At 65.0% G+C, this 54,318-nt stretch carries 63 protein-coding genes and 1 pseudogene (2 of these 64 only partly in view); 27 read left to right on the top strand and 37 right to left on the bottom strand.

Annotation, left to right across the window (positions count from 1 at the left end; genetic code table 11):
- Positions 1–41, bottom strand: the beginning of a protein-coding gene (locus G6N68_RS28985; RefSeq protein ID WP_371871757.1) for a TetR/AcrR family transcriptional regulator. 628 nt of this gene lie to the left of the window's left edge; only the first 41 of its 669 coding nucleotides appear in the window; the start codon lies at positions 39–41; its stop codon lies off the left edge, out of view.
- 68 nt (positions 42–109) lie between these two features.
- On the opposite strand from G6N68_RS28985, the gene G6N68_RS28980 reads away from it, so the two are divergent.
- Complete coding sequence (locus G6N68_RS28980) at positions 110–664, top strand: pyridoxamine 5'-phosphate oxidase family protein (RefSeq protein WP_163719566.1); 555 nt, start codon at positions 110–112, stop codon at positions 662–664.
- A 339-nt stretch (positions 665–1,003) separates the two neighbouring features.
- Entirely contained in the window at positions 1,004–1,819 is an 816-nt protein-coding gene (locus G6N68_RS28975; RefSeq protein WP_163720036.1) for a polysaccharide deacetylase family protein, read from the top strand.
- A gap of 7 nt (positions 1,820–1,826) precedes the next feature.
- Here G6N68_RS28975 and G6N68_RS28970 read toward each other — a convergent pair whose 3' ends face one another.
- On the bottom strand, positions 1,827–2,786 hold the full coding sequence (locus G6N68_RS28970) for an alpha/beta fold hydrolase (protein WP_163719565.1): 960 nt from the start codon (positions 2,784–2,786) through the stop codon (positions 1,827–1,829).
- Between the two features lie 237 nt (positions 2,787–3,023).
- Here G6N68_RS28970 and G6N68_RS28965 point away from each other — a divergent pair, with 237 nt between their 5' ends.
- Complete coding sequence (locus G6N68_RS28965) at positions 3,024–3,791, top strand: HD domain-containing protein (protein WP_163719564.1); 768 nt, start codon at positions 3,024–3,026, stop codon at positions 3,789–3,791.
- Between the two features lie 51 nt (positions 3,792–3,842).
- On the opposite strand, the gene G6N68_RS28960 is transcribed toward G6N68_RS28965, so the two are convergent.
- The 7 genes and pseudogenes from G6N68_RS28960 to G6N68_RS31735 all read right to left on the bottom strand — a co-directional run bounded on the left by G6N68_RS28960 (position 3,843) and on the right by G6N68_RS31735 (position 8,856).
- Positions 3,843–4,748, bottom strand: coding sequence for a hypothetical protein (locus G6N68_RS28960; RefSeq protein ID WP_163719563.1), 906 nt, complete (start codon positions 4,746–4,748; stop codon positions 3,843–3,845).
- A gap of 220 nt (positions 4,749–4,968) precedes the next feature.
- The gene (locus G6N68_RS28955) at positions 4,969–5,733 is read right to left on the bottom strand and encodes an SDR family NAD(P)-dependent oxidoreductase (RefSeq protein ID WP_163719562.1); all 765 of its coding nucleotides are present in this window, start codon (positions 5,731–5,733) and stop codon (positions 4,969–4,971) included.
- Positions 5,734–5,764: 31 nt separating this feature from the next.
- The gene (locus tag G6N68_RS28950) at positions 5,765–6,736 is read right to left on the bottom strand and encodes an enoyl-CoA hydratase/isomerase family protein (protein ID WP_163719561.1); all 972 of its coding nucleotides are present in this window, start codon (positions 6,734–6,736) and stop codon (positions 5,765–5,767) included.
- Positions 6,737–6,766: 30 nt separating this feature from the next.
- A complete protein-coding gene (locus G6N68_RS28945; RefSeq protein WP_163719560.1) occupies positions 6,767–7,603 on the bottom strand; it encodes a mycofactocin-coupled SDR family oxidoreductase in 837 nt (278 codons plus the stop codon).
- Positions 7,603–7,785 (bottom strand): annotated as a pseudogene (locus G6N68_RS31305) (cytochrome P450); the annotation flags it as partial. The gene G6N68_RS28945 and the pseudogene G6N68_RS31305, both read right to left, overlap by 1 nt.
- A gap of 184 nt (positions 7,786–7,969) precedes the next feature.
- A complete protein-coding gene (locus G6N68_RS28935) occupies positions 7,970–8,584 on the bottom strand; it encodes a TetR/AcrR family transcriptional regulator (RefSeq protein WP_240356033.1) in 615 nt (204 codons plus the stop codon).
- A 143-nt stretch (positions 8,585–8,727) separates the two neighbouring features.
- The gene (locus G6N68_RS31735; RefSeq protein WP_263992027.1) at positions 8,728–8,856 is read right to left on the bottom strand and encodes an SRPBCC family protein; all 129 of its coding nucleotides are present in this window, start codon (positions 8,854–8,856) and stop codon (positions 8,728–8,730) included.
- A 417-nt stretch (positions 8,857–9,273) separates the two neighbouring features.
- Here G6N68_RS31735 and G6N68_RS28930 point away from each other — a divergent pair, with 417 nt between their 5' ends.
- Positions 9,274–9,846, top strand: coding sequence for a DUF3558 domain-containing protein (locus tag G6N68_RS28930; RefSeq protein WP_163719557.1), 573 nt, complete (start codon positions 9,274–9,276; stop codon positions 9,844–9,846).
- A gap of 23 nt (positions 9,847–9,869) precedes the next feature.
- On the opposite strand, the gene G6N68_RS28925 is transcribed toward G6N68_RS28930, so the two are convergent.
- The 9 genes from G6N68_RS28925 to G6N68_RS28885 all read right to left on the bottom strand — a co-directional run bounded on the left by G6N68_RS28925 (position 9,870) and on the right by G6N68_RS28885 (position 18,937).
- Positions 9,870–10,472 carry a hypothetical protein gene (locus G6N68_RS28925; protein ID WP_163719556.1) on the bottom strand — a complete coding sequence of 201 codons (603 nt, stop codon included), beginning with the start codon at positions 10,470–10,472 and terminating at the stop codon, positions 9,870–9,872.
- Positions 10,473–10,489: 17 nt separating this feature from the next.
- Entirely contained in the window at positions 10,490–11,968 is a 1,479-nt protein-coding gene (locus G6N68_RS28920; protein ID WP_163719555.1) for a hydrogenase large subunit, read from the bottom strand.
- Complete coding sequence (locus G6N68_RS28915; RefSeq protein WP_163719554.1) at positions 11,965–13,431, bottom strand: proton-conducting transporter transmembrane domain-containing protein; 1,467 nt, start codon at positions 13,429–13,431, stop codon at positions 11,965–11,967. The genes G6N68_RS28920 and G6N68_RS28915 overlap by 4 nt, the downstream gene beginning before the upstream one ends.
- The gene (locus G6N68_RS28910) at positions 13,431–14,093 is read right to left on the bottom strand and encodes a hypothetical protein (protein WP_163719553.1); all 663 of its coding nucleotides are present in this window, start codon (positions 14,091–14,093) and stop codon (positions 13,431–13,433) included. The genes G6N68_RS28915 and G6N68_RS28910 overlap by 1 nt, the downstream gene beginning before the upstream one ends.
- Positions 14,094–14,102: 9 nt before the next feature.
- Entirely contained in the window at positions 14,103–15,053 is a 951-nt protein-coding gene (locus G6N68_RS28905; protein WP_163720035.1) for a respiratory chain complex I subunit 1 family protein, read from the bottom strand.
- A gap of 5 nt (positions 15,054–15,058) precedes the next feature.
- Complete coding sequence (locus tag G6N68_RS28900; RefSeq protein WP_163719552.1) at positions 15,059–17,047, bottom strand: proton-conducting transporter transmembrane domain-containing protein; 1,989 nt, start codon at positions 17,045–17,047, stop codon at positions 15,059–15,061.
- Complete coding sequence (locus tag G6N68_RS28895; protein ID WP_163719551.1) at positions 17,044–17,523, bottom strand: NADH-quinone oxidoreductase subunit B family protein; 480 nt, start codon at positions 17,521–17,523, stop codon at positions 17,044–17,046. Before G6N68_RS28895 ends, G6N68_RS28900 begins: the two co-directional genes overlap by 4 nt.
- A gap of 7 nt (positions 17,524–17,530) precedes the next feature.
- Positions 17,531–17,872: a lsr2/espR transcriptional regulator gene (locus G6N68_RS28890; RefSeq protein ID WP_163720033.1), complete on the bottom strand. Its 342-nt coding sequence runs from the start codon at positions 17,870–17,872 to the stop codon at positions 17,531–17,533.
- 459 nt (positions 17,873–18,331) lie between these two features.
- Complete coding sequence (locus G6N68_RS28885) at positions 18,332–18,937, bottom strand: TetR/AcrR family transcriptional regulator (RefSeq protein ID WP_163719550.1); 606 nt, start codon at positions 18,935–18,937, stop codon at positions 18,332–18,334.
- A 58-nt stretch (positions 18,938–18,995) separates the two neighbouring features.
- Between G6N68_RS28885 and G6N68_RS28880 the strand changes: the two genes are divergently transcribed.
- From G6N68_RS28880 to G6N68_RS28865, 4 genes are all read left to right on the top strand, one after another.
- On the top strand, positions 18,996–19,826 hold the full coding sequence (locus G6N68_RS28880; RefSeq protein ID WP_163719549.1) for an alpha/beta fold hydrolase: 831 nt from the start codon (positions 18,996–18,998) through the stop codon (positions 19,824–19,826).
- Positions 19,827–19,906: 80 nt separating this feature from the next.
- Complete coding sequence (locus G6N68_RS28875) at positions 19,907–20,848, top strand: extracellular catalytic domain type 1 short-chain-length polyhydroxyalkanoate depolymerase (RefSeq protein ID WP_163719548.1); 942 nt, start codon at positions 19,907–19,909, stop codon at positions 20,846–20,848.
- Positions 20,849–20,880: 32 nt separating this feature from the next.
- Positions 20,881–21,639, top strand: a complete 759-nt coding sequence (locus G6N68_RS28870) for an SDR family NAD(P)-dependent oxidoreductase (RefSeq protein ID WP_163719547.1) — start codon at positions 20,881–20,883, stop codon at positions 21,637–21,639.
- Positions 21,640–21,658: 19 nt separating this feature from the next.
- Complete coding sequence (locus tag G6N68_RS28865; protein WP_163719546.1) at positions 21,659–22,468, top strand: sugar phosphate isomerase/epimerase family protein; 810 nt, start codon at positions 21,659–21,661, stop codon at positions 22,466–22,468.
- On the opposite strand, the gene G6N68_RS28860 is transcribed toward G6N68_RS28865, so the two are convergent.
- Genes G6N68_RS28860 through G6N68_RS28850 form a run of 3 tightly spaced genes read right to left on the bottom strand, consistent with a single transcriptional unit; the run spans position 22,454 to position 24,626 of the window.
- A complete protein-coding gene (locus G6N68_RS28860) occupies positions 22,454–22,876 on the bottom strand; it encodes a Zn-ribbon domain-containing OB-fold protein (RefSeq protein WP_163719545.1) in 423 nt (140 codons plus the stop codon). The two genes, G6N68_RS28865 and G6N68_RS28860, sit on opposite strands and share 15 nt — an antisense overlap.
- A complete protein-coding gene (locus G6N68_RS28855) occupies positions 22,873–24,036 on the bottom strand; it encodes a thiolase family protein (protein WP_163719544.1) in 1,164 nt (387 codons plus the stop codon). The genes G6N68_RS28860 and G6N68_RS28855 overlap by 4 nt, the downstream gene beginning before the upstream one ends.
- On the bottom strand, positions 24,033–24,626 hold the full coding sequence (locus G6N68_RS28850) for a TetR family transcriptional regulator (protein ID WP_163719543.1): 594 nt from the start codon (positions 24,624–24,626) through the stop codon (positions 24,033–24,035). The genes G6N68_RS28855 and G6N68_RS28850 overlap by 4 nt, the downstream gene beginning before the upstream one ends.
- A 62-nt stretch (positions 24,627–24,688) precedes the next feature.
- Here G6N68_RS28850 and G6N68_RS28845 point away from each other — a divergent pair, with 62 nt between their 5' ends.
- The 3 genes from G6N68_RS28845 (at position 24,689) to G6N68_RS28835 (ending at position 28,701) form a co-directional block, all read left to right on the top strand.
- Positions 24,689–25,801, top strand: coding sequence for a DUF1214 domain-containing protein (locus tag G6N68_RS28845; RefSeq protein ID WP_240355972.1), 1,113 nt, complete (start codon positions 24,689–24,691; stop codon positions 25,799–25,801).
- A complete protein-coding gene (locus G6N68_RS28840) occupies positions 25,798–26,976 on the top strand; it encodes a sulfotransferase family protein (protein WP_163719542.1) in 1,179 nt (392 codons plus the stop codon). The genes G6N68_RS28845 and G6N68_RS28840 overlap by 4 nt, the downstream gene beginning before the upstream one ends.
- Before the next feature lie 420 nt (positions 26,977–27,396).
- Complete coding sequence (locus G6N68_RS28835) at positions 27,397–28,701, top strand: acyltransferase family protein (RefSeq protein ID WP_163719541.1); 1,305 nt, start codon at positions 27,397–27,399, stop codon at positions 28,699–28,701.
- Positions 28,702–28,707: 6 nt separating this feature from the next.
- Here G6N68_RS28835 and G6N68_RS28830 read toward each other — a convergent pair whose 3' ends face one another.
- A complete protein-coding gene (locus G6N68_RS28830; protein WP_163719540.1) occupies positions 28,708–29,163 on the bottom strand; it encodes a MarR family winged helix-turn-helix transcriptional regulator in 456 nt (151 codons plus the stop codon).
- A 75-nt stretch (positions 29,164–29,238) separates the two neighbouring features.
- Here G6N68_RS28830 and G6N68_RS28825 point away from each other — a divergent pair, with 75 nt between their 5' ends.
- Positions 29,239–30,180: an extracellular catalytic domain type 1 short-chain-length polyhydroxyalkanoate depolymerase gene (locus G6N68_RS28825; RefSeq protein ID WP_163719539.1), complete on the top strand. Its 942-nt coding sequence runs from the start codon at positions 29,239–29,241 to the stop codon at positions 30,178–30,180.
- Positions 30,181–30,232: 52 nt separating this feature from the next.
- On the opposite strand, the gene G6N68_RS28820 is transcribed toward G6N68_RS28825, so the two are convergent.
- Positions 30,233–30,805 (bottom strand): TetR/AcrR family transcriptional regulator, encoded by a 573-nt coding sequence (locus tag G6N68_RS28820; RefSeq protein ID WP_163719538.1) that lies wholly within the window; start codon positions 30,803–30,805, stop codon positions 30,233–30,235.
- Positions 30,806–30,904: 99 nt separating this feature from the next.
- Here G6N68_RS28820 and G6N68_RS28815 point away from each other — a divergent pair, with 99 nt between their 5' ends.
- Genes G6N68_RS28815 through G6N68_RS28805 form a run of 3 tightly spaced genes read left to right on the top strand, consistent with a single transcriptional unit; the run spans position 30,905 to position 32,120 of the window.
- A complete protein-coding gene (locus G6N68_RS28815) occupies positions 30,905–31,381 on the top strand; it encodes a DUF1772 domain-containing protein (protein WP_163719537.1) in 477 nt (158 codons plus the stop codon).
- 30 nt (positions 31,382–31,411) lie between these two features.
- On the top strand, positions 31,412–31,741 hold the full coding sequence (locus G6N68_RS28810) for an NIPSNAP family protein (RefSeq protein WP_163719536.1): 330 nt from the start codon (positions 31,412–31,414) through the stop codon (positions 31,739–31,741).
- A gap of 1 nt (position 31,742) precedes the next feature.
- Positions 31,743–32,120 (top strand): DUF4267 domain-containing protein, encoded by a 378-nt coding sequence (locus tag G6N68_RS28805; RefSeq protein WP_163719535.1) that lies wholly within the window; start codon positions 31,743–31,745, stop codon positions 32,118–32,120.
- A gap of 34 nt (positions 32,121–32,154) precedes the next feature.
- Here G6N68_RS28805 and G6N68_RS28800 read toward each other — a convergent pair whose 3' ends face one another.
- The 4 genes from G6N68_RS28800 to G6N68_RS28785 form a co-directional block, all read right to left on the bottom strand.
- Positions 32,155–33,147: an ABC transporter ATP-binding protein gene (locus tag G6N68_RS28800; RefSeq protein WP_163719534.1), complete on the bottom strand. Its 993-nt coding sequence runs from the start codon at positions 33,145–33,147 to the stop codon at positions 32,155–32,157.
- 3 nt (positions 33,148–33,150) lie between these two features.
- The gene (locus G6N68_RS28795; RefSeq protein WP_163719533.1) at positions 33,151–34,200 is read right to left on the bottom strand and encodes an ABC transporter permease; all 1,050 of its coding nucleotides are present in this window, start codon (positions 34,198–34,200) and stop codon (positions 33,151–33,153) included.
- Between the two features lie 365 nt (positions 34,201–34,565).
- On the bottom strand, positions 34,566–35,138 hold the full coding sequence (locus G6N68_RS28790) for a cytochrome b (protein ID WP_163719532.1): 573 nt from the start codon (positions 35,136–35,138) through the stop codon (positions 34,566–34,568).
- A complete protein-coding gene (locus G6N68_RS28785; protein ID WP_240356032.1) occupies positions 35,135–36,256 on the bottom strand; it encodes a catalase family peroxidase in 1,122 nt (373 codons plus the stop codon). The genes G6N68_RS28790 and G6N68_RS28785 overlap by 4 nt, the downstream gene beginning before the upstream one ends.
- Positions 36,257–36,467: 211 nt before the next feature.
- Here G6N68_RS28785 and G6N68_RS28780 point away from each other — a divergent pair, with 211 nt between their 5' ends.
- The 5 genes from G6N68_RS28780 to G6N68_RS28760 all read left to right on the top strand — a co-directional run bounded on the left by G6N68_RS28780 (position 36,468) and on the right by G6N68_RS28760 (position 41,257).
- A complete protein-coding gene (locus tag G6N68_RS28780) occupies positions 36,468–36,845 on the top strand; it encodes a hypothetical protein (protein WP_240355970.1) in 378 nt (125 codons plus the stop codon).
- A 266-nt stretch (positions 36,846–37,111) separates the two neighbouring features.
- On the top strand, positions 37,112–37,489 hold the full coding sequence (locus tag G6N68_RS28775) for an STAS domain-containing protein (RefSeq protein ID WP_163719531.1): 378 nt from the start codon (positions 37,112–37,114) through the stop codon (positions 37,487–37,489).
- 47 nt (positions 37,490–37,536) lie between these two features.
- Positions 37,537–37,989 (top strand): ATP-binding protein, encoded by a 453-nt coding sequence (locus G6N68_RS28770; protein ID WP_163719530.1) that lies wholly within the window; start codon positions 37,537–37,539, stop codon positions 37,987–37,989.
- A 153-nt stretch (positions 37,990–38,142) separates the two neighbouring features.
- A complete protein-coding gene (locus G6N68_RS28765) occupies positions 38,143–39,918 on the top strand; it encodes an N-acyl-D-amino-acid deacylase family protein (RefSeq protein WP_163719529.1) in 1,776 nt (591 codons plus the stop codon).
- A 1-nt stretch (position 39,919) separates the two neighbouring features.
- The gene (locus tag G6N68_RS28760) at positions 39,920–41,257 is read left to right on the top strand and encodes an aromatic ring-hydroxylating oxygenase subunit alpha (RefSeq protein ID WP_163719528.1); all 1,338 of its coding nucleotides are present in this window, start codon (positions 39,920–39,922) and stop codon (positions 41,255–41,257) included.
- A gap of 29 nt (positions 41,258–41,286) precedes the next feature.
- Here the strand turns inward: G6N68_RS28760 and G6N68_RS28755 are convergent, their stop codons facing one another.
- Positions 41,287–41,805 carry a MarR family winged helix-turn-helix transcriptional regulator gene (locus tag G6N68_RS28755; RefSeq protein WP_163719527.1) on the bottom strand — a complete coding sequence of 173 codons (519 nt, stop codon included), beginning with the start codon at positions 41,803–41,805 and terminating at the stop codon, positions 41,287–41,289.
- Between the two features lie 395 nt (positions 41,806–42,200).
- On the opposite strand from G6N68_RS28755, the gene G6N68_RS28750 reads away from it, so the two are divergent.
- Genes G6N68_RS28750 through G6N68_RS28730 form a run of 5 tightly spaced genes read left to right on the top strand, consistent with a single transcriptional unit; the run spans position 42,201 to position 45,591 of the window.
- Complete coding sequence (locus tag G6N68_RS28750; protein WP_163719526.1) at positions 42,201–43,709, top strand: YHS domain-containing protein; 1,509 nt, start codon at positions 42,201–42,203, stop codon at positions 43,707–43,709.
- A 4-nt stretch (positions 43,710–43,713) separates the two neighbouring features.
- The gene (locus G6N68_RS28745) at positions 43,714–43,959 is read left to right on the top strand and encodes a toluene-4-monooxygenase system B family protein (RefSeq protein ID WP_163719525.1); all 246 of its coding nucleotides are present in this window, start codon (positions 43,714–43,716) and stop codon (positions 43,957–43,959) included.
- Positions 43,952–44,287, top strand: coding sequence for a Rieske 2Fe-2S domain-containing protein (locus G6N68_RS28740; RefSeq protein WP_163719524.1), 336 nt, complete (start codon positions 43,952–43,954; stop codon positions 44,285–44,287). Before G6N68_RS28745 ends, G6N68_RS28740 begins: the two co-directional genes overlap by 8 nt.
- Positions 44,284–44,595 carry an MmoB/DmpM family protein gene (locus tag G6N68_RS28735; RefSeq protein WP_163719523.1) on the top strand — a complete coding sequence of 104 codons (312 nt, stop codon included), beginning with the start codon at positions 44,284–44,286 and terminating at the stop codon, positions 44,593–44,595. The genes G6N68_RS28740 and G6N68_RS28735 overlap by 4 nt, the downstream gene beginning before the upstream one ends.
- Positions 44,596–44,601: 6 nt before the next feature.
- Positions 44,602–45,591 (top strand): aromatic/alkene monooxygenase hydroxylase subunit beta, encoded by a 990-nt coding sequence (locus G6N68_RS28730; RefSeq protein ID WP_163719522.1) that lies wholly within the window; start codon positions 44,602–44,604, stop codon positions 45,589–45,591.
- Between the two features lie 49 nt (positions 45,592–45,640).
- Here G6N68_RS28730 and G6N68_RS28725 read toward each other — a convergent pair whose 3' ends face one another.
- From G6N68_RS28725 to G6N68_RS28710, 4 genes are all read right to left on the bottom strand, one after another.
- Positions 45,641–46,039 (bottom strand): DUF4189 domain-containing protein, encoded by a 399-nt coding sequence (locus tag G6N68_RS28725; RefSeq protein WP_163719521.1) that lies wholly within the window; start codon positions 46,037–46,039, stop codon positions 45,641–45,643.
- An 843-nt stretch (positions 46,040–46,882) separates the two neighbouring features.
- A complete protein-coding gene (locus G6N68_RS28720) occupies positions 46,883–48,403 on the bottom strand; it encodes a PucR family transcriptional regulator (protein ID WP_163719520.1) in 1,521 nt (506 codons plus the stop codon).
- A gap of 62 nt (positions 48,404–48,465) precedes the next feature.
- On the bottom strand, positions 48,466–49,305 hold the full coding sequence (locus tag G6N68_RS28715; protein WP_163719519.1) for an SDR family oxidoreductase: 840 nt from the start codon (positions 49,303–49,305) through the stop codon (positions 48,466–48,468).
- A gap of 14 nt (positions 49,306–49,319) precedes the next feature.
- Positions 49,320–50,537, bottom strand: coding sequence for an NADH:flavin oxidoreductase (locus G6N68_RS28710; RefSeq protein ID WP_275900030.1), 1,218 nt, complete (start codon positions 50,535–50,537; stop codon positions 49,320–49,322).
- 310 nt (positions 50,538–50,847) lie between these two features.
- Between G6N68_RS28710 and G6N68_RS28705 the strand changes: the two genes are divergently transcribed.
- Together G6N68_RS28705 and G6N68_RS28700 are read left to right on the top strand one after the other, a co-directional pair.
- On the top strand, positions 50,848–51,411 hold the full coding sequence (locus tag G6N68_RS28705; protein ID WP_163719518.1) for an Rv1733c family protein: 564 nt from the start codon (positions 50,848–50,850) through the stop codon (positions 51,409–51,411).
- A 59-nt stretch (positions 51,412–51,470) separates the two neighbouring features.
- Positions 51,471–52,478, top strand: coding sequence for an NAD-dependent epimerase/dehydratase family protein (locus tag G6N68_RS28700; RefSeq protein WP_163719517.1), 1,008 nt, complete (start codon positions 51,471–51,473; stop codon positions 52,476–52,478).
- On the opposite strand, the gene G6N68_RS28695 is transcribed toward G6N68_RS28700, so the two are convergent.
- The 5 genes in view from G6N68_RS28695 to G6N68_RS28675 are tightly spaced (at most 29 nt apart) and all read right to left on the bottom strand, a layout consistent with a single transcriptional unit that may run on beyond the window.
- Positions 52,428–52,997: a TetR/AcrR family transcriptional regulator gene (locus tag G6N68_RS28695; protein WP_163719516.1), complete on the bottom strand. Its 570-nt coding sequence runs from the start codon at positions 52,995–52,997 to the stop codon at positions 52,428–52,430. The two genes, G6N68_RS28700 and G6N68_RS28695, sit on opposite strands and share 51 nt — an antisense overlap.
- Before the next feature lie 11 nt (positions 52,998–53,008).
- Positions 53,009–53,299 carry a cation:proton antiporter gene (locus G6N68_RS28690; protein ID WP_205351549.1) on the bottom strand — a complete coding sequence of 97 codons (291 nt, stop codon included), beginning with the start codon at positions 53,297–53,299 and terminating at the stop codon, positions 53,009–53,011.
- A gap of 29 nt (positions 53,300–53,328) precedes the next feature.
- On the bottom strand, positions 53,329–53,598 hold the full coding sequence (locus G6N68_RS28685) for a monovalent cation/H+ antiporter complex subunit F (RefSeq protein WP_205351548.1): 270 nt from the start codon (positions 53,596–53,598) through the stop codon (positions 53,329–53,331).
- Positions 53,599–53,603: 5 nt separating this feature from the next.
- Positions 53,604–54,104 (bottom strand): Na+/H+ antiporter subunit E, encoded by a 501-nt coding sequence (locus tag G6N68_RS28680; RefSeq protein ID WP_163719514.1) that lies wholly within the window; start codon positions 54,102–54,104, stop codon positions 53,604–53,606.
- Positions 54,105–54,318, bottom strand: the 3' end of a protein-coding gene (locus G6N68_RS28675) for a complex I subunit 5 family protein (RefSeq protein ID WP_163719513.1). Its footprint extends 1,169 nt past the window's final position; the window shows 214 of its 1,383 coding nt (coding positions 1,170–1,383); the start codon falls outside the window, past its right edge; it ends in the stop codon at positions 54,105–54,107.

Here is a 54,318-nt window from a genome sequence, read left to right as displayed (position 1 = left end):
CCCCGGGGACGGCCGGAAGTCCGCTGGTTGACGTCGTGCATATTTATGGTCACACTGTATCCATTAATAGTTTTGGGGTCAACGCCCCTCGTCGCGAGGATGCTTCGCCATGCTGATGCCCCTGGCCGCCGAGCCGTATACCGCTCCCACCGACCGCGACATGCTCCCCTCCGAGCGTCGGGAATTCGTCCGCACCCACCGCACGTGCGTGTTCGGGTACCGCCGCCGCAACGACGGCCCGTCGATGTCCGTCGTCTACTACATCCCCACCGACGACGATGAGCTACTGGTGTCGACCATGGCCGGACGCGGCAAGGCCCGCGTAGTTCGGCGCGACGGGAAGGTCAGCCTGTGCGTTCTCGACGAGCGGTGGCCCTTCACCTACTTGCAGGTGTACGCCGATGCCACCATCGACACCGACCGCGCCCTCGCGGTCGACGTCATGATGGCGGTCGCGGGCCGGATGTCCGGGCAACCGCTCGGCGCCGAGGCCCGGCCCAGCGTCGAAGTGATGTGTGAACGCGAAAACCGCGTGGTGATCCGCTGCCGGCCCTATTCGACTTTCGCGACACCACCACGCCACCTGCACCGCAACGACGAGGTACGGGAACTCAGCCACTGGGTCTCCGGCGTGGTCGCCTGGGACGCTCCCGACCCTTCGTGAGCAAACAACGCCATAAACAGTCCGTCGAGTGACGTTTCGGTTACTTTGACGCGATCTCGCCGCCGCCCGGCCGTCGGCTCGCGGCGCGTCCTACGCCGGCGTCCGCCCTGCTCACGCTGCCGCTGGTCGCGCACCAAGGCAGGCTTCTTCCTGACTTACGTCACAAGTCGATCTCCGTTGGCAAATAGGAGGCCGACCCTCCCGCTGCGTACCCCGCAAATCGACCCTGGCGCTGGTACGGTTCGCTGCTGTGGTGACGTCGACAGTTGACCTAGGTGCCCCGCGGCCGGGTCCAACTGGGTTGTGGCCCACCGGAATGGCGGCGCAGAAATGTCAGATCTGAACCGGCGCCGTTTCCTAGGGTCGCTCGCAGCCAGCACAGTGCTGGCGGTGGGAGCGGCCCGGTGCATCGTCGACCCACAATCCCGGACTTTCGCCCAGACGCCGACACCCAACCCCGGCGAATCGCTATTCGCGGGGCGGTCCACCGGGGGCTTGCTGCCACCGCCACCGCCGACCTCGCGCATCCGACTGCCCGGCGGTGGGGCACTGAGCCAGCTCCCCGGGAACGGCGACCTGCTCGCGCTGACCGTGGACGACGGCGTGAGCAGCGAAGTCGTCGGCGCCTACACCCAATTCGCCAAGGACACCGGCATCCGCCTGACCTTCTTCGTCAACGGGGTCTACGACTCCTGGACCGAAAACGTCGCGGCGCTACGTCCGCTGGTCGAGTCCGGCCAGATCCAGTTGGGCAACCACACCTGGTCCCACCCGGATCTGACGACGCTTCCGAAAAGTGAGATCGCCCAACAACTTAAGCGAAACGACGACTTCCTCAAGAAGACCTATGGCAGCGGCGCGAAACCCTATTGGCGACCCCCGTATGCGAAGCGCAATGCCGAGGTTGACGCTGTCGCGGCAGAATTCGGCTACACCGTCCCGGTGTTGTGGTCGGGATCGCTATCGGATTCGACGCTGATCACCGAGGAATACATCATCGAGATGGCCGACCAATTCTTCACCCCGCAGGCCATCGTGATCGGACACCTCAATCACAAGCCCGTCACCCATGTGTATCCGCAACTGGTCGAGATCATCCGCGAGCGGAACCTTCGCACCGTCACGCTCAACGACGTATTTCTCAAGACCCCTTAGTCCGGCCTCATCGGTTGCCGGCGGCGCGGCGCAGCAACAGCTCGACACCGGCCACGACCAGATCAGGTTGATGAATCTGGACATAGTGATCGCTGCCGGCCGCGACGACCTGCGGTGTTTGTGGGCGGAGCGCCACAAGCTCTGATTGGCCTTGCAGCCAAGCCTGTTCCAGCTTCGCGGAAAACTCCGCCTTCTCGGGCGGCACGGACGACGGAGGCACGAATGGGTCGCCCTTGGTCAGCACCATGATCGGAACGTCAGGCAACGCGGGAGCGGTGGCCACTTGGCCGACGCTCTGCTCGATGTCGATCATTTCGAACGAGGCGGTGTCTTTGAGCTGCGGCGACGGAGTATCGAGCGACTCCTTGTAGGTGGGCCATTGGGCGCCCATCAGCGCCGGCATCTCGACGGAGAACGCGTCGACGAAAAGGATGGCACGTACCTCGTTGGGGTGGGTCTGAGCGTAGAGCCGGGCAAACACGCCTCCCAGCGAATGCCCGACCAGAACATAAGGGCCTGGGATGTGGGCGGCTTCGAGCAGATTGTGGAGGTCGTTCACCACGTCGCGGGCGGTACGCGGCATCGCGGCGGGTGTGCTGCGGTCGCTGATGCTGGGCGGATCTGAGTGTCGCACCGTGCCGGGCCGGTCGTACGCGCAGACCCGATGACCGCCGGCAAGGGCAGCGAGCACAGCGGGACCGACGGCGGGCGCGGCAGCGTCGGACTGGACCCAGGGATCGGACGAGTCGTGGTAGCCGGATTCCAGCACGATCGTCGGGCCCCCCTGGCCGCGGCATTCGAGGTAGAGGTGGCGGCCGTCGCCGATGTCCACGGGACCGGCAAAGTCACCCGCCGCGCCTGGCCCTGACGGATCGCCATTTTGCCGCTCACTAGGACCGCAACCGACCGGGGCCAATATGACGGCTACGGCGAGGAGGAACCGGCAACTGACTAACGCTGCGCGCATCGCGTCATTGTGCACTGCTTCTACCCTGCGATCCAGGACGCGGCTGCAGGTCCAGTCGAGTGGCTGTTACGCGTTCGGAGTACCGCACCGCTCGGAGCCGAGCGCGGCGGTGTGTGCAAATCATCACTGCTCGTGCAGATCTCGACCGACGCACACCGTCAGCTCGTCATGTCGGCGTGGTGCGGCACGGCGTTCGCCGATCAGGCAACACGCACACAGGGCCGTAAGATCTGGTTGATGAGCACGCCCGATTTCAATCGGCTGGGCGGTCTGGCTTGGGTGGAGCGGAGCGGTGGCCAGTTGTCCCGCGCTGAGCGACGCCGACTGGTGGCGGCAATTGCCTTGGGACAGTGGCAAAATGCCGTCGGCAGAGTCAGACTCGCGCTCGGCCGCATTCCGGCCGCAGCCGCACGCATCGACTTGGACACGTTCCGGGTGCCGGATTCGAAGTTCGCGCGGGAGGCCGAGCAGGCCTGCGCGGAACTGCCGGACGTCGTTGTGGGCCACTCCTACCGCACCTGGATGTTCGGACGTGCCCTTGCCGCCGTCGACGGAAACGAGTTGGACGACGAGCTCTTCTATTGCGGCGCACTGCTGCACGACCATGGCATCGTCGCCCCAACGCCGAACCGCGATTTCACGCTGGCCAGCGTCGAGCGCATGCGCACCTGCGCGCAGGCCGCACAGCTACCCGAAGACCGAAGGGAACTGCTTGCCGACGGCATCTGTGTGCACCTGACGCCGGGCGTCACGGTGGAGGCCGACGGCGCGCTGGGGTGCTACGTGCAGTGGGGCGCGATGGTCGATATCGCCGGCTTGCGGATCTGGGACATCACCCCAGGCAATGTCGAAGAGACGTTGCGCCGTTATCCCCGAGGTGATTTGAAAAGTCAACTCCTTGACATGGTGCGGGCCGAGGCCGCGGCGGTGCCGAAAGGGCGATTCAGCCTGTTGATGCGCTGCGGCTTTCCGCTGGCGGTGCGCATGGCCCCATTCGACTCGTGATCACTGTGGCCGAAGTGCTGACGACCAGTCCGGACTCCTAGCCACCTGCGATCAATATTCGTCCTCGAGTTCCCAACCGGAGGTGCCGTATTCGACCTCCAACGGCGTGCGGCCCGCACGTACGCAGGCCTGGCAAAACACCTGTCCCATGGCGTCGGGCGAGATCCGGGTACCGTCAGGCGTCCGCCAGGTCTGCAGGAACACGATGACGCGTTCGTCGTCAAAACGCGGATATATATGGGTGCTCAGCGCAGCCCAGAATGTCAGCGGCGAGTCCCGCCGCAAGATGAGCATGCCGGGCACGGTCTGGTGGCGGGGCGCACCCCATACCCAGCGATACATCCGAACGTAGCGATAGTGCTTCACGTCGAAGGGAATTCGACGGTCGTACCGAATCAGGGTGATGGTGCCGTCGGGATTCACCTCGCAGCGTTGCACCGCCAGCAGTTCCTTGACCTTGGCATGCAGATACGCCACCAAGAGCAACGACAACGGGATGAGAACGGCCTTCGAGAAGGCTTCAGCGTCCCCAGGATGACCGATCCTGAAGCCGGTCGCGGCCATCAGGATCAGCGGAAAGCCGAAGAACAACGTGATTGCCCACAGAATCCCCACGGCGTTCCTACGCGCCTTGTAGTGGAGGGGTCCCGCTACGCCGCGCGTCCGCCACATCTTGCGCCGACGCCACCTGGACCGACCCGCCTTCGTGTGGAGCCAGACGGTCCGCACCATCGCTGAACGATGGGCAGCGGGGTCCGCGTAAGGATCCGCATAATGCCTTTGGCTGAGGATGCGCAGCGCCTGCACCAGATAGTTGCCCTCAGACGTATGCAGGCACAACGCCTCATAAGCATCCCGGATCTCATCCGCCAGCTGATCGTCATTCAGATGGCCTAGGCCGCTAACCGCGGCGCGTCCTTGTTCGCGAGCTACCTGCGCATCAACGAGTGCAGCCAACCGTGCGCTCGTTTCGTCATACTGCAACATGCCCGACTTCCCGTTGCCGATGCGATCAAAGACGAGTCGACATTAGCCTCTCGGGCGTGGGTTCCGCGGGAAACCGAGTCGTAAACACTTCGGCGGCCGATGGGTGCCGGTTTCAGATCGAGGGATCTGTCGTTCGCGCAGTCGGCCCTCGGTCACCGAGGATGCATTCAATTGTGTTGTGCTCCAGCTATTACCAGGTCTGCTCGGCCGCCCGGACCAGCATGTGATTGATGGCGACCCTGCGGTCGCGGGTGACCATGTAGAGCACGGCATCGGCAATGTCTTCCGAGCGTAGCTTGGTCATGTCGGCCGTCTGCCGCTCGATGGCTTGCCGGGACGGCTCCGCCAAGTGATCGAAGATCTCGGTGTCCACCGTTCCCGGGCCGACGACCCCAACCCGGACCCGCTTGCCGAGGACCTCTTGTCGGATGGCCTCGCTGAACGCGTTCGCGCCAAATTTGGTCAAAGAGTAGACGGCCGTACCGGGCCGGGCAACCCAACCCGCGGTGGAGCTGATCATCACGAGATCGGCCACGCCTCGCGGCGAATCGGCTGCCGCGGCAACCAGGTGCGGAAGCGCGGCTCGTGTTACATAGAGAACGCCGTTCACGTTGACTGACACCAGTTCATCCCAGTCCTGAAGTGGTGCCTCGGTGGCCAATCCCATGCGCATCAAGCCCGCATTGTTCACCACAATGTCGAGGCGGCCTAGCTTTGCGACCGTGTGCTGGACAGCGGCGGACACCTCGTCGGCGTCTGTGACGTCGGCGGGCACGACAAGGGCTGTCCCACCCTCGGATTCGATGTGCGCCTGCAGATCCCGCAGCCGCTCCGCCCGGCGCGCAAGCAGTGCCACGGCGGCGCCGCTCGCGGCGAGTGCAGTGGCCGTCGCGGCTCCGATACCACTGCTGGCACCGGTCACCAGGGCCACGGTGTGTGCCAGGGGCGGCGTCATGCGCAGGCTCCGGTTCGCGAGCCGATCAAGATCAGGGCTTCTTGCGTCCCGACCGGCTAAGACGCCACTCCGGCGGAAAGTTCATGTCGTTGTCCTTCACCACGTTGTTGAGTCCCTTGCCGAAGGTGCCCTCGGTGAGGTCGACTTCGTCGGCCTGATCGTTGGCGATCAAAGGCAGCATTCCCTCGACCATGCCGGTGAGCAAGCTGCCGAAGTATTCACCCTTGTGCTGCTTGTACAGTTCGAGGAAGGTCTTCTGGACCGCAACCGTGTCCGTCGGACGTGAACGCGAACACGCCATCGCGTACTTCAGCGTCTCTTCTTCCAGCTTCTCCCGCGGCACGACGCTGTTGAGGAATCCGCATTCGTACATCTCTTTGGCGGTGAAAGGTCGCCCAGTGAACAGCATTTCGGAGAACTTGCGCAGGCCCATGGTCTCGGCCCACCACCACAGCCGCGGCCCCCATCCCACGTAGCGGAACGCCGGATGCCCGAACAGCGCGTCGTCGGAGGAGATCACCAGGTCGGCGTCGCCGGCCTGGTAGAAGTGCCAACCGTAGCAGTAGCCCTTGGCTTCGATGATGCTGATCTTCCGAAGCTCTTGCAGCGGACGGTTTCCCGCCCGTGCCTTGGCATAGAAGTCGGTGACGGTGGACAGGTAGCGGTACGAGCCACCAGGCGGGTACTTGACGTTGTCGTCGTTGATCGCCAGTTCGTGCAGCAACGGCATGCCGGGGTTCTCCAGCATCCCTCGCTGTTCGGGCAGGTCACCGCCGCTGCCGAAATCCTCGCCCTCACCGCGGATTACCACTACTTTGACGTCGTCGTCGACGTTGCACTTGTGGATCAGGTCGGCGTAGTTCTGCCGCATGCCCAGTGTCGTGGAGTTCTGCGCCTCGGGACGGTCGAAGGTGATGTAGGCGATCTTGTTCTTGACGTCCTTCTCGAACTTGATGTACTGCTCGGCTTCCTTCTTCAACTCTTCGTAGTCGTACTCAGGCATGCAATCTCTCCCACTTCTTCCGGGTAAGTCTTACTTCAGCAATGCACCCGCATCGACAGGCAGTGAAACACCTGTGATGTAACGAGATTCGTCAGATGCCAGGAACAGTACGGCGTTACTGATGTCGACCGCCTCGACCCACGGGATCGGCAACGTGTGTGTCATCTGGGAGAAGGGGGCGAAATCCTCGGGGCCTGGGTTTTCCAGGTCTGGTCGGAACAGCCGGAACGTCACTTCATTCATCGTCATGGGGGTGTTGACTTGGCTGGGATGAACGGAATTCACCCGAATCATGTGCTGGCCCAGTTCGACAGCAAAACTGCGCATGATGCCCAGCACGCCGTGTTTGGCCGCGATGTAGTGGCCGGTGAACGCCAACGCCTTGTGCGACCCGACGGACCCGGTGAGCACGATCGAACCACCACGACCACCGGCGATGATGTGTGGCACACCGGATTTCACCGTCTTCCAGACCCCGGAAAGGTTGACGTCGATCATGTCCTGCCAGACGTTTTCCGGGATCTTGTGCAGCTTGTTGCCGAAAGTGCCGATGCCCGCGTTGGCCACAATGATGTCGAGGCGACCGAGTTCCTCCACTCCGCCGTCCACTGCGGACTTCAGTGCGTCGAAGTCGCGCACGTCGACTTCCGCGGTCACGATGCGGCGGCCCACTCCCTTCACCAGATCGGCGGTCTCGGCGAGGTCGTCAGGGGTGGCGTGCGGATACGCCAAATTCTCGACGGGTCCGCAGATGTCGACCGCGATGATATCGGCGCCCTCCTGTGCCAGGCGCACCGCATGACTGCGGCCCTGACCACGCGCGGCACCGCTGATGAGCGCGACTTTGCCTTCGACGCGGCCCGCCATCAGGCCACCACCGTCGGCATGGATTCCCCACCGCGCACAGTCGATATAGCGCTTAGTTCGGCACTGGCCAGGGGGGTCTCCCACTCGGGGAACCGCTTGAGTATCTCTTGCAAGGCGATGCGTCCTTTCAGGCGAGCCGGTGTCGAGCCCAGACAAAGGTGGCGTCCGGCATTGAAGGTGAGTTGCGACCGTTCGGCGAACCGACCGACCGCGTAGGAGTCGTACTCGGGGCGGTAGTGCAGCGGCGCCTCGTCAGGCAGGCGCTTGAACATCGGGTACGGGTCGGCGATGAGGGCCACGTCGTACGGATCGAAATGGACCTGGCTGTCGGTGCCGTCACGAAATCCCTCCTGCTGTGCGCTCACTCTATTCTTGTAGAGAGTGGTCAGGCAATACCCGTGCGGCGCCGGCGTCGGTCAGCCTTCCGGCTTTCGAAGCCTTCAAAATGCCGCTGGCCAGCGCCGCCAGGATTGCGTCGAGTTGCTCCGGGCTGGTGATGATCCGATCGCCATGCGCGAACCGCAACAGCAGCCCGTTGATGAACGTCAGCGTGATGTTGCTCAGGTCTTCGACGACGGCCGGCGCCAGCTCATCGCCGCGCGGCATAAGCCGCACCAGGATGTCGCGATGGAGCTTGGTGAATGCGTCGGTGCTTTGCTGCAGAATCGCGGCCAACTCCGGATCCCGGGTGGCCTGCATCGTCAATTCGTATCGGGCCTTGGTGAGCGACAACTGTGGCTCCGTGCCGGATTGAATCACCATGACCGACAGCTGCGACGGCGACGACGGCTTGGTCCCGGCACCGTCGACGATGGATTGCAGATTCGCCAGATCGAGCTCGGCCAGCCGCTCCGCGACGCCGCGGAGCAATGCCGAGCGGGTGCGGAAATAAAACGACGTCGTACCGTCCGCGACACCGGTCTTGCGGTCGACCTTCAAATGGCTCAAGCCTTTTGCGCCATCAACCGCCAATAGCTGGATCGCCGCGTCGCACAGTTCGCGGCGGCGCTCGACGGGATTAGGCTTTCGCCGCTTCGGCGCGGCTGGAGCATGACGAGCCACGGAGGGTTACTCTACATTCGTAGTGTTCACCTGGCTACCGCCGTTCAAGTTCGTCCCGAAAGTCAGGGACCCAACCGCGCCAACCGTTCGTCGAGCGTGGCGTGCCAGTGCCCGACCGCGCTCTCGTGCCGTCCGAACTCTACGAATTCGTTTGCGCCGGCGTGCAAACCACGTTGCACGCCCTCCGACATCTCGTTGTCCTCCGCTACGCCGCGCGATGAAGCTCGCGGCGCCGGCCGGGTTGCCTGGCCCGGGATCACGGGACGCTCGCTCGGCGAGGTCGGACTTGGCCGTCGCGTGGCTGGTGAATCGCGTCTGGAAATTTCGCCAGCATGACGTTGGGGGAACAACTGATAAAGGAAAGTCACCCGCGCATCGATGGTCCGGTCCTACTCTGGTCAGTCACGAAGTCGTTCAATGTTGCGGTGCGGGTGGGTGATTCGGCTGTCCGGCGGCAATCATTTAGTGATATGTGCAGGATGGGCGAGAATGGACGAGTGCCCGCAATACCCGAGTCCCGGGTGAATGCACTGATCGGCGCTGTCCCCTCAGTGCGCGCTCCATGCTGGCTTCGACCGAATCAACGATGTGTTTCGACCTAGAGTCCGATGATGTCCACCACTAAACCAGTAAGCCGCAAAGCTTTTGCTCTGCTGCTCCTGGCCGCGCTGCATCTGCCGCTGGTTGCAGCGTGTGACGGCGACAAATCCGGCGGTGGTCCGCCGACCGACGCCAGTACGACGTCAGCCAAACCCGCCGCGAAGCACGGCCCGTCTTTCCCGGAATGCGGCGGGGTCACCGATGAGACCATCAGCAGATTGACCGGCATTTCCGGGGTGGTCGCTACGGCGCGCAACTCGGTGGGTTGTCAGTGGTTGGTCAACGGCAGCATCAGCGGGCCGTGGTTCTCGTTCAGCTGGTATCGCGGCAGCCCGATCGGACGCGAGCGAAAGAACGAAGAGCTGTCACGCAGCCACGTCGAGGACATCACCATCGACGGGCACCATGGCTTCATCGCGATCGCGCGTGATGCCAGACTCGGTGACCGGCTCTGCGACGTCGGAATCCAGTTCAACGACGACTTCTTCGAGTGGTCGGCGCAATTCATCAGGAAGCCGTTCCCCAACCCGTGCGACATCGTCACGGAGCTTGCCCGACAGACGATCGCGGCCGCCGAGTAACGCTTAGGCTCGCTTAGGGCCACTTAAGGCCACGGGGTGGCGTAATTGGTGTAGTTTCTGTCGAACGACGCGCAGAAGTCGCCGGACGTTCCGGCCAGCAGAACGTAATACGTTTCCGGACGGTGGTTTTCACCGGAGGTCGGATAGGTCCAACCGCTGGTGCACCTGCCGCCTACCATCGACCCTGGCCACGGCTTGATGCAAGCGGTTAGCGCCTCCATGTCCGGCGTCGCGCTCTGAGCGATGACAAGCACTGCGCCGCCCCACAATCCGTCGGCCCGCCGGTAGGCACGCGCTCCGAACGAGGTGTCTTTCTGACATCCCAGCGCGCGCCGCAGTGGTTCGAAGGTCGAAGAGAAGCGCGGATTGGACAACGAGGCCGAGTCCATGATGAACGAAGCGGCATCCGCGCCGTCGCCCTGTTGAACGTCGGGAAAGTGCATCAGTTGCTGCGAAATTCGTTGCTGCGCGGAATCATCTCCACCGCCGACGATCGGCCCACCGCCGGTCGACGCGATCGGGGGGAGCACAACGTTGGGGTCGGCCGCCGCTGGGGCTATGCCGGCCAAGGAGGCGGTCGTTGCCAGTAGCCACGCAGCAATACCCACGCCACTACTAGCCGCCATGGCCCGCATCATAATCGCTAAAGATCGTTGCCCGCGTAGGACTGGTTGAAGCTCTTATTGGCCAACGGAAAGTCGGGGACAATCGTGTCGGCCATCGCGACGGGCAGGGCGGGCCAGTTGAACCAGGAGGGGTCGACGATTTTGGCCCGGGTGATCCGATTACCGGCGTCGATCTCCACTCGGTGCACGATCGTTCCGCGCCAGCCCTCGACTATGCCGACGCCACTGCTGAGCGTATCGACCGACTCAACCATGGCGTCATATTCCGTTTGCCCGGTGTGTGATTGGACGATCGTCTGGATGAGGTTGGCGGACGCGGCGACCTCGTCGCGTCGCACGGTGTACCGGGCGAGGACATCGCCGTCGGACGAGCCGACCTCGGTGATGGGAAGATCGGTGGTGGGATGGTCGACTCGAGCGTCGGTGCGCAAGCCGCTGGCGCGGGCGACATATCCCAGGCAGCCGAGGGCGCACGCGTCATCGTGGTGCAAGACGGCGGTACCGGAAAACCGGTCGTAGACCACGCTGTTGGCCAGCGTCAGTGCGGCGACCTCGTCGATGTCGGCGGCGAGCGCACGCACTTCGCTGACGTCGGGGAGGCTTCGCAACACAACCCCACCCGGGCGGATGGCACCGCGCAGCAACCGGTGTCCGGTGACGGCGGCATTGAGCCGCAACAACTTCTCGCGGATTCGCTGGGCATGTGCGTTGGCGAGGGAGTAGCCGACATCGTTGGCGAGCGCACCCAGATCTGCCGCATGGTTATAGAGTCGTTCGAGCTCGATGACCAGTGCGCGCAGCCGGTGAACCTCGTCGGGCAGCTCGATCCTCACGGCGTCTTCGATTGCCAGGCTGTGGGCGAGGGCGTGGGCCGCGGACGTATCGCCACTGATGCGTTCGGCCAGATCGGTTGCCTGCGTTGCCGTTCTGCTGTGGAAAAGCCTTTCGATGCCACGGTGCACGTACCACAGTCGCGCCTTGAGTCGCAGCACGGTCTCACCGGCCACCGAGAAGCGGAAGTGACCGGGTTCGATCAGGCCGGCATGCACGGGGCCGACCGGGATCTCGTATACCCCGGGTCCTTCCACGGTCAAAAATGGAAAGGCTCCGGTAGCGCCGAATTCCGGTGTGGGGCCCGCATCGGTACGCATGGGATGCCAATCGGGCCAATGCGCGTGGCGAACCAACCGTCGGAGCTTTGGATGGCCGACCGGGCGAATTCCGAACAGGTCAGCCATCTCACGCTCGAACCGGCCGGCGGGAAATGATAGATAGGCCAGCGAACGTAGCGTCGGATCATCATGGGGCAGCAGGCATTCCAATTCGATTCGCCGATCGGGCCGACCCGCCAGGAACAGGTACACGACGCGCAGCCTGTCGCCGTCATCGTGTGCGGCGACCAGCGCTAGGCGGAAGGCATCAGCCAGGAGCCGCTCGGCCATCTCGACGAGCCCCTGCTGCGCCGACACGCGGTGTCTGATCCGCTGCCGGTTCATCGCACGGCCCCACTGCTAGCGGCAACGGTGAACAAGTCGGTGAGTGGGCCGGCCGTCACGCCGAGCGCTGCCGACGCGGCAACGCCGACGACCAGGGCCGTTGCAACCGTGACCGGCACACTGATCGACGGGGCACCCGCGGCCGGCGCGCCCAGCAGCATGCGTCCGGAATTGCGGGCCAAAGCGGTGAATGCGATCGCAACCAGCAGCATCGCCACGCCCAGCGCCCAGGCCAGCCCCGCATTCGCCAGTGAGCGCGCGATCGCCAACTCGCTGGCGAACATGGCGAATGGGGGCAGCCCGAGTAAGACGACCAGGCCCGCGGCGAACGACACGCTGATCAGTCGAGATCTTCGCGCGACGCCGTTGATGTCGGCGATGGCGGTGGAGTCGTGCGCGGACTGCAACTGACCGCCGGCCAGGAATAGCACGGTCTTGCCGATCCCGTGGGCGAGCACGTGCAGCAGCAGCGCGGCGATCGCCAGTCTGGTACCGGCAGCGGCGGCGATCGCGATCAGACCCATGTTCTCCATCGACGAGTAGGCCAGCATTCGCTTGACGTCCCCGGTAACGGTGAGCATCAGTGCCGCGATGAGCAGCGTCGCCAGCCCGACCACCAGCAACCCGGTGCGCAAGAAGGTGGGTCCGGTGGCCGCGTCGACGATGGGCCGCAACCGGATGAGCACCGAGAACGCCACCGCCAGCAGCACGCCGCTCATCAACGCGGATACCGGCGCGGGGGCTTGGCTGTGCGCGTCGGCCAGCCAAGTGTGGAACGGGAACAGCCCCGCCTTGGCGCCGTAGCCGATGAGGAGAAGACCGCCGGCCAACCGCGTGACGGCCGGGTCGAGGCTAGCGGCGTGTGCGGTTAGGACGTCGAGGTTTAGCGCGTGCGCAGCGGGCGCGTCGGCGCATCGGGCGGCGAAATACAGCAGCACGGTGCCCAGGAACGCGACGGCGATGCCGACCGAGCAGATCACCACATATTTCCAGGTGGCCTCCAGCGCGGTGCGGGTGCGGCGATGGCCTACCAGGAACGCGGTAATCACCGTGGTGGCCTCGATCGCCACCCAAATCACGCCAATATTGTTGGCGCACACCGCGATGACCATCGCCGCCAAGAACGCCGGCGTCAGGACGCCATACAGGTGGGCATCACGCGGTTCGGCGTGGCCGTGCGCGAGTTCGTCGTCGATGTACCCGATGCTTGCCCAGGTGGCCAGCGTGCCAACGATTCCGATGACGATGAGCATGATCACCGTGAGCGCGTCGGCGCGCAGCAGTCCACCGAGCGCGAACTGGATCCCAGACCCAACCTGAAATCCAAGCCCCGCAGCGCACGCCAGCACGGTCGCCGCAGACAGCACGGTCAAAATTGCGGTCGTGCGCCGCCATCCGGCGACGAATGTGGCAACGGACGCTGCGACGGGAGCGAGGATCGCGACGAGTAGAAGAACGGTCATCAGTCCCGCAATTCATGCAACTTGTCCAGGTCGGCATCGCCGAAGGTGCGGCGCAACCGGCCGGTAAGGACACCGATCACGATGATGGCGAACAACACATCCAACGAAGCACCGAGTTCGACGATCATCGGCACCCCGGCGGTCAGCAGGAATGCCGTTGCCGCAATCCCGTTGTCCAGCAGCAGGAAACCGGCAGCCTGCGAAACCGCGTGGCGTCGCGTGGTCAACACGAACAGCGCGATCAGCACCACCGCAAAGGCGGCAGGCACCGCATTTATGGTGACGCCGGGATGCAGATTGACGATCGGCCGAGTGATCGCGAAAGCGGCCACGGTCAGACCGCCGGCTATCAGCAGCGAGCTGGTGGTATTTACCAGCGGCGTCGCCTCCCGGTACGCGACAGGTTCGGCCCCCACCGCGCGCGACAACAGAGCCGGCAATACCGCCACCCGTAGCACGAACACAGCGACGCCCACCGCCAAGAGCGCACGATCGTGATCGTGGATGCCGCGCAGCAACGGGATCGCCGCGACGGCCGCACCCTGCCACGCCAGCAGTCGCACGATCGCGCGCAGATCGCGTCGCCAGACGATCATTGCCGACGCAAGCACGAGGCCTCCGGCGGCAAAGTCAAGCAGGATCGAGAAGTTGGCGTCGGTCATTGGTGGGCCTCAGGTCTGAACGGTGAAGAAGTTGGCGGCTGTCACCGCGAGCAACGACAACAGAAACGACCCGGCTAGCAGTTCGGGCACCCTGAACAAACGCAGCTTGGCGACGAACACCTCGAACGTCGCGAGCAGGACCGCGAGAATCGCCACCTTGGTTACCACCGCCGCCAGACCGATCAGCACTTCCAGTGCGGTGGGGTGGGAACCGGCAATCCCCCACGGCAAGAACAGATTCGCCAACAACGCCAGCAGGACGGTGAGCCGCATGCCGGCAGCCCACTCCACGAGAGCGAGCCGCGGTCCGGCATATTCGAGGACCATCGCTTCGTGCACCATGGTCAGTTCCAGGTGGGTCGCCGGATTGTCCACGGGCAGCCGGCCGGTTTCGGCAACGATGACGATGACCAAAGCCCCGAATGCGAGGACACCGGCCAGCGACACGACGTGGCCCGGGTGCTCGATCGTACTTTCTACCAGGGCACCGAGATTGGCCGATCCCGCCGGGATGGACAGCGCGAACACCGCGAGCAGGATCGTCGGCTCCACGAGTGCGGCGATAGTGATCTCCCGGCTCGCACCCATGCCGCCGAACGAGGTGCCGGTATCGATTCCGGCCAGCGTCAGTGCGACGGTTCCCAGGAACAACAGCCCGACCACTGCGAACAGGTCGGCGCTGGCGTCCAAGGGCGACCCGGTGGCGACGAGCGGTGCGATCGCGGCGATCAGCAACGTAGTCCCGGCCACGATCGCCGGCGCGGCGGCAAAGATTATCGTCGTTCCGGCCGGCGTGATCTGTTGTTTGCCAAGCTGTTTGACCAGATCGCGCCATGGCTGTAGCAGACCGCCGCCGGCTCGGCCCTCCCAGCGGGCCCGGACCTGACGCGTGGCGCCAACAACGAGCGGTGCCCCGATCACGACCGCACCGATCTGGGCCGCTCCCGCGACGTAAGACATCACGTTCATCGGGACACCACCAGGATGATCAACACGCCCAATGCGCCGTAGGCCAAGTAGGCATGCACGCTGCCGGTGTGAGCGCGACGCATCAGCCCGGCCACGGCGACCACCCACCGTGCCACCGGCGCATAGAGGCGTTGTTCGATCGCGTCATTGACCGTCGATCGGTAGGTGATCTTGTAGGCAAAATAGCGCGACTCGGCCGAGTGGGTGACTTCGATGTCGGTGTCCGGGCGCAACACATCGTCGAACACACGCTGCAGCGGTTCGGCGAACGAGGTTGCCGTGTATTGCATGCGTGGGGTGAGTTCATCTGCGCCGCAGGCCCATAACGGCAATCTGACCGGCGCGGGGCGCCGGCGGGAGCGCCACCTGGCGAGACCGGCGGCCACCACCGCCGCGCCAACGACACCGGCGCAGATCACGGCTGGCGCCACCGACCCGGACAATCCCGGAAGGCGCACCACCGCACCGAAATCGGTGAACTCCATGGCTCTCGCGATGGGCAACATTGCCAGGACCCGCCGCATGATCGGCGCAACTATCAGCGGCGCCGCCGCCAACACCAGACATGCGGCAGCCACGATGGTCATGCCCGCTCGCATGCTGGCCGGCGCCTCGCGCGCGTCGTCGGCCTGGCTGGACCGCGGGCGGGCGAGAAACCCAATCCCGAACGCTTTGACCATCGCCGCCACACTCAGCCCCGTCGCAAGCGCGACCACCCCGACCGCCAGCGGCGTCGTCAGCGCCACCATCGGGTCCTGCCCGGGTGCGGCATGGATCAGCGCCTGGATCAGCAACCACTCGCTGACGAAGCCGGCGCCCAACGGCAGCCCGCACGCGCCGAGCGCAGCCACGCCGAAAAAGACGGTGGTCGCGGGCATCCGGCGAGCCAGCCCGCCGAGCAGATCGAGGTCCCGCACCCCGGTCGCGGCGAGCACCGACCCGGCCGCCAGGAATCCGAGGCTCTTGAACGCCGCGTGCGCCATCAAGTGCAGCACCGCCGCTGCGGTGGCGACCAGTGCGGGTGCGACGACCCCGACGTTCGCGAAAAGCATTGCCGCACCGAGCGCCATCGTGATCAGGCCCATGTTCTCGGTCGTCGAGTAGGCCAGTAGGCGCTTGAGGTCGGTGGCGACCGAGGCCTGCAGCACTCCGTACAAGGCGGACGCGCCACCGACGGCCAGCAGGGTGAGCCCCCACCAGCGGGGCCCCGGCCCGAGCAGCTGCACATCGACGCGGACGATGCCGTAGATGCCAAGGTTGACCATCGCCGCGCTCATCAACGCCGATACCGGACTAGGGGCTTCCGGATGAGCGCGTGGCAGCCAGGCGTGCAACGGCACCAGGCCGGCCTTTGATCCGAAACCGATCAGGGTCAGCACAAACACGACGGCGCGGGTCCCAGCCGAGACGCTGCCGAGGTCCCCGAAGTCCCCAAAACGGTCCACTCCGCCAGCGGCGGCCAACACCATCAGCCCGACCAAAATCGAAACGAAACCCAGCTGGGTCATCACGGCGTACAGCAGGCCGGCCGAGCGCACCTGTGGGCGCGTGTGCTCGGACAACACCAGGATCAGCGACGAGATCGCCATCAGCTCCCACGCGAGCAGGAAGGTCGTCACCGAGCCCCCGGCCGGCACCAGCAGCATCGCGGCTACGAACAACGGAAGGACCCCCAGCGGGACCCGGCCCAAGTGTTCACGGCGCGCGTACCCGACCAGGTAGCAGCCGACCGGAACCGCCACCGCACCGGTGATGGTCATGAAGAACCCGCCCAGCGGATCGAGTTCGATCTGCAGTCCTGACAGCGGAAGCAGCCAACCCACGTGCACCGCACGGGGTGACCCGAACACGCCCAGCAGACCCAATCCGACCCCGACGGCACCCACTACCGATGTGGCGATGCCACTGATGACCGGACCGAAGTTGCTGCCGGACGACAAGTTCGACGGTGCTGCGCCGGTGGCCACCGGTGTGGTGGTCGTCATCGTCCGGTCACCGAGCGCAGCGCCGCCACGATTTCAGCGGGTGTCGGGGGGCACCCTGGGATCTCGACGTCGACGGGCACCACCTCGCCAACCGCTCCGACGACGCCGTACGCGTCCGCGAAGACCCCTCGGTTCAGCGCGCAATCGCCGCACGCGATCACCACCCGCGGACGCGGCGTCGCCTCGACAGTGTTCCGCAGCGGGCCGGCCATGTTGTGTGTCACCACCCCGGTCACCAGCAGCGCATCGCTGTGCCGCGGCGAGGCGACCAGCCGCGCACCGAACCGCTCAGCGTCGTACACCGGTCCGAACGCGCCCGAGATCTCCACCTCGCACCCGTTGCAGGAACCCGCGTCAACGTGCCGGATCTGCAGCGAACCCCGCAGCCCGGTCGGCCGTTCTGCTACCGGAGTGGGGGCGCTGCCGGCCGGTTCGACGACCCGCCCAACGCGGAAGATCTTCCTGAGCCAGCCCATGGCGTTGCTACTTCGCGCCGCTGGCGCGCAGGTCGTCCAGCACCGCAACTCGATCGCTGAGCACCCGCGCCAAGACCGTGCGCGCCACTGCCAGCAGTTCGGCGATATCCGGTGACGCGATCGAATAGATGACCGAATTGCCGTCGCGTCGCGCGACGACGACACCCGCCCGGCGCAGGACGCCCAGCTGTTGGGACAGGTTCGATGATTCGAGCCCGATGTCAGACGTCAGCAGCTCGGCGACCGAGCGATCCCGATCGACCAGCAGCTCCAAGATCCGGATTCGCGCCGGGTGTCCCAGCGTCTTGAAGAACTCGGCCTTCAGCTTGTACAGCGGCGCTGAATCCAATCCCATCTCCTGAAGACTTCACTAGTTCATGATTCGAACAATTGAAGAATTTATCAGATAGTAAGGCGCGGTGCGACCCGCCGGCGGTTGAGGGGCTCGCGACCAGACCCACTTCACCGAGCCTGAAACCCTGCAGGAAAAGATCGAGAAGGGACCTGCAGGGTTTCAGGCTCGCACCTAACGGCGACCACGCATCACGACAACCAACCCACCCACATCACGAGCCTGAAGACTTGCAGGAAAAGATCGAGAAGGGACCTGCAGGGTTTCAGGCTCGCGCCTAACGGCGACCACGCATCACGACAACCAACCCACCCACATCACGAGCCTGAAGACTTGCAGGAAAAGATCGAGAAGGGACCTGCAGGGTTTCAGGCTCAGCGACGGGAAAGCGTCTAGGCCAGCACCCGACGACGGGCGCAGCCCGACTACCTCACCAAGTCCGACTACAGCTGCCCACTACCCGTTCAGCATGCCGTCGATGATGCGACGCAGGACTTGTCTGGTCTCCTTGCGGGCGCGCTTGGGATCCTCGGCGGTAGCGATGTACATCGCCGCCTCGTCGAGCGCTCCGATCAGCACCTGGGCCAGCGGGCGCACGGGTTGGCGAGCCAATTGGCCCGCCTTGATCGCCTCGCTGATCAACTGTTCGGTCATGCCAAGGCTGTAACGCTGGGCGACGTCCCGGAATGCAGCCCACCCGAGCACCGCAGGCGCGTCCAACAAGATCAGCTGGCGGACCTCCGGATCACCAGAGACCTCCAGCCACGCGTCGACCGCCGCGCGGATCGCGTCCGCAGGAGTCGTCGCACCCGACTCGGCCACCAAGACGGCCATCCGGCCCATGACATCCTGCTCGACGGTCTCGACGACGTCTCCGAATAGCGCTGCCTTGTCGGCGAATTGGTGATACATCGCGCCCCTGGTGACACCCGCCTCCTTGGCGATCTCCGGTGTTCCCACATCGGCATATCCGCGCTGGCCCCACAGCGTCCGGGCAGCCGTTATCAACGCCTCGCGCGTCGCCGCCGAGCGCTCCTCCTGAGTACGCCTCTTGATTTCCATACACCCTGTTGGTAAGTTACCGGCAGATTGTTTGTAACTTTATCTCGTGGGAGTCCTCATGTCGACGATCGACATTAATGCCGGAACCATCCATTACGAAGCAACCGGTCCCGAAGCCGGCCGACCCGTCGTGTTCGTGCACGGATACCTGATGGGAGGCCAACTGTGGCGCCCGGTCAGCGAGCGCCTGGCCGACCGCGGTCTACGGTGCATCGCGCCCACCTGGCCGCTCGGCGCGCATCCGGAGCCGCTACGCCCCGGTGCCGATCGCAGTATCACCGGCGTGGCCGACATGGTCGCCGACGTCCTGGCCGCCCTTGAACTCGAGGACGTGGTGCTGGTCGGCAACGACACCGGCGGAGTGGTAACGCAACTCGTCGCGGTGCACCATCCCGAACGCATCGGGGCGCTCGTCCTGACGAGTTGCGATGCGTTCGAACACTTTCCTCCGCCGATCCTCAAACCCGTACTGGCCGCGGCGAAGTCGAAAACGCTGTTTCGGGCCACCACCCAGCTGATGCGGACTCCGACCGCCCGCCGCCGTGGGTACGGCGGTCTGGCCTACGCCAACCTTGACGACTTGGCCCGGGCCTGGGTTGCCCCGGTGCTGTCCAATCCGGCGATCGCCGAAGACTTGCGCCAGTTCACGCTCTCAATGCGGACCGAAGTCACAACAGAGGTCGCGACGCGCCTGTCCGAGTTTGACAAGCCCGCCCTCGTCGCATGGTCGGCGAACGACCTGTTCTTCGAGCAAGGCGACGGCGTACGCCTGGCCGAGACCATCCCCAACGCCCGCCTCGAGATCATCGAGAAGTCTCGAACGTTCTCGATGATCGACCAACCGGACCGGCTTGCCGACTTATTGTCATCGCTAGCCGTCCGCATCTGAGGCCCCCACGGCGAGCACGACTGCGCGACACGAATGACAAGGTAATTGTCAATAGGGGTGTCTGCTGTCATCCTGTGGCCATGTCGTTGCGGCGCATCCGATTGGTGAACGTGTGCCTGCTGGCGGCAGTAATCGTCTTTGCCAACAGTCTTGTCGGCGGTGCACGAGCGTCGGCGTGGCCGGAATTTCCCATCCCACAGGGCAGATCGATCCAAATCCTCAAGTCCGGTGGACTGTTTCGGGTCTACCGGGTGTACCGGCCGCGCGGACTGGCCGGCGCCGCGCCATTGGTTGTGATGCTGCACGGCGGTTTTGGCAACGGCGCACAGGCGCAGCGCGACTATCACTGGAACGCCACAGCCGACGCCGCCGGCTTCGTGGTGGCCTACCCCGACGGCGTGTTGCGCGCCTGGAATGCCGGGACATGTTGCGGCACGCCGGAAAACTTCAACGTCAACGATGTCGCATTCCTCACCAACCTGGTCGCCACCATCATCCGCCGGACACCAATCGACCCGACCCGGGTCTACGTCACCGGTATGTCCAACGGCGCGATGATGGCACTTCGACTGGGTTGTCAGACGACCACATTCGCCGCGGTCGCCGCCGTCGCGGGCACCCTGCTGACCGACTGTTCGGGCGCTCATCCGACATCGGTGCTACAGATCCACGGCACCGCCGACGCCCAGGTCCCGTACAACGGCGGACCCGGAGCGGCCCGTCAACTGAACGGTCTGCCACGTGTCGACGGGCCTGCTATACCGTCGGTCAACGCGCTGTGGCGTTCCGTCGACGGTTGCGGGGCACCGACTACCGACACCTCCGGCGTCCTGACGGTCGAGACCGCCGTCTGTCCCGACGACCGCCACGTGCAACTGATCTCGGTAGCCGGAGCCGGACACCAATGGCCAGGCGGACAAGCCAAGCCCTTGCTGGAGCGTCTCATCGGCCTGTCGCCGCCTTCGACCGCACTCGACGCCACCGACACCATTTGGGAGTTCTTCGCCCAGCATCACCTCTGAGGGTTGGCGCAACTCGCGGTACCGTTCCGGACATGACACCACCGCTGGAAGGTCGACGAATCCTGATCACCGGAGCCGCAACCGGCATCGGTGCGGCCGCCGTCGGCGTCCTCGCGCAGGCGGGGGCCGACATAGTCGCCACCTACCACCGGACACCACCGCCGGACGGACTTGCGGCGACGTGGTTGCAGTGTGACGTTCGCGATGCCGCCGCGGTCTCAGCAACGGTGCAGCGTGCGGTCGAAGGCCTCGGTGGACTCGACGTCCTGGTGAACGCTGCCGGGTTGTGGCAACCCGGGATACCGGGCCATATTGGCGTGGACGAGATCTCATTCCTGTTGGACACCAACGTGAAGGCGACCATCCTGACCAATCAGGCCGCCTACGCCGCCATGAAAGGAACCGGCGCCGGCGGTCGGATCATCAACTTCGGATCATCCGAAGCGGTTATGGGCAGCCCCATTTCGGCCGTGTACGCCGCAACCAAAGGAGCGGTGCAAGCGTGGACACGCTCGGCAGCCCGCGCCTGGGCCGCCGAAAAGATCACCGTCAATGCCCTGGCGCCCGCGGTACAGACGCCTGGTGCCGACCGGCTACGAGAGTTCCTCGGCCCTGCCGCCGGACCCCTCATCGACCAACAGCTCCAGACGATGATCCCGTTGGGCGGGGCGCTCGGCGACCCCGCCCGCGACCTCGGACCGGTGTTGGTGTTCTTGGCCAGTGCCGGTTCGGGTTTCATCACCGGACAGCTGATCGCCGTGGACGGCGGCCTGACCATGCTGGGCGGGTAGGAACGGAACCACGTCGGCCATGCGCAATTTGGGTATCGAGTTCATCAGCGTCTTCGGACTGCCGCCGGTCGAATTCGTACACCTGGCCGCCGATCTCGGCTGCCGTCACATCTCCACCGCACTGATCAGTGTCAGGCTGGAATCACTTGGCTATCCGTCCTTTTCACTGCGTGATGACGCCGGGCTGCGCGCCGAGCTGCGCGCCGCGCTGGACGACCGTGGCATCACTATCTCCCTGGCGGAAGGCATGGTCATCCTGCCCAACGCTGACGTCTCCGACCTGGCGGCCGATCTCGACATCGTCGCCGAACTCGGGGCCGCCCAGATCAATACCCTCAGTTTCGACAAGGACCGCGCCCGCACATTCGACCAACTTGCGACATTGACACAGCTGGCCGCCGAGCGCGGCATGGGGACGACGGTCGAGATGTCACCGCGAATGACGTTCGGTGATCCTGCCACGGTTGCGGCTGCCATCGAACACGTCGGCGGGTCCGGCCTGCGCTTGACGGTGGACACCATGCATTGGGTGCGTTCGGGGTACGGCCCCAAAGAGTTACGCGAATTTGGGCCGGAGAAAATCGGCTACGTGCAACTCAGCGACACCACGCTGCGCCCGCGGCTGGCGTCGTATCTGGAGGAAGCCATGTACGAGCGGCTAGCTCCTGGCGACGGGGAACTTCCGCTGGCCGAACTCCTTGACGTGGTACCGGCCGACGTCGTCGTCGGGCTGGAGGTCCCGATGCGAACACTGGCGGAATCGGGTGTGGGTCCGATGGAGCGGCTTCGCCCCTGTGTGGATGCCGCGCGTGAACTACTCACTCGCTGAGGTAAAATACGGCAAGGCGACGTCGGCGACGCGATGGAACTGCACCCGCACGCGCAGGCCGATCGCCAAGTCGTGCGGCGCGATTCCGACGATGTTGGTCAGCATCTGGTAGCCCTCATCCAGTGTCACGATGGCCGGGGCGTACGGCGGTTGGAACTGTGCGGTGACCGGTCGGTGGACCAACGTCCAGCTGTAAATCTCGCCAACCCCGCGGCTCGCAGTCCATCGCAACTCACCCGAAAGGCATTCGCGGCAGTGTTCGGTCGGCGGGAAGTTGGCCAGATCGCAAGCCGCGCAACGCTGATAGCGCAATTCCCCCGACTCGCACCCAGCCCAGAACGGGCGGCTGACCTCGCTGCTGGTATGTGGTACGGGCCCGGTCTGCGGCCGCAGCGGCTCCGACGTCATCGCGGGTCCTTTCCCAGGATGAGGACGGTGGTGAAAAGTGCCCCCGCTCCGCCGTTGCTGCACAACGCAATGCGCGCGTTCGGCACCTGCAGCGGACCCGCTTCTCCGCGTAATTGCTGGACCGCTCGTATCGCACGCTGCATCATCTGCGGGTTGGCACCGGCGTGGCTGAAGGACATGGTGCCTCCGTCCGTGGTGACCGGATGGCTGCCGTTGATGGCGATGTAGCCGTCGGCGACGAACGGCCCGCCTTCCCCGTCGCCGCAGAATCTGAATGCCTCGAGTTGGCGGATGATCTCGAACGAGAACGGATCGTAGAGCTCCAGCACGTCCACGTCGTCACGCCGAAGTCCGGCGTGACTGAACGCGCGGTCCGCCGCGCGCCTGCCGACCACGCCATTGGGGTGATCACCGCGGCGGCCGACGAGGTCCCACGCGGGCGGGTGCTGATACGAAGGTCCGTGGAAGTCTGCGCCGCTACCCAGCATGTAAACAGCTCGTGCGAGATTGACCTTGTCTGCCACCTTGTCCAGGTTCGCCACGACCAAGGCACAGCCGCCTTCTGAGGTGGTGGCGCAATCGAGGAGATGAAACGGGTCGGCAACCGGCCGTGACGCGGTGATGTCCTCCGGTGTGAACGGTCCGCGTTGGTGATACACGGCTTCGGGATTCTGCGATCCGTTGTTCCGAATGGTTGCCGCGACCACGGAAAGCTGTTCTCGGGTCGTGCCATAGACGTGCATGTGGCGTCGCGCGATGAGGGCGAACTCCGCGGTGGTGAACATCCCCCACGGCGCCACGAACTCGTTCTCGGGTCGGGTCCACGGCGCCGTTGCCTCGTGGTCGCGGTACTCACCCGCCTGAGCGGCCACCAGCACCACCACGTCGGCCATCCCGTGCTCGATCGCCAGGACCGCTTCGGTCACCATGCCGACTCCGAAACCCTGTCCCAGCCACGCAGGTCCGACGCGCAGGTCATACATCAGCGCGGTGGAACTGGCGCCCGCGCTGATTCCGTCGACGTCGTCGAGGCTCAGGCCCGCGTCTTCGAGGGCCCCACGGACGGCTTTCAGCGCCAGACTGCGCGAGGTCTCTCCGTCCAGGCGGCGCGCTTGTCGCGTGTTGTGCACCCCGACAATCGCTGCGGTCACCTGAGTCACGCGACCGTGATCGCGGCCAGGCCCTGGCGCACCCGGTCGGGCAGCGATCCCCCGTCACTCAGCCAGTCATCCAACGCGATGCGCACTGTAGCCATGGCCAGGGCGCCGATCAGGCGTGGCCGGGGGTCTTGGGGGGACAGTGCCGGGATCCGCGGTGCAATGAGTTCGGCGATCGCCGCTTCGTAGCGGACGTAGATGCGCAGCGTCCACGCATCCAGTGTTTCCGAAGACCTTGTGAGCGTTGCTAATTCACGTACCTGCTGCTCGATCTCGTCGAATCGGAGGGCAAGTTGCGCGAAGGCGCCCGCGACCGCGTCGACCGCGCTGAGCTCAGCCGGCTGGGCAGCCAGGGCCGCGGTGATCTGGTTCAACCACCGGACATTCATGCCCTCGGCTACCGCATCTTCCTTGGAGTTGAAATATCGGAAGAAGGTGGCCCGGCCGATGTCGGCGCTGTCGGCGATACGTTCCACCGTGGCCCCGGCCAACCCGACATTGGCCGTCAGCTCTGCCGCGGCCGCCGCGATGCGCTGACGCGTCGCGGCGCGCCGGCGTTCGGCGAGCGAGCCACCCACCGCCGCCCTGCGCATTCCTTGACGGTATTCGCGCGAAGCGCTTCCATGCGACTGAGACATAGTCTAAGTATGAGACTATGACTCAACACGCTGCGGCGGAATCGTCCGATGGTGCCGCTAAGTCACTCGCCGCGTGGCAGTTCTTCCAGCAGATGCTGGATAACGTCACCAAGATCGTCACCGAGGACGCCGAGTCCGAACGCGAGCTCATCGAAGGCCTGCGCGTGATCGCTCGGGTGTCGTCACTGTGCTCGCAGATGTCCGTCGAGTCCGACCTCGGTCAGCCCGTGTTCTTCGATATGTGCTCGCCCAACCGCATGGTCGGTGGGCCCAATCCCGACGGAAACTACTACCTGGCGATGATTCGCGGCGACCGGCGCTACCGGATCACCGGTACCCGGGGTACCAGTGCCTACCTCGGGCTGCAGATCCTGGCCGGTACCGGACTCACGCCGCGGCGGATGGCCGGCTACGTCAGTGACGGCGACTTGGCTTTGAACTCAGGCGAATTCACGCTGGTGCTCGCGGCCCAGGAACCCGTCGATCTGGCGGGCGCGCAATGGCTTCAGATCCCCGAGGACGCGTCGGCGGTGGTCGTCCGGGAGTACATCGCCGATCGCGCCACCGAAGAGCTGGCCACCTTACGCATCGAAGCACTCGACCCGGAGCCGGTAAGCGCGCTGACCGACGCCGACCTCGCCGACCAGTTCACCGCGATGGCGTGGTCACTCATGAAGCTCACCACTCTGCACCGCACCATCAAGCCCGAACTGCTGCAAAACCCCAACACACTCTTGACCGCCGAGGCTGCCGATTTGGGCGCGGCCGACACCACCCCCGACAACCTCTACATGATCGGAACATTCCGGCTCGAGCCCGGCCAGGCGCTGGTGCTCGACATAGCGCCCCCGGACACGCGCTACTGGAACGTCACCCTGGAAAGCATTTGGCACGAGTGCCTAGAGCCACAGCGCCGGCACAGCTCGGTGACCAACCGCGGGGTCCAGTTGGACGACGACGGGCGGGTGCGCATTGCGATCTCCGCCGAGGACTACGGCTTGGGCCATTGGCTCGACACAGGCGGGCGGCACCGGGGTTTTGTGGTGCTGCGCTGGTTGGACAATCCCAGCCCGCCCGACGTCACGGTGTCGGTGCGTCAGGGCGAGGACGACCGCAAGGAGGCGGAATGACCACGGCGTTGCAGGATCGGTTCGCTCCGGAACGACTCATCGCCACCGCGTGCGAGGAAGCGGGCAGCGACGACTTCGGCGAGGACGGCTGGCAGCCCGCGCTGGAACGGTTGGCCGTCGGCCTTGTCAACGAGGCACGTCTATCGGTGATCGGCGTTGAAATCGCCCACCTCGATCTCATGCGCGCCCTCAAGAACCGACTGGACATCGTCGCGTGGCGCAAACAAAACCCCGAGGTCGCCGCGGGAACAATCGATCAACCCATTTTCATCGTCGGCCAACCCCGAACCGGGACCACCATCCTCTACGACCTCCTCGCCCAGGATCCCGACCTTCGCGCGCCGCTGACGTGGGAAGTTGACAACCCTTGTCCGGTGCCCCGCCCTGAGACCTACCACGACGATCCACGGATCGCCCAGACGCAGGCCAGCATTGAAATGTCTGAACAGATCATCCCCGGGTTCCTGAAGTTTCATCCCATGGGCGCTCTGGTCGGACAGGAATGCGTGCGCATCACCGCCGGCGAGTTCACCAGCATGATCTTTTCGGTGCAGTACCGCCTGCCCAGCTACTACCGCTGGCTGCTGTACGAGGCCGACCACGCCGCCGCGTACCGGTACCATCGAGTCTTTTTGCAGCACTTGCAATCTGGAGTGCCGGGCCAGTGGCTGCTGAAGTCGCCGGCACACCTCTGGCAGTTGGATGCCCTGCTCGCCGAGTACCCCGACGCGTTGATCGTGCAGACGCACCGCGACCCGCTCAACGTCATCTCGTCGATCGCCGCATTGACCCACCACCTGCGGCGCATGGCCAGCGACGAATCGAACATCGGCGAGTGCGCGGCGCAGTCCTACGAAGAGATAACCGTCGGTCTCGACCGCGAAATGGCACTGCGCGACAGCGGCGTTATTCCTCCCGGCCGCGTGATCGACGTGCTTTTCTCCGATTTCATGAAAGACCCTTGGACGACGATCCGCGGCATTTATCAGAGGTTGGGCCGCGAATTGAGGCCGGAGGCAGAACAGCGGATGCGTGAATTTCTCGCCGCCCATCCGGGTGACGGCGGACGCGGTCGGTACACCTGGGCGGACACCGGTTTGGACGCCGGGGAGGTGCGCGAGCGGGTTCGGCCATACCAAAACCGCTACGGCGTACCGACCGAGCAACTGCGTTAACCTGCGGGACTCGCCCGCTACTTCCCGAGAAATACCCCTTAGAGGGCCTAAAATCGCCCACTGTGATGACCTTCTGGGGCCATGAAGGCAAACTCGCACACCCGCTCCGCACGGTGGCTCAGATTCTTGGCCGTGCGAACCGTAAAGGACACGCGCGAAGGCTGAGCCGACGCTTTGCGCGAGTCGGCGTCGACATTCCGCCCGGGCGACTTCGGGAGATGCTGGACGGAATGCCGGTCTCCGAAGACGAGATGACTGATGTCAAATTCGCGTTGATAGCCATGCGATTGAATCGCGAGAAGCGCATCGCGAAATTGGCTCGCATACAGCGTCGGTACGGACACGCAATACTTTGATTTATTCGCAAGTCGAGTAGAACTACGCAAGCCGGCGGCGTCCCGCGCAGCCATGCTTCTTTGAATGACCTCTCTGATGGGCTTGCCCGGCCCAACCGAACTAGCTGCACGCACCCCCGCTGACCGCGATCGAGCCATCGACGTCATCCGGATCACCGCCCTGGTCGGGGTGGTCCTCGGACATACCGTGATGGCGATCAGCGTCATCCGCGACAGCGTGCTGATTTGGGACAACCTGCTGACAACTTCCACGGTGTTCCAGGCGCTGACGTGGATCTTTCAGATCATGCCGCTGTTCTTCTTCGCCGGCGTAGCTGCGTGCATAACGTCCTGGCATCCCGGAACCAACTGGGGTGGCTGGCTGATGAAGCGCTGCTCGAGGCTGTTCCGTCCGGTGTTCTATTACCTCGCATTCTGGGCCGTCGCGCTCACCGCCCTGTACGGCCTCCTGCCTGAGCATGTCTACGAGCCTGTTGCCGGGATCAGCATCCAGCTGCTGTGGTTCCTCGGTGCCTATGTGCTGGTTCTGGCCGCCGTCCCCGCATTGAGCCGGATCACCTCGCCGACGCGGCTCGCCGCGGGAGTGGTGGTTGTCTACGCATTGGTGGCCCTGGTCGACGCGGTTCGACTGCACTGGCCGGCCATGGCGCCGCTCGGGTATCTCAACATGGCGGCGTGGCTCATCCCAGGCATGTTCGGTGTGGCCTACCGACGCGGATTGCTCAGTGGGCGTGCGGCATTGAGCACGGCGGCGGCACTGTTTACCGTCGACATTGCACTCATTCACTGCGGCCCTTACGAACTGAGCCTGGTGGGAATCGAGGGACAACGGCTGACCAACATGAGCCCACCGTCCCTGCTATTGGCGGGCCACGCAATCGTCCTGAGCACGTTGGCGATTGCGGCCGCGCCGGCGATCAATCGATGGGCACAGCGACCGCGGGTGTGGTGGTGGACCGCGCTGGGCAACTCCGGCGCGATGACGTTGTACCTGTGGCACATGCCGGTGCTGTTGGGCGTTCACCTGATCTTCGACGGCCTCGGGCATCCCCGCTTCCCCGGTCAGCCGGATTTCGTCGCAATCGGCGTCGTTCAGATTGCCATCATGGTCGCCATCATGGCCGTGTTGTTTGCGGTACTACGGCCACTGGAGAACAACCCCCTGCCGGGTTGGGACGGCGCCCCCGCTGTCACGTCGGTGTGGCGAGGCGCTGCAGTCGGCCTGCTGCTGTGCGTGGCGGGCGCCGCCATCCTGGCCTCGGTGAAGTGGGGCCTGAAGGACGACGGACTCGTCTGTGTAGCGGTGATGCTCGCTGCGTTGGTGTCCGCCCGGGCGCTGACCGCGGTGCGGTCATCCGCCGTGCGGTAGTCAGCGTCAGTCAAGCGTGTCCTCGCGCGCGGCCAGCAGCATCTGCAGCGACTTACGCAAATCACGCAGTCGACGCTCGCCCAAGATTTGTTCCCAGCGTCGCTCCTGCTCGAGCGCACTCGCTCGCATGACGCGCAATGCTTGCCGACCCCGGGGCGTCAACTCGATGATCCGGGTGCGGGCATCGGCCGGATTGGCGGCCCGAGTAACGTAGCCGTTCCTATCCAGCTCAGCGACCCCCTGCGCCACCGCCTGCCGAGTCACCCCGAGTCGTTCGGCCAACTCCGACGCATGAAGTCCGCCGGTCGCCAGAGGCACCAGGGCGACCGCCTGCGCGGGGCGGAGCCCGTCGAGGCCGGCTGCGGCGAATGCCGCGCGTAATCGCGGTCCACCCGTTGCCGCCACCAGTTGCACCAGGGCGGGCACAGTCGGCTCCCATTCGGCATCTGGAAGACGTCGCATGCCTGCGAGTCTGCCATCTTCGCATCAATTGACAAGCATATTGTCAATTTTTTGGTTCGATGTCACCATGGGTAGATGGCACCTGCGAGCTCCCGAGCATGGCTGATTCCGCTGCTCGCGGTTCTGCTGGCCGTGACGAGCGGGTGCTTCGGCGGCGGCCACGCGGTGGGAGACCCCGAAACGGGTGCAGTCCCGACCGGCCGCTCCAGTCAGCTCATCGAATGGGGCGGTATCAGCAGGAAATTCGACCTCTACCGCCCGCAGGGATTGACCGGTCCCGCTCCCCTGGTGGTAATGATGCACGGCGGCTTCGGCAACAGCGCACAAGCCGAACGCAGCTATCACTGGGATGCCCAGGCCGACACGGGGCACTTCCTGGTCATGTATCCCGATGGTCACCACCGCGCGTGGAACGCCGGAACATGCTGCGGCATGCCGCAACAAGACAACATCGACGACGTCGGTTTCATCACCGCCGCGGTCGCCGCACTTGGCCGGCGCATCCCGATCGACCAGTCGCGTATCTACGCCACCGGCATGTCGAATGGGGCCATGATGGCGCTCCGATTGGCTTGTGAGACGGACGCATTCGCCGCGATCGCTCCCGTGGCGGGCACGCTCGTGACCGATTGCTCGCACGCACGACCCACGTCGGTGTTACAGATCCATGGCATTGACGATCAAAGCGTCCCTTACCCCGGCGGACCGGGTAAGGCATTGAAGGCCAATGGAACTCCCCGTGTCAACGGCCCACCCATACCGGCGGTCGCCGCCACGTGGCGCGCAATCGACGGTTGCGGACCGCCGACGTCGACCACTGCCGGCGTCGTGACGACGGAAACGGCCGACTGCCCCAACGGCCGCGCTGTCCAACTGATCTCGGTTGCCGGAGCCGGACACCAGTGGCCCGGCAGTGAGCGCGGTCCGCTCGCGGAACTGCTCGGCGCCTCGGAGCCTTCGACGGCACTCGATGCCACCGACACCATCTGGCGCTTCTTCAGCCAGCATCGCCGGTGACGCAAGGGTCGACAGGTGATGACACGCGTTAGCACCGTCCTCAGCCCAAAGGTCAGTCGGTGAACAGGTTTACGAGAAGCTGCAGACGCTCCGAGTCATAGCCGGGGCGCAGCCGGCCGGTACGACCGAGGGTGACCAAACCGTGCAGTGCGGCCCACAGCACCTCGGTCAGCGCGTCCGCGTCCCGCTCGCCGTCGACGAGGCTGACGGCCTGGCGCAATTCGGCGAAGGCCGCCGACAGCTCGGGCGGTGTGTCGACGGCGGCGAACCGCAACTTGGTCGCACGAGCGAACATGGCGTCGTACACGGCAGGGTTGGCGCGGGCAAAGTCGAGGTAGGCGTCGGCGATCCGGGCCAGGGCACCGGCGGCCGTATCGGCGCCTAGCCGAGCATCCCGGCTCGTCTCCGCAAGCTCACCGAACCCCTCAACCGCGATGGCATCTGCGAGTTGCTCCATACCTGCGAAATGCTTGTACAACACGGGCTGGCTGTATTCGATCTCGGCGGACAGCCGTCGCGTGGTGACCGCATCCCAGCCCTCAGCCTCGGCCAGCTTGCGGGCCGTCGTGATGATCAACTGCCGACGTTCAGCCCGCTCCCGCTCGCGCCGATCCTGGGTGGCCACGGCCATACGATAGCACAGCTAGAAAAACTAGCACTGCTATTGACACCGCCGCTGCCAGGGGTTAGCGTTGCTAGCAGTCGTCCTGAACGGAGTTGCCGCATGACCTTGGACCTCATCTTCCGCGCCGCCGCACTGGTCGCTGTGCTGGGAACCGCGGTCGTTTACGGCACTGACGTGTTCGCCGCGATCGTGTTGCGACCGGCCTTGGCGGCTGTCGACGATCGTGCCCTGGTCGCGGTCATGGGCAGCGTGCACCGCTACGGCGACCGGCGAATGCCAGTACCTGGGATCATCGGCGGTCTGGCCACCGCGGCAACGGTGACCCTGGCGGTGGCGGCCGGGCACTGGGCACAGTCGATCGCTGCCGGCATTGCACTGGCCCTGCTGTTGGTCTGGATCGTGCTGTACACCCGGGTGAGCGCACCCATCAATCGGCAACTGACCGCGGCCGCCGAGGCCAAGCAGTCCTTACCGAACGGGCGTGTGCTGCAAGCAAAGTGGGACAACATCATCGGTGCCCGCGCCGCGCTGCAGGGCCTGGCGCTGGCCGCGCTGTGCGTGGCGTTGACGGTCTGATTCCCCGGCCCCGGACACGAAGGCAAACCGATGCTTCAGCTCAGGATCTACACCCTACGGTCGGCCGAAGCGCTGCACCGCTACGCGACGGTGCACTGGGCCCGCCATCTGGCTACCTTCGAAGGATTCGGCGTCACCACCCACGGCGTGTGGACCGAACGCGGCGCCGGTGCGAACCGCCTCGTCGCGGTGATCGGCTACCCGCCGGCGACCGATCCAGAGTGCGTCGTACGAGATGTCATGGCCAGCCCGCAATTCGCCACCGACATGGCCGGCTTCGACGTCGACGAGATCGTTGACGTTCAGTCGATTCCCCTTGATCCCACATCGTTTTCGCCAAATCGACCCCGGGAGCTGTGACATGACCACCACCATCGGCTACACACTCGCCGGAGTCATCGCCGCGGGCATCATTTTCATCGGCGCACGATTCATCGTCGCCCCGCGCGTCGCCGCCGCCGGCTACGGTGTGTCAGCGGAGCTCGACGAGCGTTCTGTCCGCGCCTACCTGAGCGTCAAGGGCATCCGCGACATGGCGTCGGGGCTGTTCGTCATCATTCTCCTGGCGGCGGGTGCCACGCACCTGCTCGGTTGGATCATGTTGGCCGCCACGATTATTCCGGTTGGCGACACGGCCATCGTGCTCGCCAGCGGCGGATCCAAGTCGATCGCCTGGGGAGTGCACGGCCTTACCGCGGCGGTCATGCTCGTCACGACCGCGCTTTTGCTCACCTCGTGATCGAGGCCATGGCCTAGAGCAAGGACTCGAGGGATCAGTCGTTGGCCAGTTCGCGGTGCTCGATCAGGTCGCGCAGGCCACCCACTCCGAGTCGCTCGCGAAATGCCGTCGCGGTATAGCCGACGGCCTTGGCATCGGTGCGGGCGCGCACCGTGGCCGAACGTGGCATGTGGAACAGCACACCCATCTCGCCGAAGTAGTCCCCAGGGCCGGCCACCTTCACCAATTCCTCACCGCCATCGGCCAGTTCGTGCACGATGTCGAATTCGCCCTCGGCAACCACGTAGATCAGCTCACCCATCGTGCTCTGCTCGAAGAGCACTTCGCCGGCCTTCAGTTCCACGGTCTCGGGTTCACGGTCCGTCTCCGCGAAATCGGGTGTCAACTCGACGACTCGGTCGGCCATGGGCAGCATCCGGCTGTCGTGGGTGGCGACCACGACGATGCGGTCGCCGTCGGCGAGTTCGCGGATCAGCCGCAGCACCTCCTCGACCTGAATGAAGTCGAGGTGCGCGGTGGGTTCGTCGGCCAATATCAACGGCGGATCCAGTGCGATCGCGCGTGCCACCGCGACGCGCTGCTGTTGCCCGCCGCTCAGGTCGCCGGGTCGATGTTTCATCCGCTCTTGAAGATTGACGCGGGTGAGCAGCTCCTCCGCGCGCTTGCGGGCCGCCGCGCGCGACCATCCGGCCGAACGCAGGGGAACCATCACGTTCTCCAGCGCGGTCAGGCTCGGCACCAGGTTGAACGCCTGAAAGACGATGCCCACCTTGTCCCGTCGGTATTTGGCCAGCGCGCTGCCCTCGAGGGTGGTGATGTCGACGTCGTCGAACTTGATGGCCCCCGACTTCGGCCGCAAAATGCCGCCGAGACACGACAGCAGTGTGGTCTTCCCACAACCGCTGGGCCCCAACAGGATTACCAGCGACCCAGCGGTGACGTCGAGGTTCAACCCATTGATCGGCCGCAGGGCATAGCCGCCGCTGTAGTACTCGACGACGAGGTTCTGGATGCTGAGATCGCCCACCGTTCAAGGACCTCCGAATGCCAGCGCGGGATCGACCGCCACCACACGCCTGAGTCCGGCGAGGCTGGCCAGCAGACCGATGACAATTGCGACAACCGGTAAAGCCAGATAGGCACCCGCGGGCACGGCCACGATCATCGGAAAGAGCGGCGCGAGCAATTGTGCAAGAACTACGCCCACCGCCGCAGCGAGCAACGAGACGACGAGTGCCTGCAGCGCAAGCCCTCCCAGGATCGCGCGGGTCGTGGTGCCGATCGCCTTGAACACCGCGAAGTCACGCAGCCGTTCGAGCGCCGAGAGGTACACCACCGATCCGACGATCAGCACAGCGACGATCCACAGCAGCACGGCGACGATCTTGATCGAATTCACCGCGACTTTGAGCGGCCGCACCAACTCGTCGACCGCGCCGCTCCTGCTGTAGCCCTGGTAGCCCTCCGGCAAGTGTTGCGGCGAGCCCTTGATTCCGATCGACGTGATCAGCGACTGCCCGTTGTACCCGAGCTGCTGCAGCCCCTTGGTCGTCAGAAAGATGTTGGGAATCTTGGCCATTGCGGTGGAGTTGGGCACGATGCCGACGATCCGCAAGGTGTGCGTCCCCACTTCGATCTTGTCGCCGATCTTCCGGCCCACGGTGCTGGACGCCGCGACCTCGTCCGGCGCGGACGGAGTCCGACCTTCTGATACCTGCGGCATGCCGGGTCCGCGTTCCGGCGCTCCGAAGGCGGTGACGTTGCGCGTCCCACTGCCGTCCTTCATCAGTGTGCCGAGGCAGGCCAAGGGGGCCGCTGTCTGGACGCCGGGATCGGCCTGCACCCGGGGCAGGTCGGTGTCGGGGAACGGAATGGAACCAAGGAACGGTCCCGCCGCCCCCGTCTTGACGACGAACAGGTCGACACCCATTGAGTCCACGGTGTTCCGGGCCTCGACGCGAAACCCGTTCGCCAGCCCGGTGAGAACGAGTGTCATCCCGAAGATCAGTCCGGTACTGACGATCGTGATTACGAGGCGGCGCTTTCGCCATTGCATGTCACGCAGGGCGGCAAAGAGCATCATGAGAATGTACCAACGGGTAACCCGTCGAATGCAAGGATGTCTTCGATTTAGGTATCGAGGAAGCTAACCGATCGAAGCGCCCTTCACTTGCGGTGAAAATTTCACTCCCACAATTGGTGACAGCGATTTCCGCCGCGGTGCACCCTCTCATCCGGTGGTACGGCCACGTTGTCGACCACCGTTACCTCGGGCAACGATGTTCCGGGTGGGGCAAGGAACTCGGGACGGATTTCACCAACGACAGGTTCCATACGCGAATGTCCGGCGTGACCATGTCGCTTTCTGAAATTGCGCAACATACTCCCGCATCTTCTAATCGCCGCAACGATGTCGATGATGCAGCACACGGAAATTCGAATAAATCACCCTTCGACCCGGTCAGCCGTTGCGGCTTTGGTGGGCCACACCGCCATGCGATCGATGAGTCGATCGCGCAGCACAAGCGTGTGGAAGAGAACCGCGCACGCGTGCGCGGTGAAGGTCAGGAAGAGCAGAAAAGCAAGCACATTGTGTGTCTGGCGCAGCACCGCGTACAGATCGAGGTTGTGCGGTGCGATGCCGGGCAGTCGAACCGGGCCGATCAGAACCACCATTGGATATCTCGCGGCCGACAGCATGGCCCACCCGACCAGGGGCTGGGCCAGCAGCAATCCGTACAGCAGGTATTCAGACCAAGACGCGATGCGCCGCTCGGTTCGACTCATGGTCTCCAGGAACGGCGGCAGTCGGTGGGTGAGCCGGTTGATCAACCGCACCACCGCGAAGACCAGGATCAACACACCCAACGGCCGGTGGATCGCCAGCAGCAACGGGTAGTAGCTCAAGGACGCGACCATGGTTACGCCGATCAGCAGCTGTGCGATAACCATGGGCGCCATGAGCCAGTGCAAGATTCGGGATGGCAGGGCGAAGCGTGGCACGGGCGCATCCGTCATGCGAGCACCCGTGCGACGTCAACTTCGCTGGGCGACTTGTCTTCCTCGGCGCGGCGGGTGAACGAACGTGCGTACACGGCCGATCGGGCACTCAGAAGCGGATCGTCCGAGCTGCTGATGCCATTGGGCAGCACCAACGGATCGAAGTTGATGTCCCGAGCGTTGCCGGCCGCTTCGGTTTGCACGGCCGTGATGTTGATGGTGCCGGCGTCGACAGTCCTGCGTGACTGCGGCCAGGGCTTGGTGGCGTCGTTGGTCGGATCTCCCGGCTCACCGACCGTGAGCACCAGCCGCCAGGTCAGCGGGCGGTGGGCCAGCATGCGAATCAGGCCGTCGAACAGGTAGTCCCTACCTCGTTCCGGCATTGCATCCGTCGGCGCGGTGACTTGCTGTTGCGGAACCGCGGACCAGCGCACCGGAACCCGCGCACCGGCACTGTTGGTGAAGTAGAAGGCGTTCAAACCGTAGAAGCTGCTGTCGGCGAATCCGGTGGTGGGCGGGTTCGCCTTGATGATCTTCATTGCCGCGACCGTCTCTGGATGCCGGTCCAGGAAGGCGGTCAACTTCGCCGGGTCGGGCTTGCCGGTGTCTGTTTGTGGTTTGGACGCGAGCAGACGGTCGTAGAAGCCCTGCGGGGTGCTGTCGGTGAAGACGGGAAGGTTGATCATCGCCGTGCGCCATTGCTGGCCGTCCGCGGCCTGAAACAACAGCCCTAGCCCGCGCACGGTGTCCGGCTTGTCGGCCTGATCGGGCAGACCGCCGCCCAGCGAGAATCGCCCGGTCAGCGGCACACTCCCCGATTGAAAGATCGAGGCGCGGCAGAGGGCTGCGCCGGCGCCGTTGCTCGCGAAAGTGCCTGTGGCACTGAGGCCTTTGGCGTGGTTCCGGCGAAACCCGTCATGGTGGCCGTAAACGCGCTCGAAGCGATCGGCGAATCTCGATGGGGTCAGGGGCCGGGGACTTGTCCACCCATCGAGCCATCCGCCGGCATAGGCAAACCCGCCAACGTCGACCGCGGCGAAACCGGCCACTGCACCTAGGCCGAGCAGAGCGCCCCGGCGAGTCAGGAGGTCGCGGGCGGACGGCCGTCGGTCGCGGCGAGCCCGTCCCTCATGCAGCTCGTCTTGATCGTGGGGCTCCACGCGCACCGTCCTTCCGACGCCGGTCTCAGGCACCCGCCCAGCACCACGGTGCGGCACCGAAATCGGTTCAAGTCTGCCCGGTCACCGCCCCACCCACGGGCGCGGGCATGACTCCGCCGAAAGAAGCAGGAATTTGTTTGCGCGAAGGCTGCCATTTCCCCACGCCAGCGTTCTAGAATCCCCGCTTGTGACCCCGTCCAACTCCTGGGGCGACGAACGAAGAAACCTCTCGCATCAGCTACCGGTGCGCGGACAGATGCTTGGGCGGCGGCAGGCGCGACGGCTGTGCCGACGCTTCGCCTGCGTCGGGGTGCACACCCAACCGAGACGGCTGCAGGAATTGCTGGCGGGTGCCCCCGCCGGCCAGCACGAACTGACCAACGTCAATTTCGCGATCATCGCCACTCAACTTTGCCGAGAACAGCGCAGCGCCAAGATCAAGCGGCTGAAGCGGCGGGGCACCCGCGCGCTGATGTTCGCCGGCCTGCTCCTGGTTGTGCTCAACTTCCTGTTCTGCCTGGCCTACCTGTTCGTGGACCTGACCCAACAGGCATCACCTCTGTAGGGCTCTCTGCAGGCCCGTTTCGGGTGTCCATGGGACACGCGCGAACGGTCACCCTGGACCTGAACTGCGACAGCGCTCGTTACACGTTTTAGGATGTAATACGACTCGGCGTCGCTGCTTTCCGCTTTTGCCGCGCACGATCGAGCCGAACTGCCGATTTTGAATCGGCAGGTAACGGCACAGAGGTTGAAGAAACAGCCTCGGGCTTAGCAGCGATTGTCTGATTACCGGGGTGGCTCCCCCCGAGGACGGATGTGAGATACGACATGGTCGAACAACCCGGCGATCCAATTGATCGAACCGTATTTGAGGTAAGCCAATACCAGGCTGATGACGCGGTGGTGGTCGCCGTCTCGGGCGAAGTGGACATGCTCAGCGCGCCGCAGTTGGCGGACGCGATACGCAGCGCGATGACGGCGAAGCCGCCGGCTTTGATCGTTGATCTGTCGAAAGTTGAATTCCTTGCTTCGGCCGGTATGACGGTTCTTGTTTCCGCACATGCCGAGGCTGTCCCGGCAACGCAGTTCGCGGTGGTCGCAGACGGCCCTGCGACCAGCCGACCGATCAAACTCACGGGGATCGACTCCGTTTTCCCGCTCTACAGCACCCTGGACAGTGCGCTGAGCGGTATAGCTGGTGCGTAATACCAGGCCGGCCTGCGCTAACTAATCGCCGGATACCACCACCGGATATGACGTCTAACATCGACGATCGATTTCGCTTTGTGCGACGGCGGATTGCCGCCGATGCGCACACCGCATCTCGCACGCGTGTCGAATTCCGTCGTTGGCTCGACCGTCATTTCACGCTCGGAGCCGAACGTTTCAGCGATCTACTGCTTGCGGTGAGCGAAGCCCTTTCCAACGCCGCCGAATTTGCTTACGTCGGTGCACCGCAACGGGGCACGATGGACGTCAGCGCAAATTATGACGTCGATTCCGACACCCTCGCCGTGACCGTCAGCGATCACGGCCGCTGGCGTCAAATCGTCCCCGCCCAAGGCCCCGCGGCATGCGATTACCAGGTGCGCGGACGCGGAATCCCGTTGATGCGTGCACTCGCCGACGAGGCGACGATCGACCCGACGCCGCATGGAACCAACGTCAGACTGACCTGGAACCACTTGACGAAACCGTCCGTCTGAAGACGTAGATTGTTTACGCTCCTAGGCGTAGCGTAATAACCGTCCCCAGCCCAGCCTCGCCGCCCGGCCTACTACGGGTATCGGTGGTCATCGCTCCGTCGAGTTCCCGTCGAGTTCCTGGCCCATGGCGACCTACATGGTTCAGAGGTGGTCATGTTCGACCTGAAAATCATCGGAGGCACTGTCGTCGACGGCACCGGCGCGGAGCGTTATCGCGCTGACATCGGCATCAAGGACGGCAAGATCGTCGACGTCGTCCGCCGCGGCCCGGACGGCTCAGACTCGGGGCTCGGTCTGGAGTCGGGCGTGTCGGCCGAGACTATTGACGCCGCCGGGAAGGTGGTGGCACCCGGGTTCGTCGACATCCACACTCACTACGACGGGCAGGTGAGTTGGGACAGCAGTCTGCAACCGTCGAGCGGTCACGGGGTGACGACCGTAGTCACCGGCAACTGCGGCGTCGGGTTCGCGCCGGTGCGCCCCGGCACCGAAGACTGGCTGATCAGCTTGATGGAGGGCGTCGAAGATATCCCCGGGACAGCGCTGACCGAAGGCATCACCTGGGGGTGGGAGACCTACCCGGAGTACCTCGATGCCATCGACAAGCAGCGGTACTCCATCGACGTCGGCAGTCAGGTCGCCCACGGCGCGATCCGCGCCTACGCGATGGGTGAGCGGGGCGCCCGCAACGAGCCGGCCACGGCCGAGGACATCAAGGCGATGGGTCGTTTGGTCACCGAGGCGATCGAGGCCGGTGCTCTCGGCTTCTCGACATCGCGCACGCTGGGCCACCGCGCCATGGACGGGGAACCGGTACCCGGCACCTTCGCCGCCGAGGACGAGCTTTTCGGCCTCGGCCGCGCGATGGCGACCGGCGGCCAGGCCGTCTTCGAACTCGCACCGCAGGGCTCCGCGGGCGAGGACATCATCGCGCCCAAGAAGGAACTGGACTGGATGCGGCGGTTGAGCGCCGAGATCGACCGACCGGTCTCCTTCGCGCTCATCCAGGTCGACGCCGACCCCAAGCTGTGGCGCGAGATGCTGGACCTCTCCGCGGCCGCACACGCGGAGGGCGCCCGCTTGCATCCGCAGATCGCGGCTCGCCCGTTCGGCATGATGATCGGCTTCCAAGGACACCACGGCTTCAGCCACCGGCCCACCTATCGGCGCCTGAAGGCCGAGTGCAGCCGGGAGGACTTGGCACAGCGCCTGGCCGATCCAGCGGTCAAGTCGGCGATCCTGGCCGAAGACGACTTGCCGGTCGACCCGACGCTGCTCTTCGACGGGATGTTCGCCCTGGTGCAGCACTCACTGCACCGTCTGTATGCATTGGGCGACCCGCCGGACTACGAGCCCACGCCCGATCGCACCGTCCAGGCGATCGCGCAGGCGCGCGGCGAGGACCCACTGTCGACCCTCTACGACCTGATGCTCGAGCGGGACGCCAGTGCCATGCTGATGCTGCCGCTGTTCAACTACGCCGACGGGAATCACGATGCGATCCGGGAAATGCTGCTGCACCCGGCCGGAGTGCTCGGCCTGTCCGACGGCGGCGCGCACTGCGGGATGATCTGCGACGCCTCGTATCCCACCTTCTTGTTGACGCACTGGGCACGTGACCGGCAGCGCGGGGACAAACTGTCGCTGGAGTACGTGATCCGCAAGCAGTCCCGCGACACCGCGCACCTGTTCGGCCTCACCGACCGCGGCACCATCGAGCCGGGTAAGAAGGCGGATATCAATGTCATCGACATGGACGCCCTGACCCTGCACCCGGCCGCGATGGCCTGGGACCTGCCGGCCGGTGGAAACCGGATCTTGCAGGTCGCCAGCGGTTACGCGGCGACCATCGTGAGCGGGACCGTCACCCGGCGTAACGACGTCGACACCGGGGCTCGTCCCGGACGGCTGGTGCGCGGCGCGCGCTGAGATGAGTAGCTCGCTGGCCGCCGGCAATCCGGCGCGTTCTCGCGACGAGGACGCCATTGGCACCCCACCCGCCGGCCCGACGCTGGTCCCGGCCGAGCGCTACTACTCGCCCGCGTTCGCCGCGCTGGAGATCCAACGGATGTGGCCCAGGGTGTGGCAGGTCGCGTGCATGGTCGACCACGTGGCCGAGTCCGGCGACTACTTCGAATACCGTTGCGGGCCTTACGGAGTGCTGATCGTTCGCGGTGACGACGGTGTGCTGCGCGCGTTCCAGAATGCCTGTCGCCACCGAGGGAACTCGCTGTGCGTGGGGTCCGGTTCGGGACTGCGCGAGCTCAAGTGCGGTTACCACGGATGGACCTGGGACTTGACCGGCGTACTGAAGCGGGTACCCAATCGCAAGGGATTCGGTTCGCTGCGGATGTCGGACTTCCCGTTGGTGCCGGCCAAGGTCGACGTATGGGAGGGCTTGGTTTTCGTCAATCTCGACCTCGACGCGATGCCGCTGGTCGAGTACCTGGACGCCGTTCCAGACGACATCGCCTGGTGTCGACTGAGCGACTTCCGTTGTTACGCAACACTTACTGTGGAAGTCGAGGCAAACTGGAAGACGATCGCCGACGGGTACAGTGAGACCTACCACATTCAGACGCTGCATCCAGAGCTGCTCCGCTGTGTTGATGATATTCATGCGCCACAACAGATTTGGGTTCATGCCGGCAAGTCCGATCAACCGTATGGCGTGCCGAGCCCCCGGTTCGACGGCACGCTGAGCGACGAGGAAGTCTGGGATGCCTACGTTTACACCCAGGGCGCTCTCATGGGCGCCCCCGAGGGCACCCCTTTCCCCGCCGAGGAGCGGCAGCCCGGGCAAACCGTCCAGGATCTGATCGCCGCGCGCACCCGTGAATTCGCGGCCACCCGCGGTGTCGATCTGAGTTGGGCCGACACCGACCGCATCACCCGACTGCACCAGTACAACGTGTTCCCGAACATGACGCTGCTGGCCAATGCGGACCACCTGACCATCATGTGCTCGCGGCCGGGCCCCGACCCCGATCACGGGGAGATGGTGATGTTCTTGATGACGCGCATGCCGCCCGGCGCACCGCGCAACAAGCCCACCGACGTGCGGGTGTCCGCGGCCGAAGCCGAGCCGGGCATCGTTTTGACCCAGGACATCCGGGTCCTCCCCGGCCTACAACGTGGCTTGCATCAACCTGGCCTCACGCACCTGGTGCTGTCCGGCGAGGAGCGGCGCGTGATCAACATGCACCGCAACCTCGAGCGCTATCTCGACCTGCCGGAGTCCGAGCGGATGAGCTGCCCTTCCCCATAGCGCGGCCCCAGTGCGCGTGACGCCTTCCGTTACGCGGTGGCGTGGTCGGCGCAGTCGACGCGCAGATCCGAGACCGTCATCGGCAGGTCGTACAACCCGCAGTGATAGGTCCTGGTATCGGTTCCGATGGTTATGAGCTGGACGCAGTTGCTGCACGCACGCACGACCGGAAGCAGCTGCGCATCATGAAGTTTCGATATGACCAGCAGCAACGTGTCGAGCAGCTGTTCAGCTTCGGCGCGACTCAACTTCGATGTCGCGATCTCCGCAGGCGCGGTCCACCGGGACAGTTCGGACGCTATTTTGCGCCCCGCCTGGGTCAACACCAGGTCGTGCCGCCGGCGGTCGTTCGGATCTCGACTGCGGACCACCAAACCCTTGCGGACCAGCGCGGCGATGGCATCGCTGACGGTGGGTTCCGAGACGTTGAGTTCGCGAGCCAGGGTGGTGCTGCGTGCGACGGGCGGCGGGCCGACAAACAGCCAATTGAGCACGCGCATCTGCGTGCTCGACAGATCGTGACTTTCCGCCGCCCGCCTGGCCAGCACGTGCAGCGCGTCACCAACCCGGTCCAGCGCCGCGACGACTTTCGAGTCAAGACTATGGTGACGCGAGGTTTCGGGTTTCAGGGCACGACCTCATTCAGTTTGCCGGGCGTCGGCAACAGGGTCGCGACCGCGCCCGGATACACGACGCCATAGGCAGCGCGATCGTCGTTGCCCGTGATTGCCATCCCGCTTCCCAGGACCCTTCTCCTTGCGTTTGCTGACCGCAGGCGCACCCACCGGATGGTAACCACCGCGGGTTCGCGTCCTGACAGTGTGAATCAGCTTGATCCTAACCATTAGGAGTCCTTTGGATTTGTCGCATCATGAGTGCGTTCGCGTCATCAACGCAGTTCCACGCGGCACACACCGCAGCCCATGACGGACAAGGACGACTAATGCCCAAACTTTCCCGTAGTGACTGGTACGACCTCGCTCGCGACACCAACTGGACCTTCCGCTACGTCACCGAGGACGAGGTGTTTCCTGAGGAGCTCTCGGGCACGCACCGCGTCTCCACCGACGGATGGCTCAAATGGGACGAGCCCTACAAGGTCGGATACCGCGAGTACGTACACAACCAGGTCACCAAAGACACCACGACCTACTCGCTGAAGAACGCGATCGGACGCTCCAAGCTGTTCGACCAGCTGGACCCGGGCTGGAAATCGGTCATCGTCGCCCACTACGGCGCGATCACGATGCCCGAATACCTGGCCTCCATCGGTGAGGCCCGGATGGGGCGCTTCGGCCGCGCGGCGGCCTGGCGCAACACCGCCACCTTCGGCACCCTCGACGAGATCCGCCACGGTCAGATCCAGGCCTTCTTCCCGTACGGCCTGCTCGACAAGGAACCCCGTGGTGACTGGGCGCTCAAGGCGTTCCACACCAACAACTGGATCATCCTTGCGGTGCGCTACCTGTTCGACGACATGTTCGTCGCCAACGACGCGTTGTCCATCGCCCTGCAGCTGACCTTCACGTTGGAGACGGGCTTCACCAACCTGCAGTTCCTCGGCATGGCCGCCGACGCCATCGACGTCGGCGACCTGGAATTCGGGGCCCTGATCAGCTCCATCCAGACCGACGAGGCACGCCACGCTCAGCAGGGTGAGCCCACCATCAAGGTGCTCATCGACAACGGCGAAGCCGAGTGGGGCCAGTTCCTCATCGACCACATGTTCTGGCGCTCCTGGCGCATCTTCGCGCTGCTGACCGGCCTGTCGATGGACTACTACACTCCGCTGGAAAGCCGCCGGATGAGCTTCAAAGAGTTCATCGAGGACTGGGTGGTCAAGCAGTTCGCCGACCAGTTCCGTGACTATGGACTCGAATTCCCCTGGTACTGGGAGGAATTCATCAACGAGCTGACCTGGTATCACCACGCCATCCACCTGGGCGTGTGGTACTACCGCCCGACCGTGTGGTGGAACCCCGACGCCGGCGTTTCCGAGGAAGAGCGGCTGTGGCTGGAGAAGAAGTACCCCGGCTGGAACCGTGATTTCGGCAAGAACTGGGACGTCATCATCGAGAACATCCGCAACGGCGATGTCGCAGCGACCTTCCCGGAGACGGTGCCGATCACCTGCAACCTGTGCCAGCTGCCGATCGTGCGCGCCGCCGGCGTGACCGTCGGGGCGCACTCGGACCCGACCCCGCCGTCACACGTGCACAACGGCCGCAAGTACCTGTTCTGCTCGGAGCCGTGCAAGTGGATCTTCACCCAGCGCCCCGACCGGTTCGCCGGGCACCAGGCGTTGCTCGACCGGATCCTTTCCGGCGAAATCAGCCCACCCGATCTGGGCACCATCCTGGAGTACTTCGGTCTTTCCCCCGAGGAGCAAGGCCAGGATGCCGACAACTACGCGTGGGCATTCAATGGTTCGACCAACGGATCGAAGGATTAAGACGATGGCATTGCTTCCCCTTACCGCACTGTTCGAGGGCGACGTGATGGAACTGCTCGTCCCCGTCGACGACGCTGACACCGTTGAGGCGGTGACCGCGTCGATCGCCCATCACGTCGTCGGGCACCGCGTCGCCAAGCGCGATGCGCCGATCCGGTTGCGGCACAACGGTGTCGTACTGGATCCAAGCGTCGGCATCACGGCGGCCGGGGTCCAACCGCTGGACCACGTAGAGGCCTTCTATGACTAGTGCGACCACCTGGACGCCGGTCGCCACGCTCGATGACCTGTGGGAGGGCGAGGTGGCGGAGTTCTACGTCGGCGACCGGCCGATCCTGCTCGCCCACCTGCGCAGCGGAGAAATACGCGCCTTCGACGGCCTATGTCCGCACGCCGGTTTCCCGTTGGCCGACGGAGAGGTCGAGAACAACGTTCTGACCTGCTCCGCCCACAGCTGGGAGTTCGACCTCGACACCGGCGCCGGGGTAAATCCGGCCAACTGCCGGCTGCAAAGCCACCCGGTACGCCTTGACGGCGACCAGATCACCATATCGATCACCGAAGGAGACCACCGATGACCGCTGCAACCGAACGAGACAAGCTCGTCGGTCCCGTGGTTCGCGGCTTCGACCCCGACATCGTCGCGGCGGTCATCGAGGCCGCCGAAGTCGACAACCCCGACGTCGACATCACCATCGACGACCATGCCGGATACGTGCGTATTCACGCCCCTCGATTCCTACGTATCACTCGGGCGAGCCTGGAAGCCGCTGCGGGCCAAGAGTTCCCACTGGCCACCCTGGAACCGGCGCTGTCGGGATTCGCCGGCCGGATCCGGTACATCGGCGACGACGAACTGCACTGGTACCTGGACCGAGAGGACTGACCACCCATGACCACCGCAAAAGCCCGTCCGCGCAAGACGTGGAGCCTCAACGGGGACACCCGACGCAAGCCCACCGAATACGAGGCCGTCACGGGCAACTACCACTATCACTTCAACCGTAAGCCGGCCCCGTTCGACCTCGACCCAGGCAGCGCCATCAACCGCTGGTACCTCAAGCACCGCGAGGGCTCACCGCTGCAAGCCGAGGACTGGGAGGGTTTCCGCGACCCGGCGGCGCTGAACTACCGCCGCTACATTGCCCTGCAGCACGACCGCGAGGTCTACGCGGAGGGCGTCGTCGACCACTACGAGGCGCTCGACCACGACGCGACGCTCAACTCTGACTGGGTCGAGACACTCAACCGCGTCTACGTGCCCAGCCGCTACCTGTTCCACGTCCTGCAGATCACCAGCCTCTACGTGGGACAGCTGGCGCCCAGCGCCTACATCACCAATGCGGCGTTCTTCCAGGCCGCCGACGAACTACGGGCGCTGCAGTGGGTCGCCTACCGGGCCAAGTCCCTGTCCCTGTCCCACGGCACCCACCTGGCCAACACCGAAGAGACACGGCGCATTTGGGAGAACGACGAGCTGTGGCAACCGGCCCGCGAGACGCTGGAACGGCTGCTGCTGGCCTACGATTGGGGCGAGGCCTTCGTCGCGCTGAACCTGGCCGTCAAACCAGCACTCGACGCGCTCCTCAAGGAGGCGTTCGTCGACCTGGCCAGCGACCGGGGTGATGGTCTGACCGCTGCCCTGCTGCAGGAGTCCCGGGTCGACACCACCCGGAGTCAAGCCTGGCACATCGCACTGGCCCGCTACGCCCTGGCGGCCAACCCGGCCAACCGGGAGGTCATCGATGGTTGGGTCGAGAAGTGGCGGCCACTGGCAGACCGCGCCGTAACCGGCCTAGCCGGCGTCTTCCCCGACCCCGACGCCGCCCGCGACCGGGTCGCCAAGTCCGTCGCCGCGTTCACCGCGCAGTGGGCTGACTGACGCCACCTGAACGGATCACGCTGCAGGGAAGCGGGTTTCGGGCGGGCGACTAGTTGCAGGCCGTTACGACAACTCGCCCGCCACCGAGCCTGGACATCGCGTCGTGACCGGCCTGGTTGCGGTCGAGACCCGCTCCCCCGTGATACCTGTCGCCATCGTGCGCGACGGCACCGCAGAGGGTGAAGGTGACGGCAATATCGCAGTGGCTACCGCACGATTGCAACGCCTGCTGCTCGGCTTGCGTACGTGACTTCTGGCGCACCGCGTGACCCATCGAGCCGTCCGTAGCGACGGCGATCGAGCCGTATTTCTTGTGGCCCCAGTAGGGAGGTAACTGTTTCGCATCGGTAGCCGCGCTCGCCGGTGCGGCAAGTGCGAATGGCATTGCTACGGCAGCGATCACGCTGCCTAGCGCCAGGGCGCCCCGGCGTAGAACTCGGTTCCTCATGTCAAGACCCCTCTCCTCGTCGTTGAACAGATGTGGGCTGCGTCCGTGCGTCGGGTGTGGATTTGCTTGTTCACAAACGTGTTTGCTTGGGCAAAGGCTTCAAAAATGCGGGGGTAGGGCTCGCGCCACTGGGCACCGTGCCCCGCGCGGCGACGCCGCCACCGGAAGCTTCCTCATCGACGACCGCTCTAGCGAGCAGCCCTTGAAGCTCGCGGGCACGTTCTTGTCGCGTCGGGTAGTCGATTACGACCGTCGCGTCGTAATCCATTGAGTCATCAGGAACTTCAAGTACGCGCAGCGAACGCAGGGCGTCGAGTTCGGACGCCCAATCTGGCCCCAATCTGGCGTGGTCGCAGTTGCATTGCGTAGCGGTCACTTGTCTGATCTCTCTATTCGGCGTCCATTGGACGTCGCCAGGGGCGGGCTCAAGAGCGCAGCAACCGCCCCTGACGACTTTGTGGGCGCGAGTTCGCTGGCCTAAGAGCGCGGAACTACAGGGGAGGAATCAGCCCGCTGCTCCGGTGCCGCGTGTCTACTCACGCAAGGTGTGGTGGAGTGCGGGTCGGCGCGCGTACGACTAACCGCCGACCCGTGATCGTGCTACGACGTCACGGCGGCGGCGCTCGGTCAACCTGGTCGACGTACATCGCAACCTCCGCAAGTAACTTCTGTGTTACTTCTGATATTGCCGTCGCTGCGACCACAGTGTTTGACGTGATTCGACAACCGCGCGATCGAAGATTGTCGAAATTCGACAACGTGGCCCCGCCGAATCGTGCGTTGACTGTCTTAAATTGCGCGCGGTGGCCAGTGCCGGGGCTGCTAGGGACCGTTAGTCAGCGCCTAGTCAGATTCAGTGGCCGCGAGTTGGATCATCATGGCCAATCGTTTCTTGGCGTCGTCCAGCGTCAGGTTGGTGATCTCGGCCATCTTGCGCATCCGATAGCGCACGGTGTTCTCGTGTACGCCAAGACGTTCGCCCGCCTCTGCCGGGTCGCCTTGGCCCTCTAGCCAAGCCCTAAGTGTCGCAACGTATTCGGTCCCGTTGGCCTCGTCGTGGCGACGCAAATCGGCCACCGGTCCACGGTCCGGGGCCCGGCCTGTCCGGGAAGCGGTGCGCAGTCGGTGCAGCAGGATGTCATCCCATGATTCGTCGTACACCGGGGGTGCGGTCTCCGGCGACACCTCATGCAGTGCCAGGCACTCGTCGGCCTCGTGGCGCGCGGCGGCAAGGTCTGCCACTCTGGCCGCTCCACTGATGCCGGCCAACAATGTCACTTGATCGGGCAAGGCGGCCCGCAAACCGGTGACCCAGCGGCGCGCCGCCGAGGGGTCACCCGGAAGCAATGTGTAGACGGTGCTGCCCACCAGCGCGCTGCGACCCGGCCGTGACCAGCCGAACCCGGCGGTCGCGCGCTCGAACGCCAACAGCAGAGCGGCGTCGCGTTCCTGCCCGATGAAGGCTTGAATCGCGATCACCCGCAGTTTGCTGTTAGGCAGACCCAACCGGCTCACCAACGTGGCGGCATCCGGGGTGCCCTCCAACGACCGGATCACCAGCTCGGACTCGACCTGACGTTCCAGGTCCGCGCTGGCTCGTGACCGCAGCAGATGCAGGGCCACCGTGTGAGCACTCTCGGCCAGCGCGTTGCGCGCGGCTCCGTCCAACGGCGCGGTACACCCGACCCACACCGACCCCATGATTTCTCGTCCCGAGCGCACCGCCACCGCCATGCGGCCGGTCAGACCGTGTTCGGGGTCAGCGGGGACGAACAGCGGTTCATCGGAGTTCGCCAGGTGCGCCAAGACTCCGCGGGCCTGCAAGGACGCCCGCATGGCCTCGGGTACCTGCCGTTCCAAAATCGTCTCCACTCGAGCCGGGTCGGCGGGCAATTGGTGCCGCGAATATGCCAGCACCTGGAGCAATTCGTCGTGAATGACCACCGCACTGCCGATCGCATCGGCCAGACTGTCGGCGAGCGCGAACAAATCGGTTGGGCCACGACCCGATTCGGTCTCGCGGCCCTCCAATACCAGCCCGTAGACCACCGCGGCCAACTCACTCCACGAAAGCGCGTCGTCGACCAGCATCACCGCTCCGACCCCGGCATCACCGTCGAACGAGATGGGTTCCTTGGTGTCGCGCATCAACACCACGGCGGCGTGGGCGGACACGGCCCAGCGCACCGCCTCCGCCAGCGAGCCGGCCCCAATGGCCAACAGAACGTCACCCAATACGGGACGCTCGGAAAACGATTCGTGGATCACCACGTTGCGTAGTTCGGTTGACCTCGGCACCGAAGACCAGCGGAGGCGGACCCCGTAACTGCCGAGGACGTTGACCAAACGGTCCAAGGTGATCACGCGCCGCTCCTATGCCGAGTTACCACCAGCTAATCAGAAAGCCGGCGCGTCGTGCCGTCGGGCTATCCGCGGAAACGCCTTAGGTAGCTGATGAGCTGACGCGCCGGCACCGGTCGCGGCCAGGCGTCGGGTCGGAAGTGGGCATCGGTGCCGCCGTCGACGAAGATGATGCTGCCGCAGAGGAAGTCGGCCGCGTCGGACAGCATCAGTTCTACCCAGGTGGCGATGTGCTCGGGGTCGCCGAAGCCCCCGACGGGGATGGGAAACCGCTGAACGGCCTTGCCTTGCCGCGGGCTGGCCAGCTGCTCCTCCAGAAGCGGCGTCAACACCGCGCCGGGGGCCAGCGCGTTGAGACGTATGCCCGCTTTGGCCCACTCCGGTTGCACGGCGTGGCGGCGCACCCATCGGCTGACCGCGATCTTCGAGGCGGCATACATGATGGCGGGCCGCGCCGGGCCGAATAGGCGGACGCTGCGCACCGCCTTGTCGGCGTCGCCGCTGAGCAGCGCCCGTACCGTTCGCTTGGGAACCAGCGGCGTAGTTGTCGTCGAATTGCTGGACACGACAACCACTTTCGCGTTGCCGGCGGCGGCCAGCGCGGGTCGCCACTGTTGCAGCGGTTCGACCACTCCCAGATAGTTGACTTGAGCGATCAGGCGGGGCCGATCGGCGCCGCTGCTGGGGCCCAGACCGGCGGCGAGAACGGCGCCGTCCAGTTGCCCGTCGGTGGCCGCGAGTACCCGTTGCGCGGCGTCGGTTCGTCCGCCCGGTGTCGAGAGGTCCGCAACGACATCAGCCTGTTTGATATCGACGCCGATCACGGTGTGGCCGGCGGCCCGCAAGCGCGCAGCGGCGGCCGCACCCATTCCGGATGCCGCTCCGGTGACGGCGTAGGTACCCATATGTCGTGCCCTTCTCAGACGACCGCAGCGGGAGTTGGGCGCAGCACGCACCGGGTCCCGTTGTAGATGGTTGCCATGCATTTCGTGCAGTGCACGCAGAGCCCTTCCCGGGTGACGTCCGCGTGGAACCTGTTGATCAGGCCGGGATCGCGTAACAGCGCGCGGGCCATGGCCACGAATTCGAATCCTTCGCCCAGCGCCGTCTCCACGGTGTCCATCGTGTTCACTCCACCGAGCAGGATCAACGGCATCTTCAGCGCCTCACGGAACTGGCGGGCCAGCGGCAGGAAGTACGCCTCTTCGAACGGGTAGGTGCGGAACATGCGGCGACCGATGACCCGCAGTCCCAACCCGACGACGGCGGGCTGGGAGGCGATGAACTCGGCCATCGGGACCTCACCGCGGAAGTAGTACATCGGGTTCAGCAGGGAACTGCCTCCGGTCAGTTCGAGGGCATCGAGGTGGCCGTCGGATTCCAGCAGTCGCGCGGTGGGCAGGCTGTCGGTGAGCCAGAAGCCGCCCCGGACTCCGTCGTCCATGTTGAATTTCGCGGTCACCGCGACGCCGTCGCCGGCTTCGCGGCGCACCCGCTCGGCGACTCGGCGTGCCAGTTCCGCACGTCGGACGGTGTCGCCACCGTAGCGGTCGGTGCGCTTGTTGAGGTTTGGGCTGAAGAACGAACTCAACAGGTAGCCGTGCCCGAGGTGAAGTTCGATGGCGTCGAAGCCCGCGTCGACCGCGTTGCGGGCGGCTGCGCCGAAACCGTCGACAACTTCCTCGAGTTGCTCGGCCGTAGCGGCACGGACCAGGCCCATCGCCGGAGCGCTGAATCGGGTCGACGGCGCCAGCGTGCCGGTGCGGTTGGACCGGGTGTTGGCCACCAGACCCGCGTGCCCGATCTGGGCGGACACCAGCGTGTCGTGGGCGTGCACGGCGTCGGTCAGCCGACGCAACGCCGCCGCCCGCCGACTGTCGAGCACCATGGTGTCGCGGTGCACCCGGCCGCCGGGTGAGATCGCGCAGTAGGCCACGGTCGTCATCGCCGCACCGCCGCGCGCCACCTCCACGTGGAAGTCGATCAGGTCGTCGGTCACCTCGCCGCGCGGCATCCGACCCTCGAAAGTCGCCGCCTTGATGAACCGGTTCTTCAGCGTCAACGGGCCCAACGTCGCGGGCGTGAACGCGGCCGATGCGGCCGTCGGATTCGTCGTCAAGACAGTTTTCGATGCCATTGGCACCGTAATTTAGCACGCGGATAGGTCGCTGCACAGATCTCTGTCGAACCTCGACAAACCGGGGCGCGGCGGTTGTTCGGCCGCTGCAAGCCGGCTCTGCCATTCCAGGCCACCATGGAAACTGTCAGCCGCGGCATGACGCCATTTCGACCTGCCGAAAGGAAACCTTGCGATGACCACCCCGCCACGGAAACCTTCGTCGGCGCACGTGGGGCCGGCTCGTCGAAGGTGGGGCCGGCGGCCCTCCGACAGCAATTCCGGGTGCATATCCCACACCCTCAACGACGCGGATGGACACGACCCCGCGATGGAAACGTTCGTCCTGCGTGCGCCCCGGTGGTTCACGGTGCTCTTCAGCCGCAACCCGCTGATCCGCGTTGCCGACCGACTCGAAGCCCTGGCACTGGTGTTGGCCGTCGCGGTTTCGCTGCTGACGGTGCCGGTCGCGGGGGCGGTGGGCACCGCCGTCTACGACTCCCGCAGCCGCACCCACGCTGAGCAGGCCCAAGGCCGAAGTTCGGTGGTCGCCACGGTGATCGACCACCCCGTTCGTAGCGATCTCACCAGGGTTCATGCCCGGTGGTTCGCAGCTGGGACGGAACACACGGGCCCGGTCAGGGCGCCGTCGTCACCCAAGCCCGGCGACTCGATCGAGATCTTGGTGAACGAGGACGGTTCCTACGCGGGACCACCGGCCACGCCGGCAGCACGAGTGGCAGTGTTCGTAGCATTGGCGGTCTGGCTGAACGTCACGACCGTCGCGGTGGTCGCCTTCCTCGGGGCCAGGTCGCTGCTCAAGCGCACCCGCGACGCCGGCTGGCGAACCGACGCGTTAGCCAGCGACGGAAACGAGCACAGCAGCCGGCCCTAGCCAATCCGCGGCCAACCCGGTATAGATTTCGGTGCCATTGGCACCGTAATATGCACACCATGCTGATAGCCGTCACCGGTGGAACCGGATACGTGGGAGCTCACTGCGTGCGCGCGCTACAGGCTCAGGGGCACGAGATACGTCTGCTGGTCGGGCCGGACGCCGAAGGCGCGCCGGTTCTCGACCGGTTCGCCGCGGCGGGTGGCATCGAGTTCCACACCGGGGACGTGCGAAAGTGCCAGACCATCGAGGCGCTGCTCGACGGCTGTGACGCGGTGCTGCACGCGGCCGGAGTCGTCGGTACCGATAGTCGCCGCAGCGCCCTGATGTGGGAAATCAACGCTTACGCCACCGAAACCCTGCTCACCCACGCGGTAGGTGCGGGTCTCGATCCGGTGGTCATGGTGAGCAGTTACAGCGCCCTCTTCCCGCCGCCGAACGACGTCATAGGACCCGATACGCCGACGGCGGACGGCCGCAGCGACTACGCGCAGACCAAGGGGTATGCCGACCGGGTCGCGCGACGGTTGCAAGACGAGGGGGCGCCCGTCGTCATCACGTATCCATCCAGCGTCGTCGGACCCGCATTCCATTCGGCGCCCGGTGTCACCGAACGCGGCTGGGCGCCCCTCGTGCGGTTCGGTGTCGCACCCCGCCTGCGCGGCGGTATGCAGATGATCGACGTTCGCGATGTCGCCGACGTCCATGCGGCGCTGATGACGCCGGGCTGCGGGCCACGTCGGTATGTCTGCGGCGGCGTACTCGTGGCTTTCGACGAAATGATCGACGCCCTGGAACACGGCACCGGCCGCCGATTCGTTCGGATCCCTTTGCACCCGGCAGTGTTTCGCGGAGCGAGCAGGATCGCCGAAGCCCTGTCCAGCATCGTTCCCATGGGTGACGGGTTGAGCTACGAGGCTGCGCTGCTGCTTACCGCGGCGACGCCCACCGACGATTCCCGCACCCTTCGGGACCTTGGAATCCAGTGGCGGTCGCCAACCGACGCGATCATCGCGTCATTTCCTGGACACCGCGTCCGTGAGGAACCCAGCGACACGGGCGTGTAGCGCGTCGGTGTCGTCTTCGACGGCGATCGTGGTGAGGAACAGCGCGGCACCGGCGGCCATCGCGATGACGGCCCGGGCGTCGAGTGCGGCATCACTCGTGTCGTCGGAATCGCCGCTGAACAACGCGACCGCGGGTCCACTGAAGTCCGACCACAATCTTCTGCGCAGCTCATCGTTCTCGCCCATCGCGAGCAAGAGTCCCGGAACGGCGGCTTTCACCTCGGGACGGGCGAAAAGTTGCTGACTGCCGCGCACCACCCAATCCACCCAGCCCAACCGATCCGCACCCGCGAACGGCGCAAGATCGGGGGTCGCGCCCAGGATGGCGTGCAACACGAGCTCGGCCTTCGACGACCAGCGACGGTCCAGGCTCGACCGGCTGACCCCACATCTTGCGGCGATCAACCGCATGCTCAGCGCGTCCCAACCGACCTCCACGAGCAGCTCACGGGTCACCGACAACACCCGCTCGTCTATCGACGCGTCCCGCGGACGTCCCGCCGACCTACTGCTTTGCACGCCCGCCATTGTTATTCCGGCGAATCCGTCAGGTCATCGTCTGCGTCGGCTTTACTGCGGCGGCGGGCGGAACGGGAAATCGAGTGACCCGCCGTGGGCGAGGTCAGCACCATAAAGACGATCGCCAAAGTCGCGATAGAGATGATGGCAGCGTTCTCGGTCGCGATGGAGGACGCGAGGACGACGATCACTCCTGGGCCAGTGGCCAAACCTTGGGCATGCAACTGACTTTGCGTGTCGGGCATCCGCATGATGCCGTACACGCTGATGGTCAGCAGCAGGAGCCCCGCGATCAGCAACACCCCGCCCACAATGTCGAGAGCTAGCGAGATCATTCGAACGGCCCTCCGGATCCCAGATATCGGGCCGCGGCGACCGTCGCGACGAACGACAGCAGCGCGAGTGCCACCGCTGCGTTCAGGTAGTAGGACTTGTCCAGCAGGTAGCACAGCAGCGCGAGCAGTGACACCACGAGCACGGCCAGCAGGTCGAGGGCGACTACTCGCTGGTGCACGTCGCGTGCTCGCAGCAGCACCAGGCCCCCGGCCACGAGCAGCAGCGTGGTCCAGACAACGGCGACGATGAGCAGCAGGGTAGGCACGGCGATCAGGGGAATGCGCGCCGCTGTGCGCGCTGGTAGGAAGCGGTCTGGTCCTTGATCACGGCCTCTACGTCGGTGGCATCCAGCACATGCAGCACAAGTTCGCCCTTCGCGGTGTCGACGTCGACGACGACCGTATCCGGCGATAGCCCCACCCGGATCGCCCAGGCCGTGGCGGACGCCGGATCATTTCGGCGGATCGGCAACGTCACGAATCCCGGGGCCAGGGGTCGTAGCCCGAGGCAGTGGGCTGCCACCTGCCAGCTCCCACGGCACATGTCCACCAGGGTGAAACCGATCAGGGCGGGAAAGCCGGACAGGCGCCGCAGGGTCGTCGCACCCGACGGCCGCCGAGATCGCCGCTCGGGTCCGAGGACGCGCGCCTCGCCCAGTGCGAGTAGCAGCGCAAGACCGACGCCCACGAGCACATCGCCCGGCTCCACACTGGTCAGGAACAACAGGTAAACGGCGGTAAGCGCGGCGACCCGGACCACGAGGCTAATCATCTACAACCTCCCCAGCAATACATCGGCGCCGTCCTGACACATGCTGAGCAACGGTTCTGCCGCCAGGCCAATAGCCAGCACCAAAACCGCGAAGACCGCGACGAGCGCGCGCGCCGGTAGCGCGCTGGGCTCTGCGACGCCGGCAGGCGCATCGTCGGGGCGCCAGAACTTCCGCTGATAGATCTGAAACATGTACACCAGCGAAAGCACGCTG

Origin of the sequence: Mycobacterium bourgelatii (genome assembly GCF_010723575.1) — a bacterium.
GTDB classification, from domain to species: Bacteria; Actinomycetota; Actinomycetes; order Mycobacteriales; family Mycobacteriaceae; genus Mycobacterium; species Mycobacterium bourgelatii.
This window is presented reverse-complemented; position numbering and strand designations above follow the sequence as displayed.

Bases quoted from the DNA above. Each gene is read 5' to 3' on its own strand.
- G6N68_RS28980 (WP_163719566.1), top strand. From the start codon at position 110: ATGCTGATGCCCCTGGCCGCCGAGCCGTATACCGCTCCCACCGACCGC.
- G6N68_RS28970 (WP_163719565.1), bottom strand. From the start codon at position 2,786: ATGCGCGCAGCGTTAGTCAGTTGCCGGTTCCTCCTCGCCGTAGCCGTC.
- G6N68_RS28965 (WP_163719564.1), top strand. From the start codon at position 3,024: ATGAGCACGCCCGATTTCAATCGGCTGGGCGGTCTGGCTTGGGTGGAG.
- G6N68_RS28955 (WP_163719562.1), bottom strand. From the start codon at position 5,733: ATGACGCCGCCCCTGGCACACACCGTGGCCCTGGTGACCGGTGCCAGC.
- G6N68_RS28950 (WP_163719561.1), bottom strand. From the start codon at position 6,736: ATGCCTGAGTACGACTACGAAGAGTTGAAGAAGGAAGCCGAGCAGTAC.
- G6N68_RS28945 (WP_163719560.1), bottom strand. From the start codon at position 7,603: ATGGCGGGCCGCGTCGAAGGCAAAGTCGCGCTCATCAGCGGTGCCGCG.
- G6N68_RS31735 (WP_263992027.1), bottom strand. From the start codon at position 8,856: ATGTCGGAGGGCGTGCAACGTGGTTTGCACGCCGGCGCAAACGAATTC.
- G6N68_RS28930 (WP_163719557.1), top strand. From the start codon at position 9,274: ATGATGTCCACCACTAAACCAGTAAGCCGCAAAGCTTTTGCTCTGCTG.
- G6N68_RS28925 (WP_163719556.1), bottom strand. From the start codon at position 10,472: ATGGCGGCTAGTAGTGGCGTGGGTATTGCTGCGTGGCTACTGGCAACG.
- G6N68_RS28920 (WP_163719555.1), bottom strand. From the start codon at position 11,968: ATGAACCGGCAGCGGATCAGACACCGCGTGTCGGCGCAGCAGGGGCTC.
- G6N68_RS28915 (WP_163719554.1), bottom strand. From the start codon at position 13,431: ATGACCGTTCTTCTACTCGTCGCGATCCTCGCTCCCGTCGCAGCGTCC.
- G6N68_RS28910 (WP_163719553.1), bottom strand. From the start codon at position 14,093: ATGACCGACGCCAACTTCTCGATCCTGCTTGACTTTGCCGCCGGAGGC.
- G6N68_RS28905 (WP_163720035.1), bottom strand. From the start codon at position 15,053: ATGTCTTACGTCGCGGGAGCGGCCCAGATCGGTGCGGTCGTGATCGGG.
- G6N68_RS28900 (WP_163719552.1), bottom strand. From the start codon at position 17,047: ATGACGACCACCACACCGGTGGCCACCGGCGCAGCACCGTCGAACTTG.
- G6N68_RS28895 (WP_163719551.1), bottom strand. From the start codon at position 17,523: ATGGGCTGGCTCAGGAAGATCTTCCGCGTTGGGCGGGTCGTCGAACCG.
- G6N68_RS28885 (WP_163719550.1), bottom strand. From the start codon at position 18,937: ATGGAAATCAAGAGGCGTACTCAGGAGGAGCGCTCGGCGGCGACGCGC.
- G6N68_RS28880 (WP_163719549.1), top strand. From the start codon at position 18,996: ATGTCGACGATCGACATTAATGCCGGAACCATCCATTACGAAGCAACC.
- G6N68_RS28875 (WP_163719548.1), top strand. From the start codon at position 19,907: ATGTCGTTGCGGCGCATCCGATTGGTGAACGTGTGCCTGCTGGCGGCA.
- G6N68_RS28870 (WP_163719547.1), top strand. From the start codon at position 20,881: ATGACACCACCGCTGGAAGGTCGACGAATCCTGATCACCGGAGCCGCA.
- G6N68_RS28865 (WP_163719546.1), top strand. From the start codon at position 21,659: ATGCGCAATTTGGGTATCGAGTTCATCAGCGTCTTCGGACTGCCGCCG.
- G6N68_RS28860 (WP_163719545.1), bottom strand. From the start codon at position 22,876: ATGACGTCGGAGCCGCTGCGGCCGCAGACCGGGCCCGTACCACATACC.
- G6N68_RS28850 (WP_163719543.1), bottom strand. From the start codon at position 24,626: ATGCGCAGGGCGGCGGTGGGTGGCTCGCTCGCCGAACGCCGGCGCGCC.
- G6N68_RS28845 (WP_240355972.1), top strand. From the start codon at position 24,689: ATGACTCAACACGCTGCGGCGGAATCGTCCGATGGTGCCGCTAAGTCA.
- G6N68_RS28840 (WP_163719542.1), top strand. From the start codon at position 25,798: ATGACCACGGCGTTGCAGGATCGGTTCGCTCCGGAACGACTCATCGCC.
- G6N68_RS28835 (WP_163719541.1), top strand. From the start codon at position 27,397: ATGACCTCTCTGATGGGCTTGCCCGGCCCAACCGAACTAGCTGCACGC.
- G6N68_RS28830 (WP_163719540.1), bottom strand. From the start codon at position 29,163: ATGCGACGTCTTCCAGATGCCGAATGGGAGCCGACTGTGCCCGCCCTG.
- G6N68_RS28825 (WP_163719539.1), top strand. From the start codon at position 29,239: ATGGCACCTGCGAGCTCCCGAGCATGGCTGATTCCGCTGCTCGCGGTT.
- G6N68_RS28815 (WP_163719537.1), top strand. From the start codon at position 30,905: ATGACCTTGGACCTCATCTTCCGCGCCGCCGCACTGGTCGCTGTGCTG.
- G6N68_RS28810 (WP_163719536.1), top strand. From the start codon at position 31,412: ATGCTTCAGCTCAGGATCTACACCCTACGGTCGGCCGAAGCGCTGCAC.
- G6N68_RS28805 (WP_163719535.1), top strand. From the start codon at position 31,743: ATGACCACCACCATCGGCTACACACTCGCCGGAGTCATCGCCGCGGGC.
- G6N68_RS28795 (WP_163719533.1), bottom strand. From the start codon at position 34,200: ATGCTCTTTGCCGCCCTGCGTGACATGCAATGGCGAAAGCGCCGCCTC.
- G6N68_RS28790 (WP_163719532.1), bottom strand. From the start codon at position 35,138: ATGACGGATGCGCCCGTGCCACGCTTCGCCCTGCCATCCCGAATCTTG.
- G6N68_RS28775 (WP_163719531.1), top strand. From the start codon at position 37,112: ATGGTCGAACAACCCGGCGATCCAATTGATCGAACCGTATTTGAGGTA.
- G6N68_RS28770 (WP_163719530.1), top strand. From the start codon at position 37,537: ATGACGTCTAACATCGACGATCGATTTCGCTTTGTGCGACGGCGGATT.
- G6N68_RS28765 (WP_163719529.1), top strand. From the start codon at position 38,143: ATGTTCGACCTGAAAATCATCGGAGGCACTGTCGTCGACGGCACCGGC.
- G6N68_RS28760 (WP_163719528.1), top strand. From the start codon at position 39,920: ATGAGTAGCTCGCTGGCCGCCGGCAATCCGGCGCGTTCTCGCGACGAG.
- G6N68_RS28750 (WP_163719526.1), top strand. From the start codon at position 42,201: ATGCCCAAACTTTCCCGTAGTGACTGGTACGACCTCGCTCGCGACACC.
- G6N68_RS28745 (WP_163719525.1), top strand. From the start codon at position 43,714: ATGGCATTGCTTCCCCTTACCGCACTGTTCGAGGGCGACGTGATGGAA.
- G6N68_RS28740 (WP_163719524.1), top strand. From the start codon at position 43,952: ATGACTAGTGCGACCACCTGGACGCCGGTCGCCACGCTCGATGACCTG.
- G6N68_RS28735 (WP_163719523.1), top strand. From the start codon at position 44,284: ATGACCGCTGCAACCGAACGAGACAAGCTCGTCGGTCCCGTGGTTCGC.
- G6N68_RS28730 (WP_163719522.1), top strand. From the start codon at position 44,602: ATGACCACCGCAAAAGCCCGTCCGCGCAAGACGTGGAGCCTCAACGGG.
- G6N68_RS28725 (WP_163719521.1), bottom strand. From the start codon at position 46,039: ATGAGGAACCGAGTTCTACGCCGGGGCGCCCTGGCGCTAGGCAGCGTG.
- G6N68_RS28715 (WP_163719519.1), bottom strand. From the start codon at position 49,305: ATGGGTACCTACGCCGTCACCGGAGCGGCATCCGGAATGGGTGCGGCC.
- G6N68_RS28710 (WP_275900030.1), bottom strand. From the start codon at position 50,537: ATGGCATCGAAAACTGTCTTGACGACGAATCCGACGGCCGCATCGGCC.
- G6N68_RS28705 (WP_163719518.1), top strand. From the start codon at position 50,848: ATGGAAACGTTCGTCCTGCGTGCGCCCCGGTGGTTCACGGTGCTCTTC.
- G6N68_RS28700 (WP_163719517.1), top strand. From the start codon at position 51,471: ATGCTGATAGCCGTCACCGGTGGAACCGGATACGTGGGAGCTCACTGC.
- G6N68_RS28680 (WP_163719514.1), bottom strand. From the start codon at position 54,104: ATGATTAGCCTCGTGGTCCGGGTCGCCGCGCTTACCGCCGTTTACCTG.